At 44.2% G+C, this 57,671-nt stretch carries 43 protein-coding genes (1 of these 43 running past the window's edge); 23 read left to right on the top strand and 20 right to left on the bottom strand.

What is annotated here, in order from left to right; all coding sequences use genetic code 11:
• Both FLAVO9R_RS17390 and FLAVO9R_RS17385 read right to left on the bottom strand, forming a co-directional pair.
• Positions 1–828, bottom strand: a complete 828-nt coding sequence (locus FLAVO9R_RS17390) for a DUF6689 family protein (protein ID WP_232370694.1) — start codon at positions 826–828, stop codon at positions 1–3.
• Positions 829–936: 108 nt separating this feature from the next.
• The gene (locus FLAVO9R_RS17385; RefSeq protein WP_159533382.1) at positions 937–3,417 is read right to left on the bottom strand and encodes a S8 family peptidase; all 2,481 of its coding nucleotides are present in this window, start codon (positions 3,415–3,417) and stop codon (positions 937–939) included.
• A gap of 381 nt (positions 3,418–3,798) precedes the next feature.
• On the opposite strand from FLAVO9R_RS17385, the gene FLAVO9R_RS17380 reads away from it, so the two are divergent.
• The 3 genes from FLAVO9R_RS17380 (at position 3,799) to FLAVO9R_RS17370 (ending at position 7,191) form a co-directional block, all read left to right on the top strand.
• Positions 3,799–4,842, top strand: coding sequence for a chemotaxis protein (locus tag FLAVO9R_RS17380; RefSeq protein WP_232370693.1), 1,044 nt, complete (start codon positions 3,799–3,801; stop codon positions 4,840–4,842).
• 18 nt (positions 4,843–4,860) lie between these two features.
• Positions 4,861–5,913 carry an aldo/keto reductase gene (locus FLAVO9R_RS17375; protein ID WP_159533378.1) on the top strand — a complete coding sequence of 351 codons (1,053 nt, stop codon included), beginning with the start codon at positions 4,861–4,863 and terminating at the stop codon, positions 5,911–5,913.
• A gap of 126 nt (positions 5,914–6,039) precedes the next feature.
• Positions 6,040–7,191: a Na/Pi symporter gene (locus FLAVO9R_RS17370; RefSeq protein ID WP_159533376.1), complete on the top strand. Its 1,152-nt coding sequence runs from the start codon at positions 6,040–6,042 to the stop codon at positions 7,189–7,191.
• A 99-nt stretch (positions 7,192–7,290) separates the two neighbouring features.
• On the opposite strand, the gene FLAVO9R_RS17365 is transcribed toward FLAVO9R_RS17370, so the two are convergent.
• Both FLAVO9R_RS17365 and FLAVO9R_RS17360 read right to left on the bottom strand, forming a co-directional pair.
• The gene (locus tag FLAVO9R_RS17365; RefSeq protein ID WP_159533374.1) at positions 7,291–9,291 is read right to left on the bottom strand and encodes an alpha-amylase; all 2,001 of its coding nucleotides are present in this window, start codon (positions 9,289–9,291) and stop codon (positions 7,291–7,293) included.
• Between the two features lie 156 nt (positions 9,292–9,447).
• Complete coding sequence (locus tag FLAVO9R_RS17360) at positions 9,448–10,614, bottom strand: DcaP family trimeric outer membrane transporter (protein WP_159533373.1); 1,167 nt, start codon at positions 10,612–10,614, stop codon at positions 9,448–9,450.
• Between the two features lie 253 nt (positions 10,615–10,867).
• Between FLAVO9R_RS17360 and acs the strand changes: the two genes are divergently transcribed.
• On the top strand, positions 10,868–12,817 hold the full coding sequence (acs, locus tag FLAVO9R_RS17355; protein ID WP_159533372.1) for an acetate--CoA ligase: 1,950 nt from the start codon (positions 10,868–10,870) through the stop codon (positions 12,815–12,817).
• Positions 12,818–12,828: 11 nt separating this feature from the next.
• A complete protein-coding gene (locus FLAVO9R_RS17350) occupies positions 12,829–13,482 on the top strand; it encodes a response regulator transcription factor (RefSeq protein WP_013782560.1) in 654 nt (217 codons plus the stop codon).
• Here FLAVO9R_RS17350 and FLAVO9R_RS17345 read toward each other — a convergent pair.
• From FLAVO9R_RS17345 to rimK, 4 genes are read right to left on the bottom strand one after another with little or no spacing between them, the layout of a single operon-like run.
• A complete protein-coding gene (locus FLAVO9R_RS17345; protein WP_159533370.1) occupies positions 13,466–14,449 on the bottom strand; it encodes an amino acid ABC transporter substrate-binding protein in 984 nt (327 codons plus the stop codon). The genes FLAVO9R_RS17350 and FLAVO9R_RS17345 overlap by 17 nt on opposite strands.
• An 11-nt stretch (positions 14,450–14,460) precedes the next feature.
• Positions 14,461–14,895: an ATP-dependent zinc protease family protein gene (locus FLAVO9R_RS17340; protein ID WP_159533368.1), complete on the bottom strand. Its 435-nt coding sequence runs from the start codon at positions 14,893–14,895 to the stop codon at positions 14,461–14,463.
• Between the two features lie 14 nt (positions 14,896–14,909).
• Entirely contained in the window at positions 14,910–15,932 is a 1,023-nt protein-coding gene (locus FLAVO9R_RS17335) for a succinylglutamate desuccinylase/aspartoacylase family protein (protein ID WP_159534707.1), read from the bottom strand.
• Between the two features lie 6 nt (positions 15,933–15,938).
• Positions 15,939–16,844: a 30S ribosomal protein S6--L-glutamate ligase gene (gene rimK, locus FLAVO9R_RS17330; protein WP_013782564.1), complete on the bottom strand. Its 906-nt coding sequence runs from the start codon at positions 16,842–16,844 to the stop codon at positions 15,939–15,941.
• A gap of 232 nt (positions 16,845–17,076) precedes the next feature.
• On the opposite strand from rimK, the gene FLAVO9R_RS17325 reads away from it, so the two are divergent.
• A complete protein-coding gene (locus FLAVO9R_RS17325) occupies positions 17,077–17,712 on the top strand; it encodes a mechanosensitive ion channel domain-containing protein (protein WP_159533366.1) in 636 nt (211 codons plus the stop codon).
• Here the strand turns inward: FLAVO9R_RS17325 and FLAVO9R_RS17320 are convergent.
• Positions 17,709–21,161: a PAS domain-containing hybrid sensor histidine kinase/response regulator gene (locus tag FLAVO9R_RS17320; RefSeq protein ID WP_159533364.1), complete on the bottom strand. Its 3,453-nt coding sequence runs from the start codon at positions 21,159–21,161 to the stop codon at positions 17,709–17,711. The two genes, FLAVO9R_RS17325 and FLAVO9R_RS17320, sit on opposite strands and share 4 nt — an antisense overlap.
• Before the next feature lie 256 nt (positions 21,162–21,417).
• Here FLAVO9R_RS17320 and FLAVO9R_RS17315 point away from each other — a divergent pair, with 256 nt between their 5' ends.
• The 4 genes from FLAVO9R_RS17315 to FLAVO9R_RS17300 all read left to right on the top strand — a co-directional run bounded on the left by FLAVO9R_RS17315 (position 21,418) and on the right by FLAVO9R_RS17300 (position 26,038).
• A complete protein-coding gene (locus tag FLAVO9R_RS17315; protein ID WP_057789264.1) occupies positions 21,418–21,684 on the top strand; it encodes a DUF4212 domain-containing protein in 267 nt (88 codons plus the stop codon).
• 4 nt (positions 21,685–21,688) lie between these two features.
• Positions 21,689–23,395, top strand: coding sequence for a sodium:solute symporter family protein (locus FLAVO9R_RS17310; RefSeq protein ID WP_159533362.1), 1,707 nt, complete (start codon positions 21,689–21,691; stop codon positions 23,393–23,395).
• A 127-nt stretch (positions 23,396–23,522) separates the two neighbouring features.
• Positions 23,523–25,352 carry a DUF294 nucleotidyltransferase-like domain-containing protein gene (locus FLAVO9R_RS17305; protein WP_159533360.1) on the top strand — a complete coding sequence of 610 codons (1,830 nt, stop codon included), beginning with the start codon at positions 23,523–23,525 and terminating at the stop codon, positions 25,350–25,352.
• Between the two features lie 2 nt (positions 25,353–25,354).
• The gene (locus FLAVO9R_RS17300) at positions 25,355–26,038 is read left to right on the top strand and encodes a 3'-5' exonuclease (RefSeq protein WP_159533358.1); all 684 of its coding nucleotides are present in this window, start codon (positions 25,355–25,357) and stop codon (positions 26,036–26,038) included.
• Between the two features lie 42 nt (positions 26,039–26,080).
• Here the strand turns inward: FLAVO9R_RS17300 and FLAVO9R_RS17295 are convergent, their stop codons facing one another.
• From FLAVO9R_RS17295 to FLAVO9R_RS17285, 3 genes are all read right to left on the bottom strand, one after another.
• Positions 26,081–27,031: a GGDEF domain-containing response regulator gene (locus tag FLAVO9R_RS17295; RefSeq protein ID WP_159533356.1), complete on the bottom strand. Its 951-nt coding sequence runs from the start codon at positions 27,029–27,031 to the stop codon at positions 26,081–26,083.
• A 120-nt stretch (positions 27,032–27,151) separates the two neighbouring features.
• Positions 27,152–27,568, bottom strand: a complete 417-nt coding sequence (locus FLAVO9R_RS17290; RefSeq protein ID WP_159533354.1) for an MAPEG family protein — start codon at positions 27,566–27,568, stop codon at positions 27,152–27,154.
• A gap of 145 nt (positions 27,569–27,713) precedes the next feature.
• Entirely contained in the window at positions 27,714–28,220 is a 507-nt protein-coding gene (locus tag FLAVO9R_RS17285; RefSeq protein ID WP_159533352.1) for a fasciclin domain-containing protein, read from the bottom strand.
• Positions 28,221–28,408: 188 nt separating this feature from the next.
• Between FLAVO9R_RS17285 and FLAVO9R_RS17280 the strand changes: the two genes are divergently transcribed.
• A complete protein-coding gene (locus FLAVO9R_RS17280; RefSeq protein ID WP_159533350.1) occupies positions 28,409–29,578 on the top strand; it encodes a tetratricopeptide repeat protein in 1,170 nt (389 codons plus the stop codon).
• Positions 29,579–29,688: 110 nt separating this feature from the next.
• On the opposite strand, the gene FLAVO9R_RS17275 is transcribed toward FLAVO9R_RS17280, so the two are convergent.
• From FLAVO9R_RS17275 to FLAVO9R_RS17255, 5 genes are all read right to left on the bottom strand, one after another.
• A complete protein-coding gene (locus tag FLAVO9R_RS17275; RefSeq protein WP_061997909.1) occupies positions 29,689–30,528 on the bottom strand; it encodes an isopenicillin N synthase family dioxygenase in 840 nt (279 codons plus the stop codon).
• A 185-nt stretch (positions 30,529–30,713) separates the two neighbouring features.
• A complete protein-coding gene (locus FLAVO9R_RS17270) occupies positions 30,714–31,925 on the bottom strand; it encodes a NupC/NupG family nucleoside CNT transporter (protein ID WP_159533348.1) in 1,212 nt (403 codons plus the stop codon).
• A gap of 12 nt (positions 31,926–31,937) precedes the next feature.
• A complete protein-coding gene (gene udk, locus FLAVO9R_RS17265) occupies positions 31,938–32,561 on the bottom strand; it encodes a uridine kinase (protein ID WP_061997908.1) in 624 nt (207 codons plus the stop codon).
• Between the two features lie 188 nt (positions 32,562–32,749).
• On the bottom strand, positions 32,750–33,688 hold the full coding sequence (locus FLAVO9R_RS17260) for a hypothetical protein (RefSeq protein ID WP_232370692.1): 939 nt from the start codon (positions 33,686–33,688) through the stop codon (positions 32,750–32,752).
• Between the two features lies 1 nt (position 33,689).
• Entirely contained in the window at positions 33,690–34,550 is an 861-nt protein-coding gene (locus tag FLAVO9R_RS17255) for a PhnD/SsuA/transferrin family substrate-binding protein (RefSeq protein WP_232370691.1), read from the bottom strand.
• Positions 34,551–34,994: 444 nt separating this feature from the next.
• Here FLAVO9R_RS17255 and FLAVO9R_RS17250 point away from each other — a divergent pair, with 444 nt between their 5' ends.
• Together FLAVO9R_RS17250 and FLAVO9R_RS17245 are read left to right on the top strand one after the other, a co-directional pair.
• Complete coding sequence (locus FLAVO9R_RS17250; protein WP_159533342.1) at positions 34,995–38,015, top strand: TonB-dependent receptor; 3,021 nt, start codon at positions 34,995–34,997, stop codon at positions 38,013–38,015.
• A 180-nt stretch (positions 38,016–38,195) separates the two neighbouring features.
• Positions 38,196–38,879: a type 1 glutamine amidotransferase domain-containing protein gene (locus FLAVO9R_RS17245; RefSeq protein ID WP_159533340.1), complete on the top strand. Its 684-nt coding sequence runs from the start codon at positions 38,196–38,198 to the stop codon at positions 38,877–38,879.
• A 176-nt stretch (positions 38,880–39,055) separates the two neighbouring features.
• Here FLAVO9R_RS17245 and FLAVO9R_RS17240 read toward each other — a convergent pair whose 3' ends face one another.
• Complete coding sequence (locus FLAVO9R_RS17240; protein WP_159533338.1) at positions 39,056–41,656, bottom strand: TonB-dependent receptor plug domain-containing protein; 2,601 nt, start codon at positions 41,654–41,656, stop codon at positions 39,056–39,058.
• A gap of 778 nt (positions 41,657–42,434) precedes the next feature.
• On the bottom strand, positions 42,435–42,899 hold the full coding sequence (gene argR / locus FLAVO9R_RS17235; protein ID WP_013782583.1) for a transcriptional regulator ArgR: 465 nt from the start codon (positions 42,897–42,899) through the stop codon (positions 42,435–42,437).
• A gap of 232 nt (positions 42,900–43,131) precedes the next feature.
• On the opposite strand from argR, the gene mdh reads away from it, so the two are divergent.
• Complete coding sequence (gene mdh, locus FLAVO9R_RS17230; protein ID WP_159533336.1) at positions 43,132–44,070, top strand: malate dehydrogenase; 939 nt, start codon at positions 43,132–43,134, stop codon at positions 44,068–44,070.
• A gap of 1,156 nt (positions 44,071–45,226) precedes the next feature.
• The gene (gene katG / locus FLAVO9R_RS17225; protein ID WP_159533334.1) at positions 45,227–47,416 is read left to right on the top strand and encodes a catalase/peroxidase HPI; all 2,190 of its coding nucleotides are present in this window, start codon (positions 45,227–45,229) and stop codon (positions 47,414–47,416) included.
• Positions 47,417–47,521: 105 nt separating this feature from the next.
• Here the strand turns inward: katG and ppc are convergent, their stop codons facing one another.
• Entirely contained in the window at positions 47,522–50,143 is a 2,622-nt protein-coding gene (gene ppc / locus FLAVO9R_RS17220; RefSeq protein WP_159533332.1) for a phosphoenolpyruvate carboxylase, read from the bottom strand.
• Between the two features lie 233 nt (positions 50,144–50,376).
• Between ppc and FLAVO9R_RS17215 the strand changes: the two genes are divergently transcribed.
• From FLAVO9R_RS17215 to nqrF, 8 genes are all read left to right on the top strand, one after another.
• Positions 50,377–50,997, top strand: coding sequence for an FKBP-type peptidyl-prolyl cis-trans isomerase (locus FLAVO9R_RS17215; protein WP_057789303.1), 621 nt, complete (start codon positions 50,377–50,379; stop codon positions 50,995–50,997).
• A gap of 378 nt (positions 50,998–51,375) precedes the next feature.
• On the top strand, positions 51,376–52,554 hold the full coding sequence (gene fabV / locus FLAVO9R_RS17210) for an enoyl-ACP reductase FabV (protein ID WP_159533330.1): 1,179 nt from the start codon (positions 51,376–51,378) through the stop codon (positions 52,552–52,554).
• 474 nt (positions 52,555–53,028) lie between these two features.
• Positions 53,029–54,369: a Na(+)-translocating NADH-quinone reductase subunit A gene (locus FLAVO9R_RS17205; protein WP_159534705.1), complete on the top strand. Its 1,341-nt coding sequence runs from the start codon at positions 53,029–53,031 to the stop codon at positions 54,367–54,369.
• A 2-nt stretch (positions 54,370–54,371) separates the two neighbouring features.
• On the top strand, positions 54,372–55,574 hold the full coding sequence (locus tag FLAVO9R_RS17200; protein WP_159533328.1) for an NADH:ubiquinone reductase (Na(+)-transporting) subunit B: 1,203 nt from the start codon (positions 54,372–54,374) through the stop codon (positions 55,572–55,574).
• The gene (locus tag FLAVO9R_RS17195; RefSeq protein ID WP_159533326.1) at positions 55,564–56,328 is read left to right on the top strand and encodes a Na(+)-translocating NADH-quinone reductase subunit C; all 765 of its coding nucleotides are present in this window, start codon (positions 55,564–55,566) and stop codon (positions 56,326–56,328) included. The genes FLAVO9R_RS17200 and FLAVO9R_RS17195 overlap by 11 nt, the downstream gene beginning before the upstream one ends.
• Before the next feature lie 10 nt (positions 56,329–56,338).
• Positions 56,339–56,971 carry an NADH:ubiquinone reductase (Na(+)-transporting) subunit D gene (locus FLAVO9R_RS17190; RefSeq protein ID WP_126872855.1) on the top strand — a complete coding sequence of 211 codons (633 nt, stop codon included), beginning with the start codon at positions 56,339–56,341 and terminating at the stop codon, positions 56,969–56,971.
• Between the two features lie 3 nt (positions 56,972–56,974).
• Positions 56,975–57,583 (top strand): NADH:ubiquinone reductase (Na(+)-transporting) subunit E, encoded by a 609-nt coding sequence (gene nqrE, locus FLAVO9R_RS17185; protein WP_013782594.1) that lies wholly within the window; start codon positions 56,975–56,977, stop codon positions 57,581–57,583.
• Positions 57,584–57,603: 20 nt separating this feature from the next.
• Positions 57,604–57,671, top strand: the beginning of a protein-coding gene (nqrF, locus tag FLAVO9R_RS17180) for an NADH:ubiquinone reductase (Na(+)-transporting) subunit F (protein WP_062088288.1). The gene runs 1,165 nt beyond the window's last position; the window shows 68 of its 1,233 coding nt (coding positions 1–68); it begins with the start codon at positions 57,604–57,606; the stop codon falls past the right edge of the window.

Genomic DNA, 57,671 nt, shown 5'->3' with positions numbered 1-57,671 from the left:
TTACAGTGTACGTAAACTGAAACGAAGGGTTTGCATTTGTGTAAGCAATATCCCTTTTGCGTTTACCACACTACCGTTGGCAAGCCATACATCAGGAATCTCACTACCAGAGGCATTATCAACAACCGAAATTAGGCTGTCCACTGCAGTTAATGCAGCGGCATCATCATTTATTGCTAATGCATTTTGAATGTCGTTAATTCCGCTATCTAGTGCTCCTTGAAGTACCAAAGAGATATCGCTTCTATTGTTATTGACGGTTTGGCTGATATTACTGACTTTATCGCTAATGACTGCACTTGGCGCGCGCGTATCAAGCAGAATAATGAAGTCAGAGAATTGGCCCGTGCTGCCTCTTGCGCGAAGGCTACCGGAAGATGTCAGTGTGGTGATATCTTCAAAAGTGCCATCTGCGTGAGAGGTAAAGAGCCGAAATGGAGTGGTAGGGACGTAATGAAGCGCTTTGGTATAAAGCTCTACCATGGCAACGCCTTCAAAACCAAAACCCGAATTTGCTTTTGGTGATATTGATACCAATACCGGAAAGCCCGATGTCGCGCTAGTTAATAATGATGGTAGGCGGTCGGTAATTAATAAGTCACTAGGGTCGAGAAGCTCGGCCGTAATGTCAAAGTTACTAGCATGAAGGCCAATACTATTTTCAAACTCGATGGTAAGGTCTACTTCAATCGCTGTAGTTAGTGATAATTTTGCTTGAATGCGGTTGTTATCGACTGTAAGTAAATTGGGTAGAACGACTTGAGCTTGGGCGGCAGAAAACATCATTACCGCAAGGGTAGCAACGCTGATTAAGAGCTTAAACTTCATTTGAGATATCTTCATAATACCAATCTCTATTAAACCTTGTTCAAAAAGTAACCCGAATTGGAGCCGTTATCAACTACTATAACGGCTCCGTTTCTCATTTAGCTGTTATCACTCATAATATTGGGTAAACAATCTTGATGAAAGTACAGCGTAGTGCGCCCGCGTTACAGTCGTCTCAGGGTCAAAACTTGCTGTCAGCGTTGGGGTAACACTAAAAGGGGCCTGTTCAGTACCAAAAGAGACATTAATTAGCGACATCGTGATAGCCAATTGGACGTAGCCTTTTAACTCCGCTGGAATTTGGTCTTGATCGGCGAGAACGATTTGTTCACCGCTGTAATCGACAATAATGTCGGCATCAGGGTCGAAACTGGTGGCAACCGACTCTAATCCTAGCATTTGCACCATAGCATAAGCCGTATCTAACTTACTCATTACCCCAAACGGGTTGGCGCTGCCGTCTTCGCTATAAAGTACGGGTGATTGGTTGCGTAAGTTATCTTTTAATGCGCCGCCACTCACCATAACCGACTCAACAAATGCTTTATCAAAACCTGGAACGGCACCAATGTTAGGGACGTCTTCGTTTAATAGGTCACGGTATTGTCTTACTGCGCCGCCCATTACAGCATAGCGGGCAAAATCTTTGCGTTTTAAGCCCGCATTTGGATAAAAGCCTCGGTTGTTAAGGGCATCCATTAAGCGCTCACTAATCGCAAATTCAATCGCGTTTTGTTGTGCATGGCCTTCAATATCATCAATCCCTTCATAACCACCGCTTTCTTCGAACGAAACAGTCACATCAAACGTTTCAGGAACGCCTGGGCCATTGGTGATACCTAGAGGGTCCGCTTGAACACCTGAAAGAGATGTTAAACCGTAGACATAGATTCCCCAGGTGCCCGGCATTGCTGGAGCTGAAACACGCATTGTAGTGCTCAATACTGGTGTGGTTAAGTTTCCAAAGTACTCGGTACCATCGGGCGCGACTAATACCAGTTTAGTTAAATTGGCGAGGGTGCTTGCCGAGGCCTTAACGAGCACTTCGCTTTCGCCTACCTCAAAGGTCTTTACTTCAGGCTCTCCCACTGGTGCGTAGAACAAGTCGAACACTTCTGTACGCTCACTGGTTGATACCAATGCGTTGGCCTTGAAGGTTTTCGACGGCAAGTTGTTTACAGTTATGCTGTGAGACATATCATAGTCGAGTGCAGCAGCTACTGCAGAGCGAGCATTAACGTAGCCCGCTCCTACCTCCCAACGCTCGTAACCTGGCATATTGGTAGCTGTTTCTTGCAAAATTTGTTTGATTGAGGTGTTATCTAAAGATGGGTTTGCTTCTAGCAAGAGTGCAATGATGCCTGACACGTGAGGGGTTGCCATCGAAGTGCCTGAAATCATGGTATAGAACGGCAGATTCTGTGCTTCAATGGCATCAATATCTGCTTCGCCACCATTCGCCGCTAAATTCGTTGTTGCTCGGGTAGAAACAATATCTACACCTGGGGCGACGACGGAAACTTCGTTGTTATAAGTCCACTCGGTGCCATCAGGCATAGTGAAATCACCAGACTCACTGTTTAATCCCCGTGAAGAAAAGTCTGCCAAGCCGCCAAATTTGTCACCTGCACCTACCGATATGCCCCATGGAATTTGCGCATAGGGATTATGTGAATCTTCACCTGGACCATCGTTACCAGCAGCAAAAACGCTTATCATACCTAGCTTGTGAGCCTTGTAAGTAGCTAAAGACACTGGCCCTAATGGCTCGTACTTACCGCTTGAGCCCCAAGAGTTACTAATGACTTTGATTGGGTTGTTGTAGCTGTAAACATTACTAATGGCGAAGTCGAAACCGCCAATGGTATCTAGTAAAAGAACAGCCCCACCGGAACCATACCCAATTAAATCAGCGTCAGGCGCGGCGCCTATATATTTGCCATCGGACATGTTGCCGCTACCCGCAATAGTACCTGCCACATGCGTTCCGTGACCTGAGTTAAGGTCGGTATTTACTTGGCCTTTCAAGGTGAAGCCATCAGTCACACCGGTAATGCCAATTGCAGAAGCATGGGTAAGGGCTTGTACATTTTCTACTACGGTATCACCGAAAAAGTGATCTTGGTGAGAGGCATCAATACCCGAGTCTATCACCATTACGGTAGAGCCTTTACCAGTAAATTCCATACCGTTGCGCTGAATAAATCCATCGCTCTGAAGTTCTGCAACACCCGTAATTTCACGAGCATCTGCGTTATATAACTTCATTTTACGGTTCGCAAATACAGAGCGAACGCCGTCAATTTTTACAATGGCATCTATCTGTGCCTTCGTGGCGATAACACCAACGATTGGCAATGATTTGAATTGAACCCCCTCTGAAATGCCGAGATTTAAGAGTTGTTGTAATTGAGATTCGGCTAGCGGGTCTAGCTGATCGTAAGTCACGACCGCCATAAGTGAGTCTGTTGCATCAAGAGTGGTGAGTGTTTCGGTAAGCTGAGCGCCAATGTAGGCATCAGCTAACGTGTGAGCCGCTGGGCTTGCGAGCATGGCCGCAGCTAAGGTAGATAGGGCAAACTTTTTCATTATTCTCTCCAAAATGAGACTGCATTTTTGTGTAGATAATCCCGTTTTAAGACTGTCATCTTCTTCAGGTATCCTTTGCAGCAAGGTACGCCCTTATAATGTCGGTTTGTTTTTTGTTCGAACATAGGGGTTTCACCCTATATGTCAGCGAGCATTGATATTGACTCCTGTTACTGCGTACTTGGAGAGTGCATATACGGGAGGAAGTACCAATAACAGTGCCGGTGTAGATGCGGGTATAGCGGTTGCTCTAAATGGCAGGTTTTAGGCTATCTTCAATACACGTGCTCGCTTTTGATACGCCCTGGCGTTAATAGACAACATTTTCTAGGAGACATACCAAGAATGAAGTTTGACTCTATAAAATCTAGGCTTGTTCTAATGACACTGATTTGTGTTGTTGGCATGGGCATGCTGGTGGTCAGTCAGCATTATTTTACGCAGAGGCTCATTGAATTAAATCAGCAGCGGGACTTATTGCTTCGTATGGGGCAAGATTTATTGCAGATGCGCCGGCATGAAAAAGACTTTCTGATGCGCCATCAGCAGGAGTACTTTCAGTTATTTATCGAGCGTTCTGAGAGTTTTAGCACTCGGCTTAACCAGCTTACGCCATTAATTAGCGATTATGATATGCCTACGTCGCAGTTAGGAAACTTAGCCGAGGGAGTACATGAATACCAACAACTTTTCCAACAAGTGGTTACGTTACAAACCGAAATAGGGCTGACACCAACATCTGGTTTGTTAGGGGAAATGATAGAGACTGAGGGCGCATTGCTCAGTCAGTCGTATTTCGACGTTGGATCTAATGCGCTCATTCAACTTGACAGCGCAAGGTTGGCCATTCGCGATTTTCGGTTAACCCGCAATAAGTATTACGCTACCCTTGCCGTTCAGAGTATAGAGCGGCTGGCGCAAGCGCGTAGTGCGGGCAAATCTGAACAGGTAAACGAATTACTTGGCTTATATAAAGAAGCAGTGGGGGCACTTGCTGTTGCCCATCAAACATTAGGTCTTACTCATAATGAAGGATTGGTGGGACGCTTTCGGCGACAAGCGCATAGTGTGGAACAACAGCTCACGTTAATCGACAAAGCTTTACAGCCTATTATTGAAAACCAAGAGCAAAAAGTAAAAATATACAGTATTAGTATTGCGGTGCTCACGTCAGTGCTTTTAATTTTAATCCTAGTGAAGAGCTTTGCCACATTTCACCGCGCTTTTTCTAATTTCGTTATGTTCTTTTATCGGTGTAAGCGCCAATATCAGCGAATGGATCCGAGGAAACTCGGTTTTGCTGAGTTCAAATCGTTGGCTGAGCTTGCCAATGAAATGGTAGAGTCTCGTCAAGCAATTGAAGAACGACTCGCTATTGTGGAAGCAGAACTAGCACAAAAGCAGAGAAAACCAGAGACAAGTTGAAGGTGGGTGAACGTAGATATGCAATTTAACAAATTAGGCGGTAGCGACTTATCGGTATCGGATATTTGCCTTGGCACCATGACATGGGGCATTCAAAATACGCAGCAAGACGCCGATGAGCAATTAGCAATAGCAGTTGATCATGGTGTGAACTTCATCGATACCGCCGAAATGTACCCTGTTCCGCCGAACGAGAAAACCTATGGTGATACCGAGCGAATATTGGGTCACTGGTTAGCAAGAAATCAATCAGCACGTGATTCCCTTGTTATCATGACAAAAGTGGCCGGTAGCGGCTTGAGTTATATAAGAGAAGGCGGGCCTATTACTGCCAGCGCGGTTGAAGCGGCACTGAATGATTCGTTAAGTCGTTTAAATACCGATTATGTTGATGTTTATCAATTACATTGGCCTAATCGCGTTACGCCACATTTTGGAAAGCATTGGCCTGATCGTGCTAACCCCACAAAAATAGATAAGCAGCAAGAAATTGAGGGTATGCGAGATATTTTAACCGGCATTAAACAAGCACTCGATGTTGGAAAGATTCGCCATTGGGGGCTATCTGATGATACGCCTTGGGGCATTCATACGTTTTTGACGCTATGCAAAGAAATGAATATTCCTTTTCCAGTTTCTATCCAAAACGAATTTAGTTTGCTGCATTTAAAAGATTGGCCTTATCTGATTGAAACCTGTGTACTTGAAAATATTGCCTATTTACCTTGGTCGCCACTCGCTACGGGTATGCTAAGTGGTAAGTACATGAATGGAGATAGACCCAAAGGTTCTAGATGGACACTGGTTCAGCGCCAAGGATTATTCAGAGATAAAGAGCCCGCCCGTGAAGCCACCGCTCGTTATGTTGAAATTGCCAAGCGAGCAAAGATTACTCCCTCGCAATTGGCTTTAGCATGGTGTAAACAAGTGCCAGGTGTTACTTCTACTATTATTGGCGCAACGACCTCCGAGCAATTAGCTGAAAACTTGTCTGCGTTTTCACTTAACCTTGATGAAAGCACATTGAAACAAGTCGGAGAGGTGGTACGCCGCTATCCTCTAGGTTTTTAAGCGGCCTAAAGATAGGATGCAGTAGGGCTATAAATTACGGTGAATTTTTCTGTTGAAGGTGGTCATTTATCTGTCACATCTTCGTCATAGTATAAATTCACTGTTATTTATAGACTGTTTTACTGTATGTCTCTATCAGATTCGCCTCTTGTTTGTGAAACCGAAACCCAGCATGGTAACTGGCGCCGTTGGCTACTGCTTCTCGCCCTCGTTTATTTAATGTTGTTAGCCGTTAGCATGATAGGCAGTGGCTTCAAATTGGCCGCAGGCGATCACGCTAAAACGCTGTTCACTTTTGCCAGTAACCCCATCATGGGGCTGATTATTGGCATGGTAGCCACCGCACTCATTCAATCGTCAAGTACGGTAACCTCTATTATTGTTGGTATGGTGGCAGGTGGATTACCTATCACCATTGCCGTGCCCATGATGATGGGAGCTAATATTGGCACCAGCATCACTAATACCCTCGTTAGCCTTGGGCATGTCGCCAGAAAGGATGAGTTTCAACGAGCATTTAACGCCGCAACTATTCACGATTTCTTCAATGTGATGTCGGTGATTATATTTTTACCTCTAGAAATGGCCTTTGGCATTTTAGAGCACTCCAGCGCCTTAGTAGTGTCTATGCTCAATACGGGTGGCACGATGGGCGTTGAAGGGTTTAATCCTATTAAAGCACTTACCCAGCCAGCTCTTAACGCGGTAACAGGCATGGTTAGCGGTTTGCCTTCGGTGTACCCCGGTATTGTTAAGATCATTCTCGGTATTGGGCTTATTGTTACCTCAATTACCTACATGGGGAAAATCATGAAATCCCTTATGGTGGGTAAAGCAAAAGACATTCTGCATAAAAGTATCGGTAAAGGGCCTATATCGGGTATTTCTTCTGGTGCGCTAATGACAGTGCTGGTGCAATCTTCTTCTACTACGACCTCGCTGGTTGTGCCTTTAGTGGGGAGCGGAATTCTAAAGGCAAAAGATATTTATCCCTTTACCCTTGGCGCTAATATTGGCACCTGTATTACCGCGTTAATTGCAGCGCTTGGTGTGGTGGGTGTGAATGCCGCGTTTGCATTACAAATTGCCCTTGTACATCTGTTATATAACGTTTTTAGCGTGGTGTTAATTTACGGTACGCCGATGTTGCGCAATATTCCGTTAGATTTGTCTTATAAACTGTCGGTCATTGTAGCCGAGAAGAAATTTTACGGTGTCGCGTATATTGGTGGACTGTTTTTCTGCATGCCGTTAGGTATCATTTTTATGTCGGTGTAGGCGTTTCCCAGCGCAGCTATAGCAGTAAGCTAAGGCAGGTACCTCAGCGGGGCCTGCCTTATTGTAGTTTGAGAGAGTATAGTTATTAAATGTGTAGCGCTAGAATGCGGTTATGTCGGCGCTACTTTGCCCAAACACAAACATATTGCGCTTTCCACACTGCGCCATATGATTACTAGATGTATAAGGCGTACCTGATTGAGTTACGTCACTTTCCCATCCTTGCCCATTTTTAATATACGCTTTTAGTTCAAACCAACCGTTTATGGTTTTACTGCAATCCATTTGAACATCTAGCATCCAATAATGATCGCCCCACAGGTTCAACGGTGTTTCACCAAAACCATCATTGTCGACGGTTTTAATGGATCCCCACGCTGAAGGCCAATTATTCGTAGTCCAATCAAGCGCGCTACCTTCAGCTTCACTACTTTGGCTAGTTTCAACACCGTACCAATCAAGATAATTGTCGTTGGCTTTCCAAGGTGCCGTCGTCGTGTTGCGCATATTGTTGTGGATGATGGGAATGGCACACGCATAGTTACTCGTTGTGCAAGAGAGCCCTAAATTTGATGCTGCATAGTCATGATCGATTCCGCCTCGAATAAACATGTCTTGCCCACTTTCGGTGGTGGCTTGTACAAAAATGATAGTGCGTTGCCAATCTGCATTGGGTTCATCTGTGGTTAGCATTGCCCCTTGATGAATGGCAATGGCGTCCCATGAAGCAATATTCACGGCTACAGAGCCATCGGGGGCAACGGAAATAACTTCGCCGCTACATTGGGTTTTGGCGGTATTAATATTACCGGTTAATACGTTGCAATATTGGCCTGGTGCCATGGATGTGGTTAGCGTGGTATCCATGGTATAACTTTCTTTGTTTATTGCCACAAATCCACTGTCTGCGCGACCAAAGGCGATTTGGTTGCCTCCATTGCTCCACCAGTCGGTTACCACGAAATCATCTGACGTGTTATCTCTGAAATCAACGCCGCCTGAAATATACGACCAACGATGTTCGCATTTCCACTTATCAGCAAAGCATTCAAGTGTTCCGTTGTTATGCACTGGCACTGATGGTGCACCCGCATCGGTGTCGCCGTGGAAGTCGTAACTCGACATGACTTTGGGGTAACCATAAGGCCATGCCAACATAAAGATATTCGCAAGGTCGTATAAACGTCCATCTTCAAAGGTAATAACATTACCGCCTCCACCATGGCCTCGTTGATTATCGTGGTTATCAACAAAAACAACGGCTTTATAGCTTGGCATGAAACCCCATGCTTCGCCGAAGTTACTAAGCCAAGCAAGTGATCCATTGCGAAAAACATTGCCAATTTCAACTGAGTATTTAAATTCGGTCACCAGGCCATTTGAGAAATATTCATCGGCACTAATGGCCTCACCGCCTTGATCTATTACTTCTTGAAACACAAGCGGGGAGCCGTTGACCTGATTGATGATACTCGATATATCTGCCGCAGGCATATGTTTGGAGGCATCTAGTCTAAAACCTTCCACGCCAATATTTACCAAGTCATTAAGGTAGTTTGCTAGGGTGCTTTGTACGTAACTAGATTCGGTTTTCAAGTCGGCTAAACCGACTAATTCACAGTTTTGAACTTGCCACCGGTCTCCATAATCATCAACTGAGCAGGTATCGTGAAAATCTTGAGGCGAGTACATTGGGTAATTTTTATTCCCAAAAGTATTTCCGTTTGTTCCAGTACCCGATCCTGCGGCCATATGGTTAATGACAGCGTCTACGTATATATCTACACCCACTGCGTTGCAGCGCTGAACCATATTTGTAAAGTCTGCGCGAGATCCGCCGCGACTTTCTAAATCATAGCTAACAGGCTGGTAGCGAGCCCACCACTGAGGAACATTAATGTGTTCGTTGGGCGGGGAAACCTGCACTGCAGCAAACCCATTTTGACTTAAATAGGTTTCACATTCGGTTGCTACATCCTGCCAATCCCACTCGAATAAGTGCACGAATGTGGAAGGCTGTGAATGCGCAACAGGGGAGGCTATACCATAGCCTAGTAAGGTAGCGACTGCACTGGAAGCCAGCAATTTACGGTTAATCATAAAAGAGTCCTAGTGACGTTATTTAACTGCATGGAGAAAACTAACTAGACACTAGAATGTAAATTAAATGTAAACAATGTGAATACGTATGCAGACAGGCGAAGATAAAAAGGGCGCCTCAAGAGGCGCCCGTATTCATTACTGATAAGTATCAGATTAAAATGCGTATTTTGCAGAAACCTGAAGGCGGTTCATATCACCTTCCAAACCTTCTTCAATTTCGCGATGTGCAAACGCGTACTCTGCACCAAAGGTAAGCGCTTTGGTAGGCGAATACAGTAAGTTAGCACGTGCGCTGTAGCTGCTTTCTGTCACACTAAGACCGGTAAGGTTAGTGTCGTTATCAATATCTAATGCTGAAAACATGATGCTGCTTCGCATTCTGTCGTTCCAAAGGTGACGATAGGCAATAGCATAACCCGTTGAATCTATAGCTTCCAAATCGCCATCGGCTGTGATGACTGCGCCATTTGCGGCATTCAATGCGGAATATCTACCCATCCCTTGGCCTGTATTCACCATAAAGCGAATATCATCGCCGTTCGATAGTTTGTATTTTCCTGACAAGGCGACACCATAACTGGTTTCATCGGCATCTATACCACTGCCGTCATCATATGAAAGTTGACGTACAAGGCCTGCTATTTTTACGTAACCCCAGTCTTGTTTAGCAGTGTAAGCTGCAACAAAGTCAGGAACGGCATTATCGTCAGCTACAATACGTCCGCCACCACCGTTGGGTGTTACTGTAGTTTCAGGGTTTTCCAACGCCAATTGTAAACCGCCGTTGGTGTATCGCACCATAACTTGTCTACCGAATGTAATGCCGTCTGTCGTACCAATGAAATCAAGAGATTCCGGCAGGGAACCCACATCCATAAATGTGGTCCATGTTTGACCCACTAACCATTCTTTATACTGAATGTAGGCGTGGCGAACACGGGGTGTATAAGAGTTACTAATACGTTCATCACCACCGCTAGTGACGATAAAATCTAATTCTAATACCCCTTTGATTTCGTCACCTTCCGCTGTTGGCGTGTTGGTGCTAAATCTAAAGCGGGATTGACGAATATGTGCATCGAATTGGGTGCCTTCATCGCCGCCTGAAACCGGAGTCAGCGAGGGTATGTAAAAATCTCGCCCAATACTACCGGAACCTAGCGTGCCCTCAGAGTAGTTGCTCACCATCGCATCGGCTTTTATGTAGCCGGTGAATTTAACGCTGGTATCGCCTAAGGCAGCGGCGCTAACGAGAGTGGCGTTAGACGCTGCAAGTGCTAACGATACGGCTAGCACTGAGTTTTTTATTGTGGCTTTCATTATATTTGCCCTAAAGTGTGGTTAAATAAATGTAAATTCAAAGTTAACTTCTATAGGTTTGCCGACCTTGATACAAATTGGAATAAGCTAATGGTCGCATACGACTATAGTCGTAATTGGCGAGCAGTCGAATTCCTAGGACTAAAGTCCGTGAATCGTAAGACCAAAGTCGCATTTTTACTTTATAGTCTAATCATTACAGTGTTTAGTATATAAAAGCATTTCACATTATTGATATTGGAGGCAATTTTTTATGACTGCCAGTAAGATTTTTTCTGTTCCTGACGCAATTAAAAGTACGACCCATTTAACGGATGCTCAGTACGCTGAGATGTATGCTAATTCTGTAGCACACCCTGAAGCATTTTGGGCTGAACACGCAAACTTACTTGAATGGTTTAAAAAGCCGACCAAAGTGAAAAACACCCATTTTGGTGACAATGATGTTTCCATAAAATGGTTTGAAGACGGCGAGTTAAATGCCAGTTACAACTGTATCGACCGCCACCTAGCAGACAATGCTGATAAAGTGGCCATTCACTGGGAAGGTGACTCCCCTGAAGAAAGCCAGGATATTACCTTTCAAGAAGTGCATGATGAAGTCTGTAAATTAGCTAATGCACTTAAATCACTTGGTATAACTAAAGGCGATAGAGTCGCTATCTATATGCCTATGGTCCCCGATGCTGCATACGCTATGTTGGCGTGCGCCCGTATTGGTGCTATTCACTCCGTTATTTTTGGTGGCTTCTCGCCGAATGCGATTGCCGATCGTATTAACGACAGCGATGCTAAGGTAGTTATTACAGCAGATGAAGGCCGCCGAGCGGGGCGATCTGTACCTTTAAAAGCCAATGTAGATAAGGCCTTGTCAAAGGGGGCCTGCCCCTCAATTACTCACGTAATCGTTAAGAAAGTGACAGGCGAAGATGTAGCGTGGAACGAAAGTCACGATGTATGGTGGGATGAGCTTGTGGCTGAGTGCTCCACGACGTGTGAGCCTGAAGTAATGAACGCGGAAGATCCACTCTTTATCTTATATACATCGGGCTCAACGGGCACCCCTAAGGGTGTAGTGCATACTACCGGTGGCTATTTGCTTTATACCGCAATGACATTTAAATACGCCTTTGACTATCAAGATAATGATATTTACTGGTGTACTGCCGATGTAGGCTGGATCACTGGGCATAGCTATATGGTGTATGGCCCTATGATTAACGGTGCATCTCAGGTGTTTTTTGAAGGTGTTCCTACCTATCCTGACGTGCGACGTATCGCGCAAATAGTAGAAAAATACAAAGTAAACAGCCTTTACACCGCACCAACCGCTATTCGTGCATTGATGGCTCACGGTGATAAACCCGCTGAGGGCTGTGACCTTTCATCGTTACGTTTACTGGGTACAGTGGGTGAACCTATTAATCCTGAAGCGTGGGAATGGTACCACCGAGTAATTGGTCAAAGCCGTTGTCCTATCATGGATACGTGGTGGCAGACTGAAACCGGTGGTCATATGATAACGCCATTGCCGGGGGCGACAGCACTTAAGCCTGGGTCAGCTACGCGACCATTTTTTGGTATTCAACCTGCGCTTTTTGATGCTGAAGGAAATGAACTTGAGGGGGCATCCGAAGGTAATCTGGTGATTAAGGATAGTTGGCCGAGCCAGGCTAGAACTGTGTATGGCGATCATCAACGCTTTATCAGTACCTACTTTAGTGCGTACAAAGGTGTATACTTCACCGGTGACGGTGCAAGGCGTGATGAAGATGGCTACTACTGGATCACAGGGCGTGTAGATGACGTGTTAAATGTATCTGGTCACCGTTTAGGCACCGCTGAAATTGAGAGTGCATTAGTGGCCCATCCCAAAGTGGCCGAAGCAGCTGTAGTGGGCTTCCCACATGATATTAAAGGGCAGGGTATTTATGTTTATGTTACCCCAATTGACGGTGTTGCCGTTGATGATGCGCTAACCACAGAGCTTAAAAACTGGGTTAGACAAGAGCTTAGCCCCATTGCGACACCAGATAAAATACAGTGGTCGGCTGGCCTACCTAAAACCCGTTCAGGTAAAATAATGCGTCGTATTTTGCGTAAAATTGCCGCGAACGAACATGAGCAACTTGGTGATATATCTACATTGGCGGATCCGTCAGTTGTTGATACACTCATTGAGGAGCGACTAAACAAATCATAAAGGATAATGCAATGACAACCCTGTTAATTGCCGATGATCATCCGTTGTATCGGGATGCCTTAAGAGGCGCTTTGTCATTGTCTTTACCAGCGCTGACGCTATCAGAAGCTGGTGATTTAACATCGACAGTCGATATTCTCAATCGCGAGGATATCGACTTGTTGCTGCTTGATTTACATATGCCAGGCAGCAACGACCTTTTCGGGTTAATTCACATTCGTAAACTGTTTCCTGACGTACCTGTAGCGGTAGTGTCTGGCACGGAAGATACCCAACTTATATCAAAAATCATGAGTGCCGGGGCGCTGGGATTTATCCCTAAAACTGCCAGCTCGGGTGATATTGCCAATGCGGTACAAGCCATTTTAGATGGGGACGTATGGCTGCCACCTAATTTAAGCGATAGTGTAGATGAGATTGACGAGGAGTTTTCTGAGCTTGCAGATAATGTTGCTTCACTAACGCCTTCACAATACAAAGTACTGTGCTTTATGCGAGACGGGTTACTTAACAAGCAAATTGGTTATAATTTAGATATTGCCGAAGCCACGGTAAAAGCCCACGTTACCGCCATTTTCAAAAAGCTTGGCATCAATAATCGTACTCAAGCGGTATTAATTGCATCTCAACTAGAGCTAGAGCCGCCTGCTACAAGTGATCACTAGTCTTTTCTAGCGGCACTTCAACAGGCTCAACAAGCAAAGCGGGTTCAAAATAAGTAAGATAATGCTTAAGTGCAGCCTTACTTTGTTCGCTTAACAAAGGGTTCTCAATTTCAATCTCAGTACGCCCACGCATTAGCATCGTGCTTTCTTGGTAAACAGGCTGCGCCTTTAAGAATGTCTGAAATTCTCCAGATTCTAGCAAGATAGTAAGCCCTTCACTGATTCGGTTAGCCAAGGCTTCCTGATCTAATGCAACAAAGTAAAACAAAGGACTGTCGTAAGACACCAACAAATGGGGCTCAATTTTCAATGTGCTGTCAGGTTGCTTGTCTAATTCATGTTTTATTTCCATTACACTGCGCGGAAACATATCGGCAAAGCCTTCAGCGACAATTCGAAATGATGCTTGATAAGTAGTTTCAAGGACGGGAATTTCATTGTGACGAAAAATTCGGGTGTCAGGCCAGTCGTAGCCTTGCACCGCACGCATTGATTTTAGGCTCTCAAGCGTTAACGGGTTATCGAAGCGATTATCGTCGGCGCGAATAAGCATAATGCGCTTGCCAAAAAATCCGCCCATGATAGGAATACGTATTGCCCGATGTTGTTTTTCTCTGTCGATAGAAGACACACTCCACGTTACATCTAACATGTCGTGCTCTAAGCTTCTTAATTGGCGCTCTTGCGCAATTTCCTGTTTACTGACTTGTAACTCAAAGGTGCCATACTTATCTTCTGTCACTTCCAGTGCTTTTGAGAGTAGTGTTTTGGCGTATGCGTAAACGGGATCTCGACCAGGGTGAACATTAGGAAGGCGCAGCATTCTATGAGGCAACGCTGCTTTACTGTTCTTTTCTAGGCTAGACGAGTGAGTGACCTCGCCTGCTAGACCTAGTGGAGTGAATAAGCCACTTAGCAGTAGGAGTGTTGACGTAAGTATAGTTCGGCTAATCGTATGTCCTATCATTGTATCGACTATTAATCCTTCCCTGTTAGTAAAAAGTCGTGCTCAGGATCTACCAAAAAGCGGCCGCTCATGGCCTCTCTGCCAAGTAACATAAGGTAGGTCATTTCAGAGCGGTCTGTTAGGGTTAACTGTATATCCCATTGCACACTATCCATGATTATAGGCGTTACTATCACATAACGCTTCTCTCTTGTGGCGGTTGAGCTTTTTACCCGTTTTTTTCCTTCAACTTTTACTTCTCTTCTTACCACTCTATCAACATTATGAATATCAGGGTGGATATCGAAGCGTATCCACAATTCATCATCTACATCAAACTCTTCAATGTTATCTACGTGCAAAGAGGAGGTTGCTGCGCCAGTATCAACCCGAACATTTAAATCTGTGATGGTAAAGGCAGGAAGGTCGCATAACTCAACCGCACCCACTACTTTCTTATTTGTCATGTATTCGCCTTAAATCAAGTATATTCCGCTTCACCTGGTAGCAGGTTGTCTTGCAATAACTCAACGTGTTCTGCCACTGTATCGGGTTGTGAGAAATAGGCAATATGATATACCGCTTCTCCTTCTTGAGTCAGTGGTATGTTTTGTTTACCCACCACCACGCCCTCGGCTGGACTTTCAATACTGGCCAAATACCCACCAAATGGGTCGGCAATAGTCGCCAATTTATCCCCTTTGTTCACATGGTCGCCCAATTGGGCTAAATGGGTAACAAAGCCACTTTCTGTTGCCCGTATCCAGCCACTTTGGCGGGCAATAAACCGTTCAATACTATGGCCTTTACTGCGGCTCTTATTCAGCATACCCAAATGACGCATGGTATTAATAATACCGCGAAGCCCAGCTCGAATTGAGAACTCATCGTATCGAAGGGCTTGCCCTGCTTCATAGAGCAAAATTTTAACGCCACTCTCGCTAGCGGTTTCTCGTAAGGAACCTTCCCGCAGCTCAGCATTTAATAATACGGGAACGCCAAACGCCTTTGCCATCTCTAGTACTTCAGGGTCGTCTAGGTCTGCGCGAATTTGCGGTAAATTACTGCGGTGGATTGCACCAGTATGCAGGTCTATGCCTACATCGCACTTTTGCACAATTTCCTTCAAGAACAAGTTGGCTAGTCGACCTGCAAGCGAGCCTTTTTTGCTGCCAGGAAAGCTGCGGTTTAGGTCGCGGCGATCTGGCAAATAGCGAGACTGGTTCAACACGCCATACACGTTAACCATGGGCACCGCGATAAGGGTACCTCTTAACCGTTCAATGGCCCGTGAGCGAATGAGTCTGCCTACAATCTCAATACCATTTAGTTCATCACCGTGAATAGCGGCACTCACAAACATAGTAGGACCAGGGCGTTTACCTCGGGTAACATAAACGGGAATACTCATGTTTGTCGCGGTGTATAATGGGGGCATCTCCAGCTCAATTTTAACCGATTCACCTGGCGCGATACTTTGCCCACCAATGACTAAATTATCCACTGCCACTTAGCCTTTACCTCGCGTCTTCGTTTTGTGCGGCTCTGCACTTTTTTCAATAAATTCAATGATCATACCGGCGACATCTTTGTTAGTGGCTTTTTCAATGCCTTCCAAACCTGGCGACGAGTTTACTTCCATTACCACGGGGCCGTTGTTTGAACGTAAAATGTCTACACCACAACAATTCAAGCCCATAGTCTTGGCTGCATCTACGGCAGTTTTGCGTTCAGCTGGGCTTAGTCTTACCAAGCTGGCTTGACCGCCTCTATGAAGGTTAGAGCGGAACTCACCCGGTGCAGCTTGACGTTTCATCGCGGCAACGACTTTACCGCCTACCACGAAGCATCGAATATCAGAGCCACCGGCCTCTTTGATAAATTCTTGAACTAAGATACTGGCATTTAATCCCATGAAGGCTTCAATAATTGATTCAGCCGCTTTATGGGTATCAGCCAATACCACACCAATACCTTGGGTACCTTCAAGCAGTTTAATGACCACTGGTGCGCCACCCACGGTTTTTATCACGTCTTCTATTTTATCAGGGTGATGGGCAAAGCCTGTACGCGGCATGCCAATGCCTTTGCGCGATAGTAATTGTAGAGAACGTAGCTTGTCTCTAGAACGACTAATTGCCACAGACTCATTAACACTGTAAGTACCCATCATTTCGAATTGACGTACCACAGAGGTGCCGTAAAAAGTAACAGAAGCACCAATGCGAGGAATAACCGCATCGTAATAAGGCAGGCGTTTACCTTTATAGCGCACAGATGGCCGCGAACTGGTTATATCCATATAGCAATGCATGGTATCAATAACATCTACTTCATGACCGCGAGCACGACCTGCTTCTACTAAACGAGAGGTAGAATAGAGACGAGAATTCCGGGATAAAATCGCTATGCGCATTGTAAATTGCCTGTGGTTATAAATTTTTTAAAAAAGTGCTGTTTAATCATTAGCACCTTTTTAGGTGCATAGCCAGATTAGTCGTTGTACAGCGAATTGGCGCGCATCATAAAGCAGCTTTTATTAATGGTCTTACGAATTATTATTGTGGTGGCGACAGTAATATCTGGATGAACTCAAAATCGTTACGCGATAGCATGGGGTAACATGAGGATATAATGAGTTTTTTACTATGATGCAGTGGTGGCAAGAGGTATTGGTTTGGCTTACGAGCTACCAATCAAACCTTATTTGGAGTGGGTTGGTTTTGCTTTTTTATTTGGCGGCTTCAAGAAAAATCCTACCCAAACTTGAAACCAATATCGAGAAAACCAAATTAAAGTCTACCAGCGCAATCAAAGGATTATTTGCCGCAAGAGTTATCGTGGCTACAGTATCGCTAGCGTTATTGCTGCTTGCGTGGGGAATAGACTTCTCAGGCCTATTGGTATTATCAACCTCTATTATCACAGTAACTGGAGTAGCGCTTTTCGCCAGCTGGTCATTAATAAGCAATATTACCGCTTACTTCATACTGTTGACGAACGTTGCGTATCGCCGAGGAAATTTTATTCGTATCCTCGATGGCGATAATTTTATAGAGGGTTATATTGCTGACTTAGGGCCATTTAGTACTCGGCTGGTTACTTCTGAGCGCGAAACCCTCATGTACCCCAATAACCTAATTTTAACTCGTCCTGTGCTTATTAATCCCAAATCAGCGTGGGGCACCATGGGTAAAGTAACCCCAACGACGGCGGGTAAAATAGAAGAAAAAACCGATAAACCGACGAAAAAGAGCAGGGTGAAAAGCGACCCGCAAATTTAGTCGCTATCGGTATAGTGTGACTCCCGAATATGGCGAGTCATGCTTTGAAGTAACGCTCTTAGTTTTGCAGGTTTTAGCGGCTTAGATAGGTAGTTAACCCCTTGCTCCTTACATTTAGCCACTAAATCTTCATCTGGTGTGGCTGTGATAAGCGCGGCGGGTAATATGGCATCAAGCTGGAACCTAATCTTGTCTATTAAGGCTAAGCCGTTTTGCGTTTCATCGTGGCTTAATTGATAGTCCATCAATAATATCTGAGGTAATGTTTGCTCAATAAGGGCAAGGGCTTCATCCCAAGACCCCGCCACCATCACCTTGACACCCCAGCGCGCTAGCAGCGTTTGCATTGCATCTAAGTTTTCCCGTTGATCATCTACGCAAAGTACCTGCAGTCCAGTGAAGGTTGTGTTTTTAGGCTTAGCTGCCGTACTTGTTGAAGAGCCTGGCTGAGCTTTTGGTAGGGTAAAGGTAAAGCAGCTACCTTTTTGCGGTGAGGACGACACGGTTATATCGCTACCCAACTGTTGGCTTAACCTACGTACCACGCCTAGACCTAAGCCAATACCATGCTCTGCACTTTGATTAATGCGGTAGAAATCACTAAAGATGTTATCTTTTTTATCTTCCGAAATTCCAATTCCCGTGTCGTAAACACGAAAAGAAACGGCTGATTTTACGGGTTTTATAACCAATACAACTTTACCATTTTGGGTGTATTTCACAGCATTTGACAGCAAATTCTGCATAATTCGGTACAAGTAGGTTTTATCCGCCATTACCCATAGGGGTTTCACCCATACGCGCAGTGAAAGGCCTTTTTCCAGTGCCCGCATTCTTATGTCGTCGATAAGCGGGCTGAGCAGAGCGTGTACATCCACGGGCTCAATATCTGGTTTCATTTCACCTTGATCTAGGCGTGAAATGTCTAAAAGCGTACCGATAAGTGCTTCACTTGAGGTCACTGAGTGATGCAGTTTTTGAATAATTTCGTGTACCCCATTCGATAGTTCTTGTTCCTCTAGCGCTGATATATATAGCTTGGCGGCGTTGAGAGGTTGAAGTACATCATGACTGGCAAGTGCCAGAAAGCGAGTTTTACTGGCATTTGCATCTTCAGCTGCCTTTCTAGCGCGTATAAGTTCAGTTTCTGCACCAGAGCGACGCTCTATTTCAAGCCGCAGTTCGGCGTTAATGGTATGCACTTCTTCGGTACGCCGTTTAATTCTGGCTTCTAAGTCGATGTTAGATTCTTCAAGGGCTTGTTGAATCTCAATGTGATCGGTGATGTCATTGAAACTAGTAACAAAGCCGCCCCCAGGTAAGGGATTGCCCACCATTTCTATCACGCGGCCATCTTTTCGTTGTCGTTTAAATCGGTGGGGGGTACCAGAGCGCAAATGTTCTAGGCGCTTTTCGACTTCCGCTTCTACGTCCAGTTTGCCAAATTCCCCCTGTGATGCATTGAAGCGAATAAGTTTCTCAATCGGTATGCCCACCGCAAGAAAATCTTCAGGATAGGTGTATAGCGCTGCGTACCGCTTATTCCAAGCCACTAAATTTAAATGTTTATCCACTACGCTAATACCTTGGTCCATATTCTCCAACGAGGTCAGCAGCGCGGTCATATTGAATTGCATGGCCTGTGTGGTGTCGTCGAAAAAGTTAATCACTTCCGTGAAGTCCATTTTCTTGCCACGCAGTGCACTGTCTAATAACACTTTGGCGCTGGAAGCACCGATAACCCCCCCCAGCGCCCGTTCACAAAACGTAAGAAAGTCTTCATCGGGAGAAGCTTGATGGTTCAAGATACAACTGTTGAGATGCTGATATTGCTCAATAAGCTGTTCGCATCGACCTGTGCCCATAAAGGTCGATAGTAGCGTAATAAGATCAGATACCGTTACATTACTATTTGGCCCCTTTACTACACTGTTTTTAACCACAGCAGGAGACACAAAGGCTTCGGCTTGAATTCTGTCGATGAGCCGGTGCGGGGCAAACCAAGAGAAAATAATATACATCACGGTATTAGCACCAAGGCTTATCATCGCACCTTGGCTGATAAGCTCGTTATTAGCAAATTGTGATGTTTGCTTTCCTACCAGTGGGAACACTAACCACAGCACCCAAAGTATAATTCCAACTAACAAGCCCGCGTACACACCATGGGCATGCGCGCGCTTCCAATATAATCCACCGAGGATCGCTGGCATTAACTGAATAACTAATGAAAACGCGATAAGTCCAATTGAGTGTAGCGAGCGACTACTGGTCATTTGTTGATGGTATAGGAACGCCATTAGCAATATAAAACCAATAACAATACGCCGGATAAGGCGTATCTGCGCAGAGAAGTCTCTTTTTTGCGCAGAGTTTCCTCGAAACGCTAAATAGCGGGGCAAGATCACATCATTGGTTAACATGGTGCTTAAGGTTAGGGTTGCCACAATAATCATTGCAGTTGCGGCTGATAACCCTCCTACAAATACAATAACCTGTAGCCAGGCCGAGCCAGAGAACATGGCGAGTGACAATACATAGGAGTCTGGCTCAACGCTGGCGCCAGCAAAAATAGCTTTACCCGCAATAGCAATAATGGGAATAACCGTAGAAATAATTGCGAGATAAAGGGGAAACAACCATCGGGCTGTTTTTAAATGCGAAAGACTAAGGTTATCAATCACCGCCACATGGAATTGTCGAGGCAGACATACAATGGCAGCCGCGGCCATGATGGTTTGGGCGATAAAGTTGAATGAGCTAAATTGTGAAAGTGCAGCTGTATTCACAAAGGTTTCTAGAAAAGGGCCTGTTTCGGTTTGTCGCCACGCGCTGTAGCCCACAAAAGCAACTAACACCAACGCCAGTAACTTAATAGTAGACTCAAAGGCGATAGCGAGCATTAACCCTCTGCGGTACTCGGTTACATCGGCATGTTTAGTACCAAAATAAATCGCAAATACAGCAATAAACGTAGTGGCAGCAATTACGATAAAATTACTATTAGGCTGTTGGGTTAACAGCTGAAAAGTGGAGCCAATCGCTTTTAACTGCAACGCAATATAGGGAATGGTTGCCAGTAGTGCGATAACGGTCACTAGCAGAGCGACGGTTTGGCGCTTCCCATAACGAGACGCGATAAAGTCAGAAATTGTGGTGATATGTTGCTTTTTACTTACCAGCGTCAGCTTATAAATAAATCGGTACCCGAGCACATAGACCAAGATTGGCCCTAACATAATAGGCAGGTAAATCCATGTGTCGCGACTGGCTTGACCCACCATGCCGAAAAATGTCCACGCCGTGCAATATATTGCGAGTGCCAGCGAGTAGATCGCTGGGTGCGAGGTTAACGCTCGTGCTCGCGGCGAGTTCTTATCGCCCCAACTCGCCAAAGAAAAAAGCAAAAATAAATACAGTACCGCAAGCGTAACCCAACCGAACGTCATGAATTTCCTTTAACCAATAGTTAACAAGTCTGTGTGCATTATAAGCATTTCGACCATGGTCTACCTACGACCATGGTCTCATTTGGAATTTTAATGGTGAGGTCTAGAGTATACATCGTGCTCCTAAGTGCTTGACTTTTGCCGGTCTAAGGCCAGTTGGTCTGAACGAGAAAGCTTGGCAATAATGTTAGCAAAGCCGGGCGTTAGGAAAATGTAAAAATAAAACAATTGATTAACCTGACATGAGGACGGAACAATGGCATTTAGAAATGATGACGACAAAAAAGCGTATTGGAAGGAGAACTTGTCTCTCCTTGCCAAGCTTTTAGTCGTTTGGTTTGCGGTGTCGTTTGGCGCCGGCATTTTGTTTGTCGATGTGCTAAACAATATCCACTTTTTTGGATTTAAACTGGGCTTCTGGTTTGCGCAACAAGGTTCCATTTATGTGTTCGTCGCTCTAATTTTTGTTTATATGTCAAAGATGAAGGCGATGGATAAACGTTATGGCGTAAACGAGGAGTAATACCATGGACGTTCAACTACTAACATTTATTATTGTAGGCGCAACATTTGCGCTATATATCGCCATAGCTGTATGGGCTAGAGCGGGTTCTACTAACGACTTTTACGTTGCTGGCGGCGGTGTACCTCCCGTATTAAACGGTATGGCTACCGCTGCAGACTGGATGTCGGCAGCGTCATTTATTTCAATGGCCGGACTTATATCCTTTATGGGATACGACGGCGCAGTTTACCTAATGGGATGGACAGGAGGCTATGTATTACTTGCCTTGTGTCTAGCGCCCTACCTACGTAAATTCGGTAAATTTACTGTACCGGATTTTATTGGCGACCGCTACTATTCACAGACCGCAAGAACCGTTGCGGTTTTCTGTGCCATCTTTGTTTGCTTTACTTATGTGGCAGGGCAAATGCGAGGAGTGGGCGTAGTATTTAGTCGTTTCTTAGAAGTCGACATCGTGGTTGGTGTGGTTATCGGCATGGTTATCGTGTTTTTCTATACGGTGCTAGGTGGCATGAAAGGCATTACCTATACCCAAGTTGCGCAGTTTTGCGTAATGATTTTTGCGTATATTGTGCCTGCGGTATTTATCTCTATCATGGTAACAGGCCATATTCTTCCACAAACGGGGTTCGGCGCCACGCTCGCAGATGGGTCAGGGATGCATATTTTGCAGAAACTCGACAACCTGTCGGTAGAGCTCGGATTCCATGAATATACGTCCGGCACTAAGAGTACCATTGATGTTTTCTTTATTACTTTTGCATTGATGGTAGGTACGGCTGGATTACCTCACGTTATCGTTCGCTTCTTCACCGTACCGAAAGTACATGATGCACGTAAGTCTGCTGGTTATGCACTCGCGTTTATTGCTATTTTGTATACCACTGCGCCGTCGCTGGCTGCGTTTGCACGAGTGAATATGATTGAAACCATTAACGGGCCTGAGCTAACCGGAACAAGTTACGAGCAAGCACCGTCGTGGATTAAAAACTGGGAGCAAACTGGGCTTATCGAGTTCAACGATAAGAACGGTGATGGTGTGATGTTTTACTCTGGTGATGAGCGCAACGAAATGAAAGTCGACCGTGACATTATGGTGTTGGCTAACCCAGAAATTGCGAATTTACCGGCATGGGTCATTGCATTAGTTGCCGCAGGTGGTGTTGCCGCAGCGCTGTCTACCTCCGCAGGTTTACTGCTTGTTATCTCCACATCTGTGTCTCATGACTTGTTGAAGCGCAACTTTGCGCCCAATATTACCGATAAGTCCGAGCTTTTTTATGCACGACTTGCGGCGGGTGTAGCCATTGTTATTGCGGGATACTTTGGGATAAATCCACCGGGCTTTGTGGCGCAGGTGGTCGCCTTCGCGTTCGGTCTGGCGGCATCCAGTTTCTTCCCTGCCATTATTATGGGTATCTTTAGCAAACGAATGAATGATAAAGGCGCAATTGCGGGCATGGTTGCAGGTATTGCTTTCACTGCTGCCTACATTATTTACTTCAAGTTTGTGAACCCTGCGGCAAATGTACCTGAAAACTGGTGGTTTGGTATTTCTCCAGAAGGTATTGGTACCTTGGGTATGATGGTTAACTTCCTTGTTGCTTTCATCGTGTTTAAGTTTACCGATGAGGCGCCGGAAGAAATCCAAGAGTTGGTAGAGAGCATTCGCTATCCGAAAGGCGCGGGCGAGGCATCTGCACACTAACTGTTAGAAGCTATAGTAAAACAGCAAACTGATGCTCGGCACGTGGTCGAGCCTTTTCCAAACCAACTCGTTCTAAGAGGAGACTCTAAAAGGCGAGTTGGTTTTTATCGTTTCAGGAGCATTACATATGACAGCTATTGCCCAGCAAGTCGCAGATTTTGTTGCTGCTTCAGCGCCCTTTGACACGCTCGATGTGGAATCGTTAACTGATTTACTTACCTCGGCAGAATTGCTCTATGTAACAAAAGAAAATCTAGATACCCTGATTGGGCAATCTCGCCGAATTTATCTCATTCAAAGTGGTCAGTTTTCAGTAAGTGCAGGGCAAGAAAATCCGCGTTATGTCAGCGAAGGAGACTATTTTGGTTTTCAGCGTATTTTGGATGGTAGTGATTATCCGATGGCGGTGACGGTAGAGAGCCCTGGTCTGGTGTATAGCTTCCATGAAGCACCATTTAAAGCGCTTCTTCGTTACGATAGCATCGCTACCTTTTTTAATGGTTTGAGACATGATGCGCTGCAAAATCAAGCCATTACTGAGTCTAAATCTATGTGGTTGTATAAACCACTTTATGACTTAACAGAGAAAACCCCCATTGGCACAGACGTAAATACCCCTATTCAACAAGCGGCTCAGTTGATGACGGATAACCGGGTATCTTCCCTTTTAATCACTGAAGCAGGGCAGCTAGTCGGTATCGTTACCGACAGGGATTTACGTTCCCGAGTGGTTGCTGCTGGCGTTGATCTGACGAACCCTGTTAGCAGTGTTATGACCTCGTCGCCGGCTAATGTTGCCAGTAACCTAACGTTATTTGACGCCATGGCGTTAATGACCGAAAAAAACATTCATCATTTACCTATATTAGATAAAGACAGTCAGGAACCCGTAGGTATGGTCACGGCCAGCGATATTGTCCGCCACCAACGAGGCAGCGTACTTTTTATTATTGGTGAATTGTCGAAAGCGAGCAGTTTGTACGAATTAACACGTTTAGCGTGGCAGCTACCGCATTACTTTTCTGCACACGCTAAACACGCTGGCGATTATGATATTGCGGGTAAAGTGCTTTCTCAGGCAACCGATATTATGACGCGAAAACTGATTGGGTTCTTTCAGCAAGATCACGGTAAAGCCGGTATGATGTTTTCGTGGCTAGTATATGGCTCACAAGCGAGAGAAGACCAGACAATGGGATCTGATCAAGACAACGCGCTGCTTTTAGCTGAATCGCCCACGAAAGAGCAAGCTGATTACTTTGCTGCCATGGCTGACTATGTCTGCAAGGGGTTGGCAAAATGTGGTATTAAACTATGCAGTGGTAATATTATGGCGAGCAACCCTGAGCTTCGGTTATCGCTAGAAGAAGCGGTTGAGCAAGCGCGGCAATGGGTAAATGCGCCTACCAAAGATGCCATTATGCACTTTAATATCTTCCTCGATGCACGCTGCGCTGCGGGTGATGTGGGTTTGTTTAAAACGCTACAACACCAACGTATGCCTTTGCTTAAACAAAGTTTGTTTCTCGCTGCATTGTCTCGTCATGCAAATGAAGTTTCTGTGCCCCTTTCTATGTTTCAAAAGTTTACTTATGAAAAGGGAGGGAAACTAAAAGATACGATTGATTTAAAAGTACGCGCGGTGGCATTGATAAACAATATTGTGCGTATTTATGCCTTAGCAGGAGGTATATCGGTACCTGGTACGCTTGCGAGACTATCTCTGCTGCCCGAAAATTCAGAGCTTTCAACCAAGGATGCCGCGAATTTGCGGGATATTTGGATATTTTTAAATCGCTTACGATGGCGGCATCAACTTCAGCATAACGTGGCCGATAATAGTGTGTCAGTGTCGTCTTTATCTTCCATAGAACGGCATCAACTAAAGGCATCGTTTCAAGCCATTGAAAGAGCACAGAAAGCGATTATCATGAATTTCTCTGGCGGTATGGCGTAAGTATGCTGCAATGGTTAAGTGATTGGTTATCTGGGCGTGGACAAGCGTCATTCGATAGGTTTAAAGGCGCGACCTTACAAGACACTACCCTGATGTCTATTGATTTAGAGCTGACCTCTTTAAACGCCAATGAGTCAGAAATTACCTCTTTTGGCTGGGTATGTGGGCGAAATAGTAGCATTGCTTTAGAGACTAGCGCTTATAGCATTGTGAAAACCAATGCGTCTTTAGGGCAAAGCCCCGTTATCCATGGACTTATTCAGGATAATATTGCAAAGGGCGAAAAAATAGAGGATGTACTGACTGAATTTATCGCACAGTTACCCTCGAAGGTTTTAGTTATCCATAATGCGAATTTAGATTTGGCGGTGCTAGATGCGGTATTCAGGCGCTTAAACTTGCCAGCACAAGAGGTTTACTACATCGACACCTTGCAACTTGCTTTGTATGAATTGAAAAAAAAGCATGAAGTCATTCCCCCTAATAGCGCTTCTCTAGGAGCATGTTTACTAAGGGCCGGTTTACCGGAGGTGCCTCAACACAACGCATTAGAAGATGCCATGGCAGCGTTACTCCTATGTTATGCACAGCTTGCGTCATTGGGGCTAACACAACAAAGTTGTTTGGCGGACTTGTCGCACACTAAAGCCCTCGGAAGGAAAACACTTGGGGTGGTTAAACCTTAATAAATTATCCTAGACTAGGCTTTAACATATTACTTAAGCTTCCTACTCCATTACATAGTGAGCCGTTTCCACACTACTTACGACACAATTCCTACCTTGCCCTTTTGCGGCGTATAAGTTTTTGTCAGCCCGAAGCATAGTGAAGTCGATGGTTTTGCTGTCGTCTGGTTTTTTTGTCGCAATACCAGCGCTAATGGTAACCCTTGCATGGTTTGAGTCAGCATGGGCGATATCCAAGTTGAACACGGTGGCCAAAATACGATCAGCGACCAACTTTGCGCCTTCCTCATCGGTGCAAGGTAGAATAACTAGAAACTCTTCGCCGCCCACCCGAACTAGTTTGTCCATAGGGCGCAATAAGCTATCTTTAACCGCTTTGCTAAGCTTCCATAAGCAGCTATCACCCTCCATATGCCCGTATCTGTCGTTGTAACGTTTGAAATAATCAACGTCGAAAAGTACAAGAGAAAGGGAATTATGGCTCCGCTTGCCATCTTTCATAAAGCGCGGAAGGTAGTCTTCTAAATAATGCCTATTGTATGCTCCTGTTAGCCTATCGATATAAATGAGGTTTTCTAACAGGTCTTTTTTGAGCTTATGATTGAGGTGCGCTTTAACACGATTTCGTAACGTACACGCATTAAAGGGTTTGGTCACAAAATCTACACAGCCAGAATCCCAGCATTTTGATTGGGCTTCGTCTGAGGTTGTGGCAGTGACGAAAATAATCGGAATGTCAGACTTACTCGGGTTCTCAAGCAAGGTCTTTGCAACCTGATGGCCATTCATGCCTGGCATATTAACATCCATCAGAATCAGGTCGGGCGTGTTTTCGTCACAATAAGCTAGCGCTGCTCCACCTGAAGAAACTGATGTACAACTTACCATATCACCAAGAAGGCCTTCTAAAATCACTCGAGAGCTTGCTTGATCATCTACAATTAATAAGTGGCAGTCCGATAATGTTCGTTTATTTACTTGCTCAATAAACATGTGAGTCCTTTACCTACAACGCAGCCGTTTTCAACTATTTGGAAACGTTAAACCCAGAGTAGCGCGGTGTGTGTAAAAAATGCATTAAACATAAGTTTAATTATTAACATTTTTTTATATCTATATTAACGCCATAAAGAGAAGCACATACAATATTAGGTTGATTACCAGCCCAATCATATAAAAATAGGTTCTTGGACTTGGGTTACTCTCTGTCGCTACCGCATAGTATAGTGCCATATGAACGATTCTACATAAGCCATACACCCAGACTAATATAGCCATATAAAGTGGGGCCACGCCAACGAACATGCACAGTATTGCTGGAATAATAAATTGATTTACGTTCTCAAGTGAGTTGTGAAACGTTCTATGGCTTCTAAACACAAAGCTATTGTGACTCAAGTCTTCTGCGACTTTTCCTGGTACATAAGATGATTGTTTACGATGCGCGACTGCGGCAACGATATTTTGAACTAATACCGTAAAAATGATTACCGCAAGGCCCGCGATAGCGTAGGTGTATACAGTGAACATAACTTCTTCCTTGTAAGCTGATTGATGGGTATACGAATAACAAGAAGGTTATGGATTACAAAAACATCAGTGCTGATGAGTTTTGAAGTGTTGTTTTACATGAAAGGGGGTAAGTAGCGGAAGCCCGCTACTTATCTAAAATGAACTATAGTGCTTTTTTAACTTCAGCTGGAAGTAAAACGGTATCGATAACATGAATGACACCGTTTGATGTATTTACATCGGCTTTAATGACGGTAGCGTCGTTAATCATCACTTTTCCCATGGCGGTAACCACAGTAACATCAGTGCCTTCTACGGTAGTGGCACTGGTTAACGACATAACATCTTCAGCCATCACGTTACCTGACACCACATGATAAGTAAGCACTTGTGCTAGTAATGCCTTGTTTTCAGGCATAAGTAACATCTCTACAGTGCCTTTTGGTAGCTTAGAGAACGCTTTGTTTGTTGGGGCGAATACCGTGAAAGGCCCATCACCTTTTAATGTATCAACTAAATCCGCAGCTTTAACTGCCGCCACTAAGGTAGAAAACATCTCTTTACTAGCTGCAGTATCAACGATATCTGCCTTCTTCGATTCCATATGATGCCCAGCAAATGCTGATAGACTTATCAAGCTCATCATTACTAACGGGATTAACTTAACCATAAATACCTTCCTTTAATTGTGGTAGAACATAAATTGATGTCGCGAGAATGGTTACGTGCCCTCTACCAAATATGATGATTAAGTTTACGTAATAGAAAGAGACAGGTTAGGTGCGGATGTAAATATAATGTTAAATTTCACTGGCTGCGCTATACTTCTCTAAGGTGTTAATAGGGGAGGGCTGCTTTATGTTACTTCGACAACTTATTATCGCACTACTCGTTTTATTCAGTTCAGCTATGCTAGGTTGTGCTAGCACTGCGCCTGTTGTTGCCAAGAATCCTTATCCAGCATTACACGATCATTTATTTCCAAGCTATGCGTCTTTTCCGATTGAAACGGAAGAGGAAGTCTTTGCACTAGAAGAAGATGCTCAGTTATTTGTAGACGAGGCGGTCTTTGAGTCAGGAGGAAAGACAACCAACGTAAAAGGCCTGATCTCATCAATTTTTGATCATTCTGAAATGGGGTTATTGTACCGCAGCAATGCGAATTCGATTGCTAGTGAGACGTTTTATAATCGTTCGGCGAACTGCCTTTCTTTGTCTATCATGACTTATGCTATGGCTCAGTACGCGGGCTACGATGCCACATTCTATGAAGTAGATATACCCGAATATTGGACCCGACGTGACGGCTTCAGTTTCTTAAATGGTCACGTTAACTTAACCATAAATGTACCTAAAAACCCGTTAGTGACTAACATCGGACCAAGTCGCGCAGATGTTGATTTTGACCCGCAAATGATTAGAACGCACTTCCCACGTGTACCCGTTACGAAGCGCCTTGTACTGTCTATGTTCTATAACAATAAAGGCGCTGATGCGCTTATCGCGAACAGTTATACTCGGGCATATAGTTACTTTAGGGCTGCTGCGGTGTTATCACCAGAGTTACAACAAAGTTGGGTTAATCTAGGTGTGTTGTACCGTATGGTAGATGCATTTGAAGCCGCCGAGCAAAGTTATCGTTTCGCCTTAAATATCGATGAAAAGAACCTGACAGCATGGGACAACTTGTCCATTTTGTATTACCACCAAGGGCTATTTGATAAATCAGCAGAGATTAAAGCGAGGGTAGAAGCGCAACGAAAAGAAAACCCCTTTTATCATTTCATTCTAGGGGAGCAAGCATTGGATGACGGGGAGTTTGCAGACGCATTGGAACACTTCCAGCGGGCGCTTCGCTTAGACAATACAAGACACGAGGTGCTCTTCGGGTTGGCCAAATCATATTACGAGCTAGGTGACATCAATAACGCTGAACGATATATAAAACGTGCTATTCAATTTGCGCCCAATTCGCAAGATGAGAATCGTTACATGAGCAAGCTTTCTACGATTGCTCGCAATTACTAGCTACTCGACGCATAGGTGATTACCTATTTAAAGTGGCATAAGTGTCAATAAATCGTACTAGCAAAAAAGCCACGTTAAAACGTGGCTTTATTTTAAGAGAATAGCACTCTCTAGATAACACCTAGTTCTTTCAAACGCTCTTGCAGATATGTACCTGCAGTATGACGTTCTGAAAGCTTTACATCCGGACGAGGGTGTAAGAACAGTGGTAATGAAATACGCGACTTGGTCATGTCTGCGCCATCTGGATTCACAACACGGTGAGTGGTTGATGGGAAGTAGTGACCTGAAGCTTCTTGAAGCATGTCACCGATATTCACAATCAGGCTACCAAAATCGCAAGGTACGTCTAACCAACTGCCGTCTTGCGCTTTTACTTGTAACCCAGGTTCGTTAGAAGCAGGAAGGATAGTAATAAGATTAATATCTTCGTGAGCCGCCGCGCGAATAGCATCCACTTCTTCTTCGCCACTTAAAGGTGGGTAGTGAAGTACACGTAATAGGGTCTGATCTGAATCTTTGATCATGTCGCCTAAGGGTTGGCTATATTTGTCGCTGACTTCTTCTGGCGAATGTTTCTCAATCCAACCTAAAAGCTCAGAAGCAAGCGTGTTTGCTTCTGAATAGTACTGCGATAGTAAAGGACGAAGTTCGTCAGGGCATTGACCCCAAGGGTAATAATGGAAGTACTCTTTAATATCTTTTTTCGTGAAGCCTTTGGCTACCTCTGAAACACTTTGAGGGAAGAATCCATCTTGCTTGCCTTTGTTGTAAAGGTAGTCATTTTTTTCTTCACTATCGAAAAATCCTTGCCAGCTATCGTAAATGCCTTGCACGAGTGATTGTTGAATTGGGTGGTTTTTCAATACCCCAAAGCCCGTCTCTCGTAGTGACTTAACGAATTCTTCTTGGGCGTTTTCCGCCGTGTAATCAACAGCAACTAATTGCATAACTTTATCCCGTTTATTTTGATTGCGGCATTATAAAGGTAGACGGGCCGCCAAAAAAGCTTTGGTAGTTGACTTAAATCAGTCAACGTCATCTAAGAAGCCTAATGTAATCAATGTAGACCATTTAGTCTACATTTGGGCAAAAACTTAGCCTAAAACTTAATCTAGTACTTCAATCTGACAGTTTAGCCAAGTGTTAAGTAAAAGCCTGCAAGCGCTGCGCTCATCAAGTTTGATAGCGTTGCCGCAACAACTGCTTTTAGGCCTAACTGAGCAATTTCTTTTCGGCGTGTAGGTGCCATAGCACCAATGCCACCCATCAAAATAGCAATAGAGGACAAGTTTGCAAAACCACAAAGTGCAAAAGTGACAATAGCTTGCGTTGATTCAGACAGGTTAGGTTGGTGCTCAAGGTAGTTAAGGTAAGCCACAAATTCGTTAACGACCATTTTCTGACCTATAAAGCTTCCTGCTATCTGCGCTTCTTCCCATGGAACGCCAATTGCCCATGCTAAGGGTTGAAGAATGTAACCCATAATCCCTTCAAAGGTGACGTTTTCATACCCTAATAAACCCCCTGTCCAACCCACTAGGCCGTTGAACATAGCAATTAGGGCGATGAATGCAAGTAGCATAGCGCCCACGTTTAATGCGAGTGTCATCCCAGATGCAGCACCGCTAGCAGCTGCATCGAAGACATTGGCGTAGCCGGTGTCTTCAGCGTCTATTTCGCTTAAGCCGTCTTTAGGTTCTTCCGTTTCTGGCAGAATAATTTTTGCCATCAACATACCGCCAGGCGCCGCCATAAAGCTTGCAGCGAGTAAGTATTTTAAGTCTACGCCCATACCCGCATAACCCGCCATTACTGAACCAGCAATAGAGGCTAGGCCACCTACCATCACGGCAAATAGCTCAGAACGCGTCATATGAGGTATGAAAGGGCGAACTACCAATGGGGCTTCTGTCTGCCCTACAAATATGTTTGCTGCCGCTGACATAGATTCAGGACGACTGGTTCTTAATACCTTTTGAAGGAAGCCACCAATCACTTTAATAATTAAGCCCATCACTTTTAAGTGATATAGCACCGCAATAAGTGATGAAAAGAAAACGATAACGGGCAACACATTAAAGGCGAATATAAATGCAATGGACTTATCGCCAATAGGACCAAAGAGAAAGTTAATTCCATCTTGACTGTAGGCAATGATGTTAGCAACAAACCCTGTTGCTGCTAACAGAACTTCTTTGCCAGGCTCAGAATACAGAACAAATGCGCCGATTAAAGCTTGCATAGCAAAGGCGCCACCGACAGTACGCAAACTAATGCTGCGTTTCGCCGACGAAAGCGCGAATGCAATACCTAAAAGGACTGCAATGCCCAATAAACTCACCATAATATCAATCCTTTATAGAAGCGCTTGCTGTATGTGAGATTTGATCACATCTAGAGCAATTTGGTTTTTACCACCTTGTGTAACTACTACATCAGCAGTGAACCGACTTGGCTCGATAAATTGGTGATACATGGGTTTTACCGTTTCTTCGTACTGTTTGGCAACTGACTCGATAGTGCGCCCACGCTCTTTAATATCTCGTATCATGCGGCGCATAAGACAAATATCGAGTGGGGTATCGACAAAGATTTTAACGTCATAAAGTGGCAGAAGATCTGCACGGGCAAGCAGCATAATTCCTTCAAGAATAATGACTGGCGCTGGGTTCAAACGTTCGGTGTCCGGCAGGCGAGTATGCGTTTTAAAGCAGTAGTGAGGATAATCAATAGGCTGACCATCTCTAAGTGCTTGCAAATGCGCTTTAAGCAATTCATGCTCAAAGGCGTTGGGGTGATCGTAATTGTTTTTCTCTCGTGCTTCCATGGGCAAGTGGTCTTGTGCGCGATAGTAATGATCTTCGCGAAGCACTTGCACAGGCCTTCCTTGAGCAGAGAAGCCGTTAAACAAATTTTCGGTAAACAGTGACTTTCCAGAGCCTGAAGCTCCAGAAATGGCAATAATTAAAGGCGATTGCATAATCTTAGAAAGCTGATTTTATTGGAGCAAAGATACGCGTTTAACCTCTATGAATCAATGTTATATTCATACCAATTGGTCAAATGGATCGCTATTTGCTAGCCGAATCAATAACATTCGCTTAATTTGAGCGCGTTTTCATTTCTTAATTTATTTTCATATTACGGTCATAGTTGATTAAAAAATAGCTAATTCCCTATGATTTCGACATCGTCAGGAGATAAATTTGTAAGCGCATAAGAGTGTTGTTTTGAACGAGAGCCTTCACCTTGGGCACGTGGAGGATAATAACGTTCTTTCTCCTCAGGATACAAAGCAAACACCTCATCAAGTGATGCCCTGATTTCACTTAACGTCTTGTCTAAATTAGCGTTAAAGTCTGGCCTTTTACGTTTTGTATGCCCTAACTCAATTAATCGCGAAAAAGCTTTATTGGCGAGTGTAATAAGCTCAATAGGTACATCTTTATGTGGGGGAAGCGGGTGATCTGGGTTCTCTGTGCAATATTTGACAAGCGCTGTATAAAAGCAAAGAGGCTTGTTTTGCAATATAACAACGGTGTCATTCACGCTATTCCCTAACGTCTTATCTCGTAAATTGATAACCAGTTTAGGCTTAGGTGGGGCAACTAACTCTTCACTGACAGTATGTTTTGCCTTTCGCTGTCTAGGGATTGCAAACGCTGGCGCGAGCAATACTGATATTACTAACGCCCACCAACTAAACGTTAGGTTTTGATACATGGGAAGCGATTGCATGGTTAGTGTAATTTGTTGCTCAGCGTTTTCAAATACAAGTGTATGGGATAAGCTGTATTCAGGGTAAGTTACATCAGCGCTTACCCCCTGAATTGATGCGACTCTAATAGGATAATTATCAGCCGCTAAATCTTCGTTAATAGTCGCGATATAGCGCCCCACCGCATAGGTGTTTACGGGTGTGTTTAGTGTTGCATTCCCAACATCAAGAAACGCACTGTCCAATATTATTCTTCTTTCTACATTGTCTTTCGCATTATGGCGAGCAGACTGGATACCAATAATCTGACCAAACGTACTGATGATTTGAAGTACCGCAAAGAGTATCAGTGCACAGATTAGGGTAAATGGGCGAACAGTTGACATCATACTACTCATCTTCACTACATCCATTCACGAGAACTAGGGTTTTATAATAGGGACGTGCGTGAGAATCGGCTATGTCTTTCACTACAGACTGCATGGCGCAGAGTAAATCAGTGTTTTGCATTTGCATCTTCAAAAACCATTGCATGCCGCTAACACTTTTTAATAGAGGCGTTGCATAGTTCTTGGACAAAATTTGCGCATCTTCTTCGGCCCAGTACGATGAAATAATATCAACTTCACCAGCAAGCAATGCTCTGCGCAAATCTTTGTGGGAATTGAAGTACACAATGTTCACGTTATTCTCAGTTAACCCAAGGTTTTGAAGTATGGTTTTTGGAACTATGTGCCCTGAGCGGCTGGAAGGGTAATCGAGCAGGCCAATTCGCTTGCCAAGCAAGTACTCTTTTTCAAGCAGGGGTTTTTCACGCTGAGATATAAAGAAAGCGCTGTAATTGGGGTGCGAGGCGATTAGGGTTAAACCATAAATTTGATCTGCACCGAAAGCATCTACTACATTACGTTTAATTAGCGCTAAATCGACCACTCCGTGGTTTATATATCGAAAGGTATCATAGTCGCTTTGCCCGACGATGACCCTGACTTGGCCAAATTGCCTTTTGATGATTTTGTTGTCGCATAAACGTTCTAACGCCATATTCGCGATAGACCCATCTGTGACATACACTGAAAAGGTATCTAAATTATTTTGTAACTCGGTTTGGCAGGTTAAAGTTCGACCAGTTTGAGGAGGCACAGGAATAAATTCTATTTTCTTTGAAAAATAGCCAGCGCTACCGCAAACAAGTGCGGCAATAAGGAGTATGAACCACCTTCCGGTAGCAATAATTCTGACTTTTGGCAAAAAAATAACCAAATGAGTTAGTGATTTATGTGCTGATTTCATCAGCTAAGGTTATTTATTGCAATAGGTAAATTTATTTTAATTGGTTATAATCATGAAAAATAAGTGTTTTTTACAAATCAGACTGAATTTTGTTAAACGCTGTTTATTAGTCCATGATATGTCATCAATAGAAACCACAAGAACAAGTCAGACGACCTTGGTTTTGATAAGTAAAATAACTTGACCAAATGGTCAGGTGTGTGGTGCAAAAAATGAGATGAAATCACGTCACGGAATTGACGCAGAATTGACGAAATATACAAAACTGTAATAAATATGACACGAAGGTCTATAACAATTTCATCCACTTAAAGAAGTCTTTTAGTCAATATCAGAGGTCGTAGAGGGGAATAAATTCCCTCTGCGCTAAAAAAAGAATTTTAAACAAAAAGGGAAACACACATGTACTCATCAGCTAAGCTCAGCCGCGTTGCTGCAGCAGTTGCATTAACAGTGGGTCTAACCACGACTGCAATGGCTCAAGTAACGTCTTCAGATATGAATGGCCAAATCGTCGGTCCAAACGGCAACCCTGCTGTTGGAACCGTAGTTAAAGTCACTCACGTACCAACTGGTGCGGTTAAATCAGTCACAGTAAATAGTGCTGGTACATTTAACCTTCGCGGTTTACGTGTAGGTGGTCCTTACACTGTTGAAATCGACTCAGATGAATTTGCAGATCAAACGATCAGCGATATTTACCTAGAGCTTGGTGAAGCAGCAACTATCCAAAGAACACTTGAATCTGCAGCTGATTACGAAAATATCGTAGTAACGGCTTCTCAAGTAGGTAGCTTGGCGTTCGGTCAAACTGGCCCTTCAGCAAACTTTGATTTGGCAACACTTCAACAAGCGCCAGCGATTAACCGTGATATCACTGATATCGTTCGTATTGACCCTCGTATCTATGTAGATGAAGGCGGTAGCGGTGGCATCCAGTGTGTGGGTAAAAGCCCTCGTTTTAACAGCTTGACGGTTGATGGCGTTCGCATGAATGACCTTTTCGGTCTTAACTCGAACGGTTACCCTACAGAAAGAATGCCTTTCTCTTTTGACGCTATCGAAGGTGTGTCAGTAGAAATTGCTCCTTTTGATGTAATTTACGGCGGCTTCTCTGCGTGTAACATCAGTGCAGTAAGTAAAACAGGTACTAACGAAGTTCATGGTTCTGCGTTCTACGACTATGGTAGCGACAGCCTACGTGGTGACTCACTTGAAGGTGATGATATCAACCTTGGAAGTTACACTGAAAAACGTTACGGCTTCACAGTGGGTGCACCGCTGATTAAAGATAAGCTATTTGTTTTTGCTGCTTACGAAAAACTAGAAGGCGCAAACACATTTGACCGTGGTGCTATCGGTTCTGGCGCAATTAATGAAGTTGCGCTTACACAAGCACAACTTGAACAAATTCAGTCTGTATCTCAGTCATTATATAACTTTGATGCTGGTACAACGCCACTTAGCATGCCTAACGAAGATGAAAAGCTTCTTGTTAAGTTAGACTGGAACATTAACGAAAACCACCGTTTTGCGTTTACGTACAACTATAACGATGGAAACAACTTCTCAGAATCTGACGGCGACGCAGATGAGTTTGAACTATCTAGCCACATCTACGAGCGTGGCGCAGAGCTACAATCATTTGTTGGTGTACTTTACTCAGATTGGACAGACAAATTCTCGACTGAAATCCGCGTTTCTCGCACAGAGCTAGATAACCTCCAGCGTTCTATGTATGGTGACGGCACTCCAGGCGGTAACGACTTTGGCGAAATTAAAATTGAGCTAGGTAATGATACAGATACTTCTGAAGACGACCTTACGGTTTTCTTAGGTTCTGATGACAGCCGTCAAGCTAACGACTTAGACTGGGAAGCGTTAAGCCTAATGTTCCGTGGTAACTATTACTTCGACAACGGCCACGCGTTAACTTTCGGTTACGAGAGCGACAAACTAGATATCTACAACCTTTTCGTTCAGCACTCTGAAACCTCTATTACTTTTGAAAGCTTAGAAGATTTCACTAACGGAACAAATGCAGAAATCGAATACGGTTATGCATATTCTGGCAACCTATTAGACCGTGCTGCTGAGTGGGGTTACACGTCACACTCTACTTACGCACAAGATGAGTTCTATCTTACTGATGATTTGAAAGTGGTTGCGGGTTTACGTTATGACTGGATCACAACATCAGACGAGCCTGTTGGAAATGCTGATTTCGTAGCTGGGAACGGTTATGACAACACAGCTAACCTAGACGGTCTTAGCTTACTACAACCACGTGTTGGCCTTAACTACACGGTAAGTGACTCAACTGAATTACGTGGTGGTGTTGGCTTATTCTCAGGTGGTAACCCGAACGTATGGATGACAAACAACTATCAAAACACCAACGTTATTGGTGGTGAAGTTGAAGGTGAATACGCTGACTTATTTGACGGCAGCATCACATGGGTTAATACAGAAGACGGCGTAACAGCTGGCCCTGGTTACTCAGTACCTTCTGATTTAGACGAAGAAATGTCTTCTGGTGCAGGTAGTAACTTTGAAAGTAACAACCTAGATCCAGGCTTCGTAATGCCTCGCGAATGGAAAATCTCTGCGGGTATGACTCACATCAATGATGAAGATTACGTATTCAACTTAGATTTCCTTTTAAGTGTGACGCAGAAACAAGCCATGATTAAATATGTGGGTCTTGAGCGTGTAGGCACAACTGACGAAGGTTACCCTGATTATGACTCAGTAGGTTACGGTTCACTTGAACTGACTAACTCTGATGAAGATTCAGTGTCTTACTCACTAACAGCGACCATGAACAAGTCTTGGGACAACGGTATTACTTTCACCGGTGGTTATAACTACAGCCACGCTGAAGATGTACAACCAATGACGAGTTCAGTAGCGTTCTCTAACTTCCAGTACAGAGCATTTACCGACATTAACGAAGAAGTATCTTCAGTGTCTGATTGGAATATCGAGCACCGCTTTACTGCTGACCTTCGCTACACCACTGAACTTATCGACGGTTACAGCACTATCTTCTCTGCTTATGCAGTAGCGCAGTCTGGTCGTCCGTTTAGTTACACCATCAGTGGTAACTCTGTATATGGCTATACGCCATACCTTGAAGGTAATAACGTATTACCGATTGGCGCAGAGCGTAATGATGAAACTAGCCCTTGGTGGGTTAAAGTGGATATCGCAGTTAGACAAAACATTCCTGCGTTCCGTGAAGATCACTCTGCTCAGGTTTACTTCGTAATGGATAACTTCACCAACTTCATCAACGATGATTGGGGTATTTTGGAAGAAGTTAATTTCAACACAGCCTCTCTAGGTACTTCATCTCCTGAAAGCCGTCAGGGTGATGCATCGCTTTGGGAAGTACGTGTAGGTATTGACTACCGCTTCTAAGCAACAGTTTAAAAACCAGTTGTAGTGTTAAATGCCACTTTCCAATTTTGGAAGTGGCATTTTTTTATCTTGCAAATCAACTTCTCCTAATGTTTCTCATCGCATTCCCTGCCTTTTTCTGATCTAACTATTACTGCCATACGAACGAATAACTAAATGAATTGTTCACATGGAGAACTTATGTCTAAACATATATTAATGGTAATGACCTCACATGAATTGTTAGGTGATACAGGCAAGAAAACAGGAATGTGGCTGGAAGAGTTCGCGTCACCGTATTACGCGTTCAAAGATGCGGGGTATACCATCACCTTAGCTTCACCTATGGGCGGCCAAGTGCCAATCGACCCAAACAGCTTGGCAGATGATGCCATGACCGACGATGCTATCCGTTACACAAAAGATGAGGTTGCAAGAAGCGCAATGTCCTCAACTATTGTGTTGGAAGATGTTCGTGCAGATGAGTTTGATGCTGTGTTCTATCCGGGCGGCCACGGTCCGCTATGGGACTTATCTGACAATACTCACTCCACAATGCTAATTGAAGATATGGTGAAAGCCCAGAAGCCTGTAGGCGCTGTTTGCCATGCTCCTATCGTACTTAAAGAAGTAAAACGCGCCGATGGTGAATTTTTTATTAACGGCAAAACCGTTACTGGCTTTTCAAATAGTGAAGAAGACGCAATGGGGTTAACCGACGTAGTGCCTTATTTAGTGGAAGATGCGCTTATCAGTAAAGGCGGTAAGTATGAAAGTACCGAAGACTTTGGCGTTAAAGTGTGTGTTGATGGTCTTTTGGTGACGGGGCAAAACCCAGCATCATCAGGACCCGCAGCAGAAACGCTTATTAAGGTACTTTCGTAGCGTACTTCAAGCACTTACACTACTCACTTAGCCCGTGTTGTCTAATTGACAGCTGGTATAAGGGGTTTATAAAGCGTTAATGATTACGAAAATAAGAAAACGCCGCTGACTGTGTTCTATCTCAAACAGATTAGAGATAGAACACAGGAAATGCGGCGTTTTTTATAAGTTAAATGTTAGAAGCTCGCTTGAACGTTGAAGCTCATAGTACGACCTAGTGGGTCATACAAAGAGTCATCATATCCGCGCCATTCCCCAGGTGCATACTCTTCAAGTTCATCGGTAATGTTGGCAATTCCGGCAGAAACCTTAACATTATCGTTCACATGATATGAAACCGTCACATTATGCTTAAAATAGTTGTCGGCATAATCGTAGTAATCGTAATAGGTTTCACCATTGGCGCCGATGAAGAGTGTTCTCCATGAGGCTGTCCACTTATCACCGTCTGTCCAATCTACCGTCAAGTTAGCGCGATTATCAGGATAGAATAATTCACCTGCCCACTCAGTACCTTCTTCTTCGTAACTAAATACGTGAGAGTATTCAAGGTTAACCCCGAAGTCTCCAATTTCAGTGGCCAGATCGTAGTTCGCGGTAATATCAAAACCGTTGGTCTTCACTTCTGAGTAGTTTGTGTAACCAGAGGTAATAGACGTAATTTTACCATCGCTATCACGAACGATACTGCTAGACGTACCATCTAAGTCAGCGGCAATTAAGTCATCTACATCAATATCTTCAATTTTATTTTCGTAGTCATATTGGTAGTAAGACACTTCAAGTGATAAATCATCAGTGACATCGTAAACCACACCAAGCGTAAGCGACTCAGAGTTTTCTGGGCTAAGGTCAGGGTTACCGCCGTAATAGGTTAGGTGTTGCTGACCGGATGAGCAGTAACTATCGTCGCTACCAGGATTATCTAGTGTATCGCAGTAATAGGTATCGTACGCGCTTGGGAAGCCGTAAGAAATGGTTGCGAACATTTCACTCATTGTAGGTGTACGGAAAGCTTCTCCCCAGCTAGCACGAAGTAACAGTGACTCAGTTGGGCGCCAGCTGATACCTAGCTTAGGTACGGTATCTGAGAACTCAGAGGTTGAAATGCTTTCGCCTGTATCCCCTTCAAGCTCGTACCCGTCGTAACGAAGTGCGGCAGATACTTCCACTTCATGGGGTAGTTCGATAGCAAACTCAGTATAGTAAGACTGTCGCTCACGAGTCGCATACACGTCGTCACCGCCCGAACCGCCTGAAATAATACCCAAGCCCGATTCAGGGTCAGATATCTGCTCAAAATCAAGGTAAGAGTACTCAGCGCCGAAAACAGCACTCACTGTCATGAAGTTATTCGAGAAAACTTCGCCAGAAATGCTGCCGTCAATAATGTCACGCATCTGTGTAGACTGGTAGGTGCCAGTGTGATCAGCGCTAGCTAATAGCTCTGCATTATAAGCAGACCAGTCGTCGGTACTTAAACCTTGAACATTAAATAAATCCAACTGTTCAGTATCAATTAAATCTTGTACAACTGTGTCGTTAACTAAGTTGTAATTGAATACCTCTTCTTTTGCCGATGTGCGCTGGTAATAAACCTGCCAGTCCCACTCGTTTCCACCAATATCGGTGTAACCTTCAAGCCCTGTTACCATTTCAAACGTGGTTTTTTCGGTTTTCGTATCACGTGTTCCCAAGCTAGCGGTACGGAAGTAAACAGCGCCATCTTGACCATAAGGGTTCATTGCGTTATCCGCATCGATGGTCAGCGAAGATGTAGATACTGGGGTAGCAGCATAACGAGTGTCTGTAGATGTCTGTAGTGCAGAGAAACGAGTAATAAGTTGCAAGTTCTCTGCTAACTCGTACTCGATTTTAGTCATTAAAGAGTTTTTCTCAGACGCGCCATAAAGCCAAGTGGTATTACCGTAGTAATAACCACAACGATCAGATTCAATCGATGTGTCAGCCACATCGCCACACAAATCTTCGTTATAAAGATACGAACTAGTATTTGTATCATAGAAATTGGCAACAGGGCTGTAGGTTGAATAGCTATCTAGTGCATTTTCGCCTGAAACTGCTACATCGGTGACTTCTTGAGTGTTTTCATGCTCAGCAATGAAAACGATACTACCTTTGTCATTGGTTACGCCGGCTGAAAAGTTGTACTTGCTAGAGTTGCCACCGTCAGCACCTGGATCTTCAAAGCTATAACCTACATTTACGCCATCAAACTGCTTCTTAGTAATAATGTTAATTACACCTGCCACGGCATCAGACCCGTAAATGGCGGAAGCTCCGTCGCGAAGAATTTCAATGCGCTCTACAATTGACATTGGGATCATCGACATATCAGAAGATGAGCCACCGTCGTACCCTAAACCTGGTAGGCGACGGCCATCCATAAGCACTAGCGTTGCGCCTGCACCCAGACCACGCAAGTTTACTTCACTAGACGCAGATGCGCCGCTGCCGTAGCCAGATTGGCCGCGAAATGAACCGAAAGTGTTAATCGAAGAGTTACGTAACACTTGGGCAACCGATGTATCGCCAGATAACGCGATAGATTCAGCAGTAATGACGGTAACGGGAGATACCGATTCAAGGTCAACCCGTTTAATACGCGAACCAGTAACCTGAATTTTTTCAACAGGCTCTACTGCGTTTTCATCATCACTTTGAGCGAATGCCATCGGCGAAGCCATTATGCTAGCAGAACCCGCTAACATAATGCTGCGCTTAATCGCGGTGCTTAGTTTATTCGTGTTAAACATTTAAATTCCCCTTGTCGAAGGTGATTACATTTAGTAATTACAAAGACGTTTATTAGTTTTTATTTTGAACAGATGTTTTCTGTCGGGAGAATTAAGCACTTCGTCGCGCTATTTGGCAATTTACAAAGTGTATAATTTGTTCTATTTAGACTTAATTTACTTTAATTATACGCAGGGCGGTGAAACCTTTACGCTCCTATACATTTGTAAAATAATTCTTATGCTTTTTATCTTTTTGGCTTGTTTAAAAATAAAACGAGGTTTGCATGGATAGAAATTAAAAATAATGTGAGAGGTAGATAGTGTGCAGGTTTAGCATGCAAATAGTGCGGGTTTAGTGAAGGGCTTGTGTATTAGGGGCGCAGGTGTAGCGTAGACGCGGGGCAGTTAAATATCATGTGAAGTTTAAAATGGGAGGGTGTTGTATCGAAGATGAAAATAGGTTCTATTATTTGAAAAATTAAAAGCGATTTTTTCTGATTTATCGTTTATTTTTTTGTGGGGAAAGGTTGTGGTAAAAGGTAAGGTGGCTTTTAATTTAATTTGGATAGTTGGATGTGCTTTTTAATGTTATAAGGTTGGTGGTGAAATTTAATTCTATAACGTATAAAACATTTAATTGTGGTTTTCGAATTCTTTACTTTTCTTTCCTTATTCTTTTCTAAGTCTATGATAATTTAAATGCACAGCTACCAAGTTGTTTTGTATCTCCCTGGTACAAATTCTTAACCGCCATCTTGTTATGGCGGTTTTTTTTGCTTAAAAATTTAGTCGGGCCTTATACATTCTCGAATAAGTCTTCTACCCGTTGGCGTAATTCTTCAATAAGGGTCACGTCAGCAGGGGCAATAAAAATGGTATCGTCGCCCGCAATGGTACCAAGCACACCATCTTTTTTGCTTAATGAGTCAAGCAAGCGTGCAATGAGTTGCGCTGCACCTGGGCTGGTGCGAATAATCACCATCACATTATTATGCACAATGTCGAGAACAAGTTGCTTTAACGGGCTTTTAGCAGTAGGCATACCCAGTTCAGGCGGTAGGCAGTACACCATATCGCCGCGAGCATTGCGGGTACGAACTGCGCCAAATTTACTTAGCATGCGGGAAATTTTAGATTGGCTAATATTGTCATGGCCTTGAGTTTTAAGGGCATCGACAATTTCACCCTGAGACCCATAGCTTTCCGCTTTCAAAATTTCTTTAAAGGCTTTAATCAGTTGCTCTTGTTTTGCGTTGGCCATAGCATCCTGCACATCTGTTAACGTTAATAAGTTAAATAATCGTATATTTTATATTGTGCCTTACAGGTGACCTTTGCGCAATTTAATTGCATAATCATGCATGATAGTGAATATCGACATAAAATTGCCTTAAATGGCCGTATTAAGACCATCAGATGATTGAGTTTTCCCCCGCGTTGCATTAGTGTGACGTTCCGTTTAAATACGTGAGTAATCCCATAGGAGAAATGGTATGAAAGTAGCCGTGTTAGGTGCTGCCGGTGGTATTGGCCAAGCGCTGTCTTTGTTGTTAAAAACACAATTGCCAGCTGGTTCTGAGCTAGCGCTTTATGATGTAGCGCCAGTTGTTCCTGGTGTAGCTGTTGATTTAAGCCACATCCCAACTGCAGTAAAAGTAACCGGTCACGGTAAAGATGACCTAGCTGGTGCATTAACAGGTACAGACGTTGTTCTTATTCCTGCTGGTGTTCCGCGTAAGCCGGGCATGGATCGTTCAGACTTGTTCAACATTAACGCTGGTATTGTTAAGAACCTTATTGAAGGTGTTGCTGACAATTGTCCAGATGCTTGTGTTGGCATTATTACTAACCCAGTTAATACAACAGTGGCGATTGCTGCTGAGACGCTTAAAGCGAAAGGTGTTTATAACAAGAACAAATTGTTCGGTGTTACTACCCTTGACGTAATTCGCGCCGAGACTTTCGTTGCTGAGCTTAAAGAAGTAGACGTTGCTTCTGTACACGTTCCAGTAATCGGTGGTCACTCAGGCACAACTATTCTTCCTTTGCTTTCGCAAGTTGAAGGTGTTGAGTTCTCTGACGATGAAGTTTCAAGCCTAACTACTCGTATCCAAAATGCGGGTACTGAAGTTGTTGAAGCTAAAGCTGGCGGCGGTTCTGCTACCCTTTCAATGGGTCAAGCAGCTGCACGTTTCTGCTTATCTTTGGTTGCAGCAATGCAAGGTGAGAACGTGGTTGAATACACTTACGTTCAAACTGACGACAGCGACGACGCTGCATTCTTCGCTCACCCTGTTCGCCTTGGTGCTAACGGTGTTGAAGAAATCTTGCCATATGGCGAGCTAAGCGCATTTGAAGAAAAAGCGAAAAACGACATGCTAGATGGCCTTCGTGGCGACATCAAGCTAGGCGTAGATTTCGTAACTGGCTAAAGCTAGGATTATGGGAGCGCTGCTCCCATGTACAAGGCAGGATTAGTAAGCTCTACACAAACACGCCGAGTATCCATCCATGGAGGCTTGGCAGTAGCATCCATGCTACTGACAGTTTGTTACGACCTTACTAATTCTGCCTTTTTGTTTGAGGTACCTACATAATCAATTCGCCGTAAATACTTCTCTGTAGGCTCCGCCACCGCATCCTTAGCAAGGGAGGGGCTACTATTTAATTTCAAACCGTTTATCTACTAACACGCACTCATCGCACTCAATAGATTTCATTTTTGTAAGACAGCATTCATGCTGCCGACAGTTTGTTACGACCTCAATAATCCTGCCTTTTTATTTGGGTAAATCACACGGCTGATGAGTTCATTTGTATTGTTAATATGCATGATACCCACCCACAGAGCAGAGATGTCGCCAGTAGCCGTATTGGCTAACGCTTCTATTGAATATCGGTAAACGTTTAAAAAGTTGCGAACGGATGATTGGTTCTGCTAATCATCTAATTGATAAGTGCTACTTAAGGTAGGTTTATTGTTTTTACCGGTAGTCGATTCTATTACTTTGCAATCGGTATCTATGTAGGGAGATAAAAACAAACGGTAGGCGCCAGCCATGACGAAATGCACTGCCAATGTATGCCTCAAAAAAGCGGTGTTCCCCGTTTTCATTTATCTGAAGTAATTTATCGTTATAGTCAGAGTCGCTCACACCTTCCTAGAGTCCTGAGGGTAAAGTAAACCGTTCAAATTGTGTTATAGGCATTAGCGCAAAAAAGGCGAGGGGCGGGTTTATAAGTGATCTGTTCAAATAAGAACTCCTGCCTAGGGATTAGTTACTAATATCGTTTGTTGCCCTATGATTTATCAACAAGCTTTTACAAAAAACGAGATAAAAGGCATAGAAAATTCATTGATATTGTCTACGCTTTCTTTAATTAATTCTACATGTCGGTGTTGATGAATAGCTTTATAAGGTCTTGTTTTCTCATCGTAAGGTTCAACGATTTCCTAATCGTTAAACCTATTCATCAGCATCGAAAAAACTCACTGTAGTAATATAAATCTAATAACTAGAATAATAACATGTCAATCAATCGGTTGGATTGATTAAGTGCTTTGTCGAACAGCAAGAGGTAACAAATATGAGTAACGCGAAGCTAGGCGATGTAAATGATTCAGATAGAAAGTGTCCCGTCATGCATGGTGGCCTTACGGCTACTGGCAGCACAAATATGGATTGGTGGCCTGAGGCGCTAAACCTAGACATATTGCATCAGCACGACACAAAAACCAATCCAATGGGTGACGAATTCAACTATCGCGAAGCAGTGAAAATGCTTGATTTTGATGAATTGAAAAAAGATATGATCGCGCTAATGACAGACTCTCAGTCGTGGTGGCCGGCAGATTGGGGGCACTACGGTGGCCTAATGATTAGGATGTCTTGGCACGCTGCCGGTTCGTATCGTATTGCAGATGGGCGTGGTGGAGCATCTACGGGCAACCAACGGTTCGCGCCACTAAACTCATGGCCGGATAACGTTAACCTTGATAAAGCGCGCCGCTTATTGTGGCCAATCAAGAAAAAGTACGGCAACAAGCTTAGCTGGGCGGATCTTTTAGTTTTTGCCGGCACAGTAGCTTATGAAAGCATGGGGCTTAAAACTTATGGTTTCGCATTTGGCCGCGCCGATATTTGGCACCCAGAAAAAGATACCTATTGGGGGGCTGAGAAAGAATGGCTAGCGCCAAGTGATGAGCGTTATAACGACGTTGAAACCCCAGAAACAATGGAAAATCCATTAGCTGCAGTGCAAATGGGGCTAATCTACGTGAACCCTGAAGGGGTGAATGGTAAACCTGATCCGCTTAAAACCGCACTACATGTACGTGAAACCTTTGCGCGTATGGCCATGAACGATGAAGAAACCGTTGCGCTTACGGCAGGTGGACACACCGTGGGTAAATGCCATGGTAACGGACGTGCGGAAAACTTAGGTCCTGATCCAGAAGGCGCTGATATTGCCGAGCAGGGTTTGGGTTGGATTAACCATGAATCACGTGGAATAGGTCGCGATACTGTATCAAGTGGTATTGAAGGTGCGTGGACGACTAACCCAACTCAGTGGGATAACGGCTACTTTGAACTGTTACTAAACTACGACTGGGAATTGAAAAAATCACCAGCGGGTGCTGAGCAATGGGAGCCTATTGACATTAAAGAGGAAGACAAGCCAGTTGATGTTGAAGATCCGTCAAAACGTTATAACCCTATCATGACCGATGCGGATATGGCGATGAAGATGGATCCTATTTATCGTGAAATTTCTGAGAAGTTTTACAACAATCCAGATTATTTCAGTGAAGTATTTGCTAAAGCATGGTTCAAATTGACTCACCGTGATTTGGGGCCAAAAGTACGTTATATCGGTCCTGAAGTGCCACAAGAAACGCTTATCTGGCAAGACCCTGTACCTGCAGGCAGCACGTCCTACGATGTGAATGCATTAAAAGCCAGCATTGCGGATTCCGGCCTAACAATTGGTGAAATGGTATCTACTGCGTGGGACAGTGCTAGAACCTTCCGTGGTTCAGACTTACGTGGTGGTGCAAATGGTGCCCGCATTCAGTTAGCGCCTCAGAAAGACTGGGAAGCGAACGAACCGGAAAAGCTAGCTAAGGTATTGTCGGTGTTGAAACCACTTGCTGAGGCAGCCGGTGTAAGTCTAGCAGATACCATTGTGTTGGCAGGTAATATAGGTGTCGAAAAAGCCATCGAAGCGGCAGGGTTCAGCGTTGATGTGCCTTTTTCAGCAGGTCGTGGTGATGCGACTGATGATATGACGGATGCTGATTCTTTTGCACCACTAGAGCCGCAGGCCGATGGTTTCAGGAACTACTTGCCGAAAGACTACGTGGTTAAGCCAGAGGAGCTGTTGTTAGACAAAGCTCAGTTGCTTGGGTTAACGGCTGCAGAGATGACGGTGTTAGTAGGTGGAATGCGTGCAATGGGAACAAATTACCAAGGCACTGCACATGGTGTGTTTACAGGTAGTGCTGGCTCACTAACGAACGACTTTTTCACGACTATCACCGATATGCAATACACGTGGAAGCCCACAAGTAAAAACACTTACGGCATTGTAGATAGAGTGTCCGGTGAGCAAGTTTATTCAGCGACTCGTGTTGACTTAGTCTTCGGTTCAAACTCTATATTACGTTCTTACGCTGAGGTTTATGCGCAAGACGATAATAAAGAGAAGTTCGTTAAAGACTTTGTTAGAGCTTGGACTAAAGTGATGAATGCCGATCGCTTTGAATTACAGGCTTAACATTCAGTTTGTAATGTAAACTCACTAAAAAGCCCGCTTCAAGCGGGCTTTTTTATTTGTGCTATTTGGTTAAATAGTATGATTACGTACCTATCAAGATAGGTACTAACCTGTATTACGCATCCCTGTTGCGATACCAGTAATGGTCACCATCATGGCACGCTCTAGTGCGGTATTTTGCGCATTGTCACCCGCTTTACGAATTCTATCTAGCAATTCGATTTGTAGGTAATGAAGCGGCTGCAAGTAAGCGGCGCGAATTTCCATTGATTCTTTACCCAATGGATCAGCTTTCATAATGTCGTCTTCGCCAGTTAATGCTAGCAATGAAGCAATACTTTCTTTAAGTTCCTCTCGAAGGGCTGCACCAAAATGCTTAAGCTCTTCCGGTACTAGGCGCTCATCGTAGGCTTCACTGATACGTGGATCCGCTTTATGGAATACCATGTCCAGCATCGATAAGCGTGAACGATAGAATGGCCATTCGGCAAACATTTCATTCACGACTTTTTCATTTTCCGCATTTTTCACGCTATCGATAGCACGCATTACACCTAACCATGACGGCAAGACTAGGCGTGTTTGCGCCCACGCAAATATCCAAGGAATAGCACGAAGACTTTCGATACCACCTTGTGGCTTACGCTTAGAAGGTCGGCTGCCTAACGGTAACTTACCAAGCTCTTGTTCAGGTGTCGCCACGCGAAAGTAAGGCACAAAGTCTTCGTCATGGCGCACAGTAGCGCGGTAGTTGTCGCGACCCTGACCTGCCATCGTGGTAATTAGTTCACGCCACTCTTCTTTTGGCGCCGGGGGTGGGAACAACATGGCTTCAATTATCGCGCTGGCATAAATGCCTAGGCTTCGTTTGGCCAGTTTAGGCATACCAAACTTATATCGAATAGTTTCGCCCTGTTCAGTAACACGGAATCCACCTTCTAATGAGCCAGGAGGCTGCGAATAAATAGCAGCGTGGGCAGGTAAACCACCTCGGCCAATTGTACCGCCACGACCGTGGAACAAGGTAAGTGAACAGTTAAACTCTTCAGCAATAGCCACTAGCGCTTCTTGAGATTGATACTGAGCCCAACCTGCCGCAAGTGCGCCGGCATCTTTAGCTGAATCTGAATAACCAATCATCACGAATTGACGGCCTTTCACATAGCCACGATACCAGTCGATAGAAAGCAATTTACGCATAACACTTGGCGAGTTGTTTAAATCGTCTAGCGTTTCGAACAAAGGTGCAACTGGCATTGGCCAATCAACACCGCTTTCTTTAAGCAGTAATTGAACGGCAAGTACATCTGATGGCTCACTCGCCATCGAGATAATGTAAATACCAAAACCGTGCTTGCTGTGCTTAGCCACTACTTTACAAGTATCAAGTACTTCTTTCACATCTTCCGATGCGCCCCATTGGGCAGGGAATAGTGGGCGCTTTGAGCCAAGCTCACGTAGCAAGAAGGCTTGTTTGTCTTCTTCGCTCCATTGTGAGTAGTCACCTAACCCAAGGTAACGTGTAAGTTCACTAAATACATCAGCGTGGCGTTCTGAATCTTGGCGTACATCTAAACGAAGTAGGTGAATTCCAAAAACGCGGGCACGGCGAATGGTATCTAGCAGTAAGCCTCTAGCGACTACATCCATGCCACAGTCGATAAGTGACTGGTGGCAAAGTAGTAGGGCTTCTAACAGTTCGTCGTTACTTTCAATCCAGTTAGACGTATCTGGGTTTTTACCGGCTAAATAATTAGCAATACCATCTCGGGTAGCGATAAAACGGTCTAGTAAAGGGCGAAGTAGAGCGCGGTAAGGCTCGTTCGCATCGCCTACTTTTTCACGCAGTGTGTTATTGCAGTCGTACATAGACAGTTCAACTTGCAAGCGGTCTAAGTCAAGCGCAAAAAGCTTCGCGGCACGTTTACGCGCCAAAAGTAATACTTGCTCGGTAACTTTAGAGGTTACAAACGGGTTGCCGTCGCGGTCACCGCCCATCCAAGAGCTAAATTGCACCGGTGAAGCATCTAGCGGAAGCGACACGCTGTAGTCTTCTTGCAAACGGCCATCTAGCTCGCGCAGGAAATCGGGAACAGCTTCCCACAGTGAATTTTCAATAACTGAAAACCCCCAACGAGCTTCATCAACAGGGGTAGGGCGCACAGAACGAATTTCCTCTGTGTGCCACGCTTGGCTAATTAAATCAGCAACACGAGTCTCTACCTTACTTCTATCTGTATCGGTTAAAGACTCTTGATGCACAGCCTGTAAGCAGTCTGCTAACTCTTTATGTTTATGAATAAGGGTGCGACGTGTGACTTCGGTAGGGTGAGCCGTTAATACTAAGTCGATGTTCAACTTTCCGACTGCTTCTTGCACTTTATCAGCCGTGAGGTCGGCTTTATCTAGATGCTTAAACAGTGCATCAATAGACGCGTCAACATTCATTGCACTGTTATATTCTTGCTCAGCAATATTCCCTAGGTTTAAAAACTGTGCGAAAGCACGGCCTACCGTCAACAAGTCGCTGTCGGTCATCGTTTTGAAAGTTTCTTTCAGTTCATCACTGCAACTCGTGTCTCCCTGATAAGACGCTCGGCCGTCTTTTCGAATCTTCTCAATGCGATCAAGCCACTCTTGGCCTAATTGGTTTTTGATGGTTTCACCTAGCGTTTTGCCAAGGTATCTAACTGTATCTTTTAGTTCAGCATCGTAATGAGTGTGCATGCTATCCTCCCAATTATATGGCCTTCACCATACTAAGTACTTAACAAGTTGTAAAACCACTTTGCGTTATAATTTACAATATTTTGTTCCATTTGCCCCCATCTATTTAATGCTCAAAGCAAGATAAATTATGGTGTGCTACACTCTTGCATCGGAAAATGCAGAAACATATTCGTGAAACGCGGTTTGTTTGAAATTTGTACTGCATTTGTAATTTAATTTCAGGAGTTCTTGTGACTGATACATTCAACACAGTGGAAACCCAAGCAAGTTACGGCATTGGTTTTCAAATGGGTCAACAATTGCAATCTAATCCTTTTGAAGGTTTAGCTATTGACGCGGTAGTGACAGGGTTAAAAGATGCTTTCGCGGGTCAAGCTCCGCAGGTTGATAACGACGCACTACGTGATGCATTCGGCGAAATCCATAAGCGTATGCAAGCTGAGAAAGAAGAAGCAAGCAAAGCGGTTATCGAAGAAGGCGTTAAGTTCCTTGAAGAAAACGCAAAGCGTGAAGAAGTTCAGGTAACTGAATCTGGCCTACAATACGAAGTATTGGCTGAAGGCGATGGCGAAACGCCAACTGCAGATAGCACGGTTCGCGTGCATTACCACGGCACACTTACTTCAGGTGACGTTTTTGACAGTTCTTACGATCGTGGTCAACCGGCTGAATTCCCAGTTGGCGGCGTGATCAGAGGCTGGACTGAAGCACTACAGCTTATGAAAGTTGGTGCTAAGTTGCGTTTATACGTACCACATGATCTTGCGTACGGTGAGCAAGGAGCTGGTGCAGCAATCGCACCATACAGCACGTTAATTTTTGATGTTGAATTGCTTGATATCTTAGGTTAATTCACTCAAAAAGGTGAGCTCTTGTGGGGGCTCACCTTTTTATTCACTTCACATTTAACGTCACACTTCACACTTCACTTTTCTCTCCCTTGCTCGACTTATACGTCCGTTCTTAAATTAGCATCTACCCTCGTTTTACATTAACTTCTAGCGTAATAGTCGTTAATCATTTTTGTTTTCGTATACATTCTATAGCGTTCCAAGATATTCTTTCGATATAGACGTTAAAAACAGTTTTCGTACTAGGCTACCCATTTGTACATGTGTATCTTTTTGATGAATAAGGTGTTCGGTGTGTATATTGATGTCATCTGCTCCGAGTTGTTATCAGCCTTTGCACGTTTACAATAGGCGCACGCATAAAAAAGGAAAATGAATATGGTTATCAAGCCTAAAGTGAGAGGCTTTATCTGTACAAACGCACATCCTGTGGGTTGTGCAAAGTCAGTAGAGCAACAAATTGCCTATATTGAAGAGAAAGGCAGCTTGGGTGATGGCCCTAAAAATGTGCTAGTCATAGGTAGTTCTACGGGTTATGGCTTGGCATCGCGTATTACTTCTGCATTTGGTTATGGAGCAAAAACCCTTGGCGTTTGCTTCGAAAAAGCGCCTTCAGAACGTAAAACTGGCACTGCGGGTTGGTACAATACTGCTGCTTTCCATCAGCAGGCAGCTAAAAAAGGGCTTTATGCTGAGACTATCAATGGTGATGCGTTTTCTGATGAAATTAAAGCGCAAACAATAGATAAGATTAAAGCCAATATGGGTAAGGTCGACCTTGTGATTTATAGCTTGGCGTCACCGCGCAGAACCGATCCAGATACGGGCGTAGTCTATAAATCTACGCTTAAACCTGTGGGGCGTGAGTACACCACCAAAACTTACGATACCGACAAAGACAAAGTGCATGATGTTACCCTAGAGGCGGCAAACGACGACGAAATCTTAAACACCATTAAAGTCATGGGCGGAGAAGATTGGGAGCGTTGGATGGATCAACTGGGCGAAGCTGGCGTACTTGCTGAAGGTTGCAAAACCACGGCGTATACCTACATAGGAAAAGCCCTAACGTGGCCTATCTATGGCCAGGCGACCATCGGAAAAGCGAAGGAAGACTTAGACAGAGCCGCTGCTGCTATCATTGGTAAAAACACCGAGTTACTCGTTGAAGCGAATGTCAGTTCGTTGAAAGCTCTGGTTACACAAGCCAGTTCTGCCATTCCTGTTATGCCGCTTTATATATCGTTAATGCAGGAAGTGATGAAGCGCGACGGGACCCATGAAGGCTGTATTGAACAAATACATGGGTTGTTCTCTACCTGCCTATTCGGTGATACACCTACATTAGATGAGGCAAACCGCTATCGCATGGACGGCATTGAAACCAATGACGTTACGCAAGCTAAAATTCAAGCCTTGTGGGACAAAGTGACCCAAGATAACTTTCATGAGCTAAGCGATTACGCTGGTTATCATCACGAATTTTTAAAACTGTTTGGTTTTGATATTGAAGGTGTTGATTACGAACAGGATATTGACCCACTCGTGAAATGGTAAAGGTTTACTATACTTAGTTAAGCCTAATATTGAGTAGAGCCGTCGAATAGACGGCTTTTTCGTTGTTTACTTACCACTTAAACGTAAATGGGGTTTACATTAAATTATAGAAAAGTTGCTCTTTATCTATGATTTGCGTGGCACAAACCGCTCGGTTAATGCTAAAATCCCGAAATTAAGCAGGGGTCTATTCTACCCCTACTCAACAACAGCGTTGATAGCAGTAATACAACAACAAAAATAAGTGTGAATTTTCACTGTTGGTCTATAAAAGAAAAGGCGTATAACGTCGCTTATACAATTGGAATATAAGTTACGGCTTCATAACAGGCTGACCGTAACAGTAAAAAATTCCGTCAATCTAAATATTAAAGGTGTTCAACACCTTAACAATAGTACGCTTTTGCATGCTGATAAGCAGGATTGTCTACGGTCATGCAAAAGAGTATTTCTATTAGAGTAGTGCGATTACATATGATAAAAATCAAGAAAGGTCTCGACCTCCCAATAGAGGGAGCGCCGAAGCAGGAGATCGCTGAAGGGTCTGCTGTTTCACGCGTTGCCATTCTGGGAGAAGAATATGTGGGTATGCGCCCTACCATGCACGTCCAAGTTGGCGATGTAGTGAAAAAAGGCCAGATGCTTTTTGAAGACAAAAAGAATCCTGGCGTTAAGTTCACTGCTCCAGCTGCGGGTGAAGTGGTAGAGGTAAACCGTGGTGCAAAGCGTGTTTTGCAATCAGTAGTGGTTAAGGTTAATGGCAGTGATGCTGTTAGCTTTGATAAAATTGCTGCAGACAAAATCGCGAGTACTGAGCGGGAGCAACTCCAATCAATCCTAGTTGAGTCAGGTATGTGGACAGCGTTGCGTACGCGCCCATTTAGCAAATCTCCAGCCCTCGACTCGATTCCAAATTCAATCTTTGTTACAGCAATGGACACCAATCCGCTAGCCGCGGACCCAGCGGTGATTATTGCTGAGCGCAACGATGACTTCGTAAACGGCTTAAAAGCGTTAACGCAGTTAAGTGGCGGCAAAGTTTATGTTTGTAAAGCTGCAGGCTCATCAGTAGCCACTGGCGATGCCGCAGTAGACGTAGAAGAATTCGGTGGACCACACCCAGCCGGCTTAGCAGGTACACATATCCATTATTTGGATTCTGCTGGTTTGAATAAAACGGTTTGGCATATTAGCTACCAAGATGTAATGGCCTTTGGTGCATTGCTTACTACGGGTGAGCTAGATGCCCGTCGTGTTATTGCTATTGGTGGTCCATCTGCTAAAAATCCTCGTCTAGTTCGTACCTCTATAGGTGCTGATTTAGAAGAGATGCTAGCAAACGAACAACAAGACGGTGACGTTCGTGTCGTTTCGGGTTCCGTGTTAAACGGCGTAACAGCACAAGGTGTTCACGGCTTCTTAGGTCGTTTCCACACCCAAGTATCACTGCTTAAAGAAGGTCGCGAGAAGAAATTCCTTGGCTGGATCACACCTGGTTCAGACAAGCATTCCGTCACGCGCGCTTATCTAGGCCACTTAGGTGGCAGCAAGAAGTTTGATATGACAACAACAACCAATGGCTCTGAGCGCTCTATGGTGCCAATTGGTAATTACGAACGCGTTATGCCCCTAGATATCATTCCTACGCTTTTGCTTAGAGATCTGATTTCTGGTGATTGTGACAGTGCTCAGACATTGGGTTGTTTAGAGTTGGACGAAGAAGATTTGGCATTGTGTACCTATGTATGCCCTGGCAAATACAACTACGGCCCGATTTTACGCGACTGTTTGACCACGATTGAGAAAGAGGGTTAGTCATGGGTTTAAAAGCGTATTTAGAAAAGATTGAACCGAACTTTGAGCCAGGTGGAAAGCACGAAAAATGGTATGCACTGTATGAAGCAGCGGCAACTATTTTCTACACTCCTGGTAAAGTAAACAAAGCTAACACGCACGTGCGTGACAGCATTGACCTTAAACGCATCATGATTTTGGTGTGGTTAGCAACATTCCCAGCAATGTTCTTCGGTATGTACAACATTGGTTTCCAAGCGCAAGAAGCTATTGCTGCTGGTGCCGGTACACTGCCTGACACATGGCAAGCAGGTTTATTCACTGCCTTAGGTGGAGACTTAGCGAATTCCGGTTTGTTAGGGTTATTCTTCTATGGTGCCTGCTTCTGGCTACCTATCTATGCAGTTACCTTTATTGTTGGTGGCTTCTGGGAAGTACTATTTGCTTCGGTACGTAAGCACGAAGTTAACGAAGGTTTCTTCGTTACCTCGGTACTTTTCGCATTAACGTTACCAGCAACTATCCCGCTTTGGCAGGTTGCATTAGGTATTACCTTTGGTGTGGTTATCGCTAAAGAAGTCTTCGGTGGAACTGGCCGTAACTTCCTAAACCCTGCATTGTCTGGTCGCGCGTTCTTATACTTCGCATATCCTGCACAAATCTCTGGTGACCAAGTTTGGGTTGCTGCTGATGGGTACTCAGGTGCAACATCATTAAGCCAAGCGGCTTCAGGCACGCTTGATTACGCTAACATGGACCTTTGGTTTGATAGCTTCTTCGGAACTATCGCAGGTTCTGCGGGTGAAGTATCTGCATTAGCTATCTTAATTGGTGGCTTGTTCATTATGTACATGCGTATTGCAAGCTGGCGAATTGTTGCTGGTGTAGCGATTGGGGTAGCCGTGTTTGCCACCTTGCTGAATATGATTGGTAGCGATACCAACTACATGTTTGCTATGCCTGCATATTGGCACTTTGTTATTGGTGGTCTTGCCTTTGGTATGTTCTTTATGGCCACAGACCCTGTGTCTGCATCGTTTACCAACCAAGGTAAGTGGGCATACGGTATTTTCATCGGCTTTATGACAGTACTTGTACGTGTGCTAAACCCAGCCTTCCCAGAAGGTGTAATGTTGGCCATTCTTTTTGCCAACCTTTGGGCGCCACTGTTCGACTATTTCGTCGCACAAAGTAATATCAAGCGGAGGGTAGCTCGTGTCGGCTAAGAAAGAATCTTTAGGAAAAACGATTGGCGTTGTAGTTGCCGTTTGTCTTGTGTGTTCAATTGTTGTATCTGGCGCCGCTGTAGGCTTGCGCTCGTTACAACAAACTAATGCGTCGCTCGATAAAAAGAGCAACATTTTGAACGCAGCAGGGCTTTACGAAACAGGCATGACGGGTAAAACCATCGAAAGTACATATAGCGAAAAGATTGAATCTCGCTATGTTGATTTGGAAAGCGGTGAGTTTGTAGAAGCGCCAGAGCCAGATTACGATATGTATAAAGCAGCCAAGCAAACTGAATACAGCACAAAAGTGACTAGCAGCAACGTTGGCTTCCAACGTCGCCCTAATGTTGCCAGTGTTTATTTGGTACGTGATGAAGCTGGCGATGTATCTCGCATTATCTTACCAGTGCACGGTAGTGGTCTTTGGGATCTTATGTACGGTTTTCTTGCCCTTGACGCCGATGGCGAAACCGTTCGTGAGTTGATTTACTATCAACAAAAAGAAACACCAGGACTTGGTGGCGAAGTGCAAAACCCAGCGTGGCAGGACAAATGGGATGGAAAGAAACTATTTGAAGATGGCGAAGTGGCTATCCGCGTAGTTAAAAATGCAAACCCAAGCAATCCACACACTATTGATGCGCTTTCAGGTGCTACCCTAACCAGTAAAGGTGTTGAAAACACTATTCAATACTGGGTAGGCGAGCAAGGCTTCGGCCAGTTCCTGAAGACTCAGGCATGGCGTTCATAAGGGGAGTCTCATGGCAGATACTAAAGAAATGAAAAAGGCCCTCTTTGGGCCAATTATGGACAACAACCCTATCGCCTTACAGGTTCTGGGTATTTGTTCAGCACTGGCTATTACCACTAAGCTAGAAACAGCCTTGGTAATGTCTTTAGCGCTAACAACGGTTGTAGCGTTCTCGAACTTGTTTATTTCAATGATTCGTAACCAGATACCATCAAGCGTTCGTATCATCATCCAAATGACTATCATTGCGTCGTTGGTAATCGTAGTTGACCAAATATTGAAGGCTTATTCGTACGAAATTTCGAAGCAGCTGTCGGTATTCGTTGGTTTGATTATTACTAACTGTATCGTAATGGGTCGTGCTGAAGCCTATGCAATGAAGAGCCCACCTCTGATGAGCTTTTTAGATGGTATTGGTAACGGTTTAGGTTACTCATTTGTACTCATTGTTATTGGTACAATTAAAGAGCTATTCGGTTTCGGTACTATTCTGAACTTCGAAATTCTTCCACTAGTTCAAAACGGTGGTTGGTATCAGGGTAATGGTTTGTTAATCCTACCATTTAGCTCATTCTTCTTAATCGGCGGTATGATTTGGGTTATCCGTACCCTTCGTCCCGAGCAAGTAGAGCCTAAGGAGTAAGTCATGGAACATTATTTGTCGTTATTTGTTCGCTCAATTTTTGTTGAGAACATGGCGTTATCACTTTTCTTAGGTATGTGTACCTTCTTGGCGGTATCGAAGAAAGTTAAAACTGCTATGGGTCTTGGTGTTGCGGTAATCGTAGTACTGGGTATTTCTGTACCGGTTAACCAAATCATTTATGTGAACATCCTTGCACCAGGTGCACTAGCGTGGGCTGGTTTCCCTGACGCAGATTTAAGCTTCCTGAATTTCTTAACCTTTATCGGCGTTATCGCGGCATTGGTTCAAATTTTGGAAATGAGCTTAGATAAGTTTTTCCCTGCGCTTTATAACGCGCTTGGTATCTTCCTTCCGCTAATTACGGTTAACTGCGCTATCTTCGGTGGTGTGGCATTCGCGGTACAACGTGAGTATAACTTGACCGAAAGTGTCGTTTACGGCGTAGGAAGTGGTATGGGCTGGGCAATTGCAATTGTGCTGTTGGCCGCTGTACGTGAGAAGCTTAAATATGCCGATATGCCTGATGGTATTCGTGGTCTGGGCTCTGTGTTCATGATTGCGGGTCTTATGGCACTTGGCTTCCAGTCATTCACTGGTATTCAGCTGTAATCGAGCTCGGGAGCATATAAATGAATCAAGTAGAAATTTTCCTAGGCGTCGGCATGTTTATTGCCATTGTATTGGCGCTAGTATTTAT

This window comes from Alteromonas sp. 38 (assembly GCF_902506055.1).
GTDB classification, from domain to species: Bacteria; Pseudomonadota; Gammaproteobacteria; order Enterobacterales; family Alteromonadaceae; genus Alteromonas; species Alteromonas lipotrueae.
This window is presented reverse-complemented; position numbering and strand designations above follow the sequence as displayed.

Bases quoted from the DNA above. Each gene is read 5' to 3' on its own strand.
- FLAVO9R_RS17350 (WP_013782560.1), top strand. From the start codon at position 12,829: ATGACAACCCTGTTAATTGCCGATGATCATCCGTTGTATCGGGATGCC.
- FLAVO9R_RS17305 (WP_159533360.1), top strand. From the start codon at position 23,523: ATGACAGCTATTGCCCAGCAAGTCGCAGATTTTGTTGCTGCTTCAGCG.
- FLAVO9R_RS17365 (WP_159533374.1), bottom strand. From the start codon at position 9,291: ATGATTAACCGTAAATTGCTGGCTTCCAGTGCAGTCGCTACCTTACTA.
- FLAVO9R_RS17385 (WP_159533382.1), bottom strand. From the start codon at position 3,417: ATGAAAAAGTTTGCCCTATCTACCTTAGCTGCGGCCATGCTCGCAAGC.
- udk (WP_061997908.1), bottom strand. From the start codon at position 32,561: ATGCAATCGCCTTTAATTATTGCCATTTCTGGAGCTTCAGGCTCTGGA.
- FLAVO9R_RS17260 (WP_232370692.1), bottom strand. From the start codon at position 33,688: ATGATGTCAACTGTTCGCCCATTTACCCTAATCTGTGCACTGATACTC.
- mdh (WP_159533336.1), top strand. From the start codon at position 43,132: ATGAAAGTAGCCGTGTTAGGTGCTGCCGGTGGTATTGGCCAAGCGCTG.
- FLAVO9R_RS17205 (WP_159534705.1), top strand. From the start codon at position 53,029: ATGATAAAAATCAAGAAAGGTCTCGACCTCCCAATAGAGGGAGCGCCG.
- FLAVO9R_RS17200 (WP_159533328.1), top strand. From the start codon at position 54,372: ATGGGTTTAAAAGCGTATTTAGAAAAGATTGAACCGAACTTTGAGCCA.
- argR (WP_013782583.1), bottom strand. From the start codon at position 42,899: ATGGCCAACGCAAAACAAGAGCAACTGATTAAAGCCTTTAAAGAAATT.
- FLAVO9R_RS17310 (WP_159533362.1), top strand. From the start codon at position 21,689: ATGGACGTTCAACTACTAACATTTATTATTGTAGGCGCAACATTTGCG.
- FLAVO9R_RS17250 (WP_159533342.1), top strand. From the start codon at position 34,995: ATGTACTCATCAGCTAAGCTCAGCCGCGTTGCTGCAGCAGTTGCATTA.
- FLAVO9R_RS17270 (WP_159533348.1), bottom strand. From the start codon at position 31,925: ATGGTGAGTTTATTGGGCATTGCAGTCCTTTTAGGTATTGCATTCGCG.
- FLAVO9R_RS17190 (WP_126872855.1), top strand. From the start codon at position 56,339: ATGGCAGATACTAAAGAAATGAAAAAGGCCCTCTTTGGGCCAATTATG.
- rimK (WP_013782564.1), bottom strand. From the start codon at position 16,844: ATGCGCATAGCGATTTTATCCCGGAATTCTCGTCTCTATTCTACCTCT.
- FLAVO9R_RS17280 (WP_159533350.1), top strand. From the start codon at position 28,409: ATGTTACTTCGACAACTTATTATCGCACTACTCGTTTTATTCAGTTCA.
- ppc (WP_159533332.1), bottom strand. From the start codon at position 50,143: ATGCACACTCATTACGATGCTGAACTAAAAGATACAGTTAGATACCTT.
- nqrE (WP_013782594.1), top strand. From the start codon at position 56,975: ATGGAACATTATTTGTCGTTATTTGTTCGCTCAATTTTTGTTGAGAAC.
- acs (WP_159533372.1), top strand. From the start codon at position 10,868: ATGACTGCCAGTAAGATTTTTTCTGTTCCTGACGCAATTAAAAGTACG.
- FLAVO9R_RS17320 (WP_159533364.1), bottom strand. From the start codon at position 21,161: ATGACGTTCGGTTGGGTTACGCTTGCGGTACTGTATTTATTTTTGCTT.
- katG (WP_159533334.1), top strand. From the start codon at position 45,227: ATGAGTAACGCGAAGCTAGGCGATGTAAATGATTCAGATAGAAAGTGT.
- FLAVO9R_RS17325 (WP_159533366.1), top strand. From the start codon at position 17,077: ATGATGCAGTGGTGGCAAGAGGTATTGGTTTGGCTTACGAGCTACCAA.
- FLAVO9R_RS17315 (WP_057789264.1), top strand. From the start codon at position 21,418: ATGGCATTTAGAAATGATGACGACAAAAAAGCGTATTGGAAGGAGAAC.
- FLAVO9R_RS17295 (WP_159533356.1), bottom strand. From the start codon at position 27,031: ATGTTTATTGAGCAAGTAAATAAACGAACATTATCGGACTGCCACTTA.
- FLAVO9R_RS17290 (WP_159533354.1), bottom strand. From the start codon at position 27,568: ATGTTCACTGTATACACCTACGCTATCGCGGGCCTTGCGGTAATCATT.
- FLAVO9R_RS17375 (WP_159533378.1), top strand. From the start codon at position 4,861: ATGCAATTTAACAAATTAGGCGGTAGCGACTTATCGGTATCGGATATT.
- FLAVO9R_RS17360 (WP_159533373.1), bottom strand. From the start codon at position 10,614: ATGAAAGCCACAATAAAAAACTCAGTGCTAGCCGTATCGTTAGCACTT.
- FLAVO9R_RS17370 (WP_159533376.1), top strand. From the start codon at position 6,040: ATGTCTCTATCAGATTCGCCTCTTGTTTGTGAAACCGAAACCCAGCAT.
- FLAVO9R_RS17340 (WP_159533368.1), bottom strand. From the start codon at position 14,895: ATGACAAATAAGAAAGTAGTGGGTGCGGTTGAGTTATGCGACCTTCCT.
- FLAVO9R_RS17345 (WP_159533370.1), bottom strand. From the start codon at position 14,449: ATGATAGGACATACGATTAGCCGAACTATACTTACGTCAACACTCCTA.
- FLAVO9R_RS17285 (WP_159533352.1), bottom strand. From the start codon at position 28,220: ATGGTTAAGTTAATCCCGTTAGTAATGATGAGCTTGATAAGTCTATCA.
- fabV (WP_159533330.1), top strand. From the start codon at position 51,376: ATGGTTATCAAGCCTAAAGTGAGAGGCTTTATCTGTACAAACGCACAT.
- FLAVO9R_RS17380 (WP_232370693.1), top strand. From the start codon at position 3,799: ATGACACTGATTTGTGTTGTTGGCATGGGCATGCTGGTGGTCAGTCAG.
- FLAVO9R_RS17300 (WP_159533358.1), top strand. From the start codon at position 25,355: ATGCTGCAATGGTTAAGTGATTGGTTATCTGGGCGTGGACAAGCGTCA.
- FLAVO9R_RS17275 (WP_061997909.1), bottom strand. From the start codon at position 30,528: ATGCAATTAGTTGCTGTTGATTACACGGCGGAAAACGCCCAAGAAGAA.
- FLAVO9R_RS17390 (WP_232370694.1), bottom strand. From the start codon at position 828: ATGAAGTTTAAGCTCTTAATCAGCGTTGCTACCCTTGCGGTAATGATG.
- FLAVO9R_RS17245 (WP_159533340.1), top strand. From the start codon at position 38,196: ATGTCTAAACATATATTAATGGTAATGACCTCACATGAATTGTTAGGT.
- FLAVO9R_RS17240 (WP_159533338.1), bottom strand. From the start codon at position 41,656: ATGTTTAACACGAATAAACTAAGCACCGCGATTAAGCGCAGCATTATG.